This window comes from Vibrio sp. McD22-P3 (assembly GCF_021568915.1).
GTDB lineage: Bacteria > Pseudomonadota > Gammaproteobacteria > Enterobacterales > Vibrionaceae > Vibrio > Vibrio mediterranei.
The window spans coordinates 1-57671 of record NZ_JAKGTN010000014.1 but is presented as its reverse complement, the minus strand read 5'-3'; the positions used below and the strand labels follow the sequence as shown (position 1 = coordinate 57671).

Genomic DNA, 57671 nt, shown 5'->3' with positions numbered 1-57671 from the left:
TTTTAAACACACGTGCGAACTTCTCTGGTGGATGGCCTTGCTCAGAAGAATCCAGCCCCACCCCTACAATCAGATCTTTGTGTGGCAAAGCTTGTTTGAGCGTCTCGATGGCAGAATCTTCAGAAAGATGTCTTAAAAAGCACATAATGATTTGTGAGGTAATGCCCAGTGTCGTTTCACCGTCTTGCAATGCACGGTGAATACCTTTAATCACCGTCTCAAAGGCTATCCCTCTCTCTGTATGTGTTTGAGGATCAAAGAAGATCTCGGTATGAATAACATTATCCGCTTTACAGCGCTCCAAATAGGCCCATGTTAAGTCGTAAAAATCTTGTTCGGTAATAAGAGCATTCGCACCTTGATAATAAATATCGAGAAACGACTGCAAGTCTTCAAAGTCGTAGGCCGTGCGCAGTGCTTCAGGTGAGGCATAAGGAAGTGAGATACCATTTCGTTGTGCTAGTTTAAACAGAAGCTCTGGCTCTAATGAGCCTTCGATATGGAGGTGCAACTCTACTTTGGGAAGATCTTGAATAAATGCGTTCATATTCCACCTATTATGATTGTTGTGGGTGCACTTACTCTAAGTATAGGAATAATTTGAGGTAATTTTCGAACGCCAATACAAAGAGCAAGACACTAATGTGATCTTGGCTCTTCGTAATCAGCACTTTGCGGGAGCTGGTAGAGACCCCCAAACCATATCATTGGGGTTATACGAAGCAAACGATTGGTATCGTACACGACCGTCACTTACGTTCAATAGTCGCGACGGACAAACAAAAACGGTGTCACATTGGACACCGTTTTTCATCAACTTGCTACCAATGAGCTTAGTCTTCAAAGCTGCCCGTTGTTGCCAGTTCTTTGAACCACAAACCGTGTTTTTTCGGAATTCGGTCACCCGTTTCTAAATCCAAACGATAGAAGCCATATCGACGCTTAAACGAGTTTAACCAAGACCAGTTATCGATGAATGTCCACTGATGAACACCAAAACAGTTTGAACCTTCTTGGATTGCTCTGTGCAGCTGAACTAAGTGCTCTTTCATCAACCCTGTGCGGAATGAATCGTCAATCAGTCCATCCTCACCCGGTTCACCTTCTGACTCGACGTCCATAGCAATGCCGATTTCAGCTAAATACCATGGGATATTACCGTAGTTTTCCTGAACATTTTTAGCAATATCATAAACGGCAGTTGGTAAAATCTCGTTATTATCACGATAAGGATTGAATCGGCCTTCTGGATTCACATAGTTCTCAAAATAAACTTCTGGCGTAAAGTAATCCAAGTCATAGCTCGCTTCACGTGCTTTCACGCGACGTGGAACGTAGTAGTTCACACCTAAGAACTCAACTTTTGCTGACGTGATCTGTTCTATCTCTTCCGGCGTCGTTTCCGGTGTGACGCCCTGTTCCGCCAGAACTTCACAAAGCTCTTTCGGAATCTCATTTTTAACCATAGGGTCAAGGAAACTGCGGTTAAACAGTAGGTCGGCATACCATGCCGCTTTCTTGTCTTCTTCGCTGTCATTGCGCGTATAGGACGGCGTCAGGTTAAGCACGATACCAATCTGTGAGTTCTCAAGCTCCAGCGCATTGAAGCGATGAACTGCTTTTGCATGAGCAAGAATGATATTAAACGCGACTTGCACCGCCAACTTGCCATCTTTCTTACATGGATAATGGAAGTCATACAGATAGCCGCCTTCTACCGGAACAATAGGCTCATTAAACGTGATCCAGTACTTCACTTTATGACCGAACAGTTTGAACGCTGTCTCGGCATAATCGGCAAACATATCGACCACTTTTTTCGATTCAAAACCACCGAATTTCTCTTGCAGCTCAGCAGGCATATCGAAGTGATATAGGTTCATCATTGGCTCGATGCCATTAGCGATCATTTCATCTAAGTAGTTGTTATAAAATGCCACTGCGTCCTGACATACTTCGCCCGTTTCATAATCTTTGATCAGTCGAGACCACTGAATAGAAGTACGGAACGAGTTAAAACCAACCTTCTTCATGTTCTGAATATCTTCTTGGTATCTGTGATACGTATCCGTCACCGTCTCTGAGCTAATTCCACGGTAAAAACGCTCAGGGCTCTTTTGATGCCAAAGATCCCAAATAGAGTCGTTTGCTTTATTGGTAGAGCCTTCTGTCTGAATGCCAGACGCAGCTGCGCCCCACATAAAGTTCTGTGGAAAAGTGTACTTAGTCATGTTGCTAACCTTGTGTATTCAAAAAATGTTTCAATGCCCCAATCAAATTGGCATCGTTGCCAAATTGGGTCAGTTTTGGATTTGGACGGACTTTCGCTAAAGGGTGTTGCGCCAATATGGCATCCAGCTTTTGATTAAGCTTGTCGATCAAACCCGAACTACGACTGATAGCACCGCCTAAAAGGATGTATTGCGGATCTACTGCGTATTGGACATTGATAAGTACGGTTGCCAAGTCAAAATACCATTGCTCAACGGCAGCGATAACTGCCTCATCACCTTGTTCGTAAAGCTCAAAAACTTTAAGGCCATCTAACTCTTTTGGTGATATCTCTTTAGCGCGAGCGGTTTGTTCAATGATGCCCCGCGTTGAGGCCAAATCAGAGTATGTTAATGGTTTCCCTTGTTCAAAACGCAAAATGCTATAGCCGAACTCTCCACCATGAAGATGATGCCCTTTTAGGATATGACCTGATTTGACAATGGCGCCGCCGACACCAGAGCCTAGTACCAATAAACAAAAGTCGTTTGACTCACTGGCTGCGCCTAACCAATCTTCTGCTAGTGCAGCGCAACAACCATCATTCTCAAGCTCTGTCGGTAGCCCAAAGCGTTCTTGGTATAGCGACTTAACATCAAAACCATGGATGTAATCGAGTGCACTTGAGCCTTCGATCACACCCGTTTCAACGTTCACAGCGCCACAAGTGCTAACAGCTATACCTGCTATCGCGTAATCGTGTTTCAGCTGTTCCAACTTCGGAGCTAAAGAGTCTAACCAAGCGTTATAAGACGCTACTCGGCTTGGCAAAGAGAAGCGTTCGAAAATCTTTGCTTCCTGATTCATTACCGCACACTTTACCGATGTGCCTCCAAAATCTAAGACGAGATAGTAACGTTCAGTCATCGACGTATTTTTCCTGTCAGACTATGATAAAGAGTGTAAGAACGCAGCGCCGCGTACACCGGAAGAGTCACCATGAACACTCTTCACTACCTTGGTTTTTACCGATTTAGTAAACGTATACTGAGATAGCTTATTTTGGACCAGAGGATAGATTTCATCGACATTAGACATTCCACCGCCTAGTACTATTACCTCGGGATCAACAAAATTCACCACGTTAGCGAGTGTCCTTGCTAACTGGTCACAGTAGAGCTCCAAGTGCGCAATGGCTCTGCGATCACCCGATGCATGTAACGCCATGATTTGCTTCGAATCTGCTGGCGAATGCTTTTCTGAGAAGGTGCGACCAAACCCAGTACCGGAAACAAACGACTCAGCACAGTTCATCGACCCGCAATAACATTTAACCGGTTGACCATCAATTTCTGGACTGTAGTTAGGTAGTGGATTGTGGCCGATTTCGCCACCTAATCGATTTAGCCCAGTGACAATGCCGTTATTGATAATAACGCCTGAACCGCAGCCAGTACCAATGATTACGGCAACACAAGAGTGCTTGGCCTCCTTGGCAGCCCCATCCTTAAACTCCGATAGCGCCAAACAGTCAGCGTCATTAGCAATGGCAACTGGTACATCGATTTGTCTTTGAATGTCACCGATAAAGTCATGGCCGTTTAGCACAGTGACATTCGCGCCTTGCATTAGCCCGTCATTACCGACTGAGCCACAACATCCAATACCAATAGATTCTATTTCACCCTTCTCTGATACTGTGTTAATTACTGACATCACAGACGCGAGAAAGCCTTCATACGAACCAGTCTCTGTCGGTTCGCGATGCTTCACAATGGTTTGATAACTAGCAGAATCGAGTGCAACACCTTCAATTTTAGTGCCGCCAATGTCCAGTCCTACGATCATGATGGATTCTCTCTAAAGTAGATTGCGCCGAATTAAACCCAGCGATTTACTTTACTTAATCAAATTTCATTGCGGATCTAAAGCACGTGTCTGTTAAAACCTCGGCGTCGTCACAAAAACTATATACTTTTCATTATTAAATCTATATAGATATTACCAAGACATACTCATTCGAAGTTATTGAACGACTCTTTCATTTTTTCCCCCTCTAGATTGTTTCATTACCCGCCTATAGTTGATATCAACAAAGGAGGTCAGCGATGACACTGGTTAGAACAATTGAACAAGTCATTCCATCTCATGCCACATCAGATGGTGATGGTGTAAAAATTCGCCGAGTACACGGCTTCGATAATGCGGCATTTTCACCGTTTTTAATGATCGATGAGCTTAAGTCCGATGACAAAAAAGACTATGTGGGCGGCTTTCCTCCGCATCCACATAGAGGTATAGAAACGCTAACCTATATGATGAAAGGTCACTTTCAGCATAAAGATCACATGGGCAACGTAAGCGAATTACGCTCAGGCGGAGCACAATGGATGGCAGCAGGTCGAGGTGTTATCCATAGTGAAATGCCAATCATGGAGGAAGGTGACCTACACGGATTTCAAATTTGGATCAATCAGCCAGCCAAAAATAAAATGACACCGGCGCAATACCATGACTTTCAACCAGAGACCATTACTGAATATGAACAACAAGGGAGTGGCTTAATTCGTCTACTCTCCGGTGAAATCAGGGTAAATGGCACCCTACTCGCTGGGCCACTGACGAAAACTGGAGTCCCTGCAACAGTGGCGGACTGGCGCAGCAATCGAGGAGATTCGGTAAGACTAAACGTCCCTTCAGAACACAATATGATGCTTTACGTTTACAAAGGAGCTGTGAGTGTTGCGGATAAAAGTTTGAAAGAAGGCGAACTTGCACTAGTTTCAAAAGGAGAGGCAATGGAGATGACAGCGAGTTCCGAGTCCGGGGTATTAGTCTTTGTTGGTGAGCCAATAAATGAACCCGTCGTTCACTACGGACCTTTTGTCATGAATAGCATGCAAGAGATTCAACAGGCGATTAATGATTATAACTCAGGCGTATTCGATACTTACTAACCAATCCGAGTTGAAGATTTTAATTTGACACCCCAATCCACTGCCTGTGTGTCACGCATCGACGAGATCGTCGATGCGTTCTTTTTTCTGACGCATTTTAATATCGAGCCAGACGCAGCGATACTGGTGCTTTACATTGTAAATCTCTATAGATATTCACACAGGTATGCAGTCGCTTGTTGCACTTTTAGGTCAAAGCTAGAGTCACCAGCCACATTAAAATGTTCACCCGACGAATACGTCTTCCATTCTTCTTCTCCAGCAAGGCGCACTGTTAACGCTCCTTTCACTACCGTCATTTTTTCAGGGGCAGCCGTCCCAAACGTGTATTCACCTGCAGCCATCACACCAACACTGCTGTCGCCATCTGCTTGAGTAAAACCCAGTGATTTCACAGAGCCTTCGAAATAGGTGTTTTCTTTAATCATCTTTTTTGACTTCCTTGTTAGTTAATCATCGTAAAAGCATGGTTTTACCTCACAAATTGCCGTAAAACAAGAGAATGATCAATTGCTAAGATCAATTGGTATAAACGAGTAACATGATTTAACAAGGTTTTGATATGTCGGACAAAGCAACTCGAGTACCCACTCATCGCATAAGTCGCTTAGGAAAGTTGGCGTCTTTGGCCACACGTGTGACGGGAGCAATGGTGACGGAAGGCGCAAAACAATTAGCTCAAGGCAAGCGCCCTGTCGCAAAGGATTTATTGCTCACCCCTGGCAATATCAAGCGAGTGGCCGACCAACTAGCGCATTTGCGAGGAGCAGCAATGAAAGTAGGACAGCTCATGTCTATGGACGCAGGCGACCTCATTAGTCCTGAGCTTGCAGAAGTTCTTGCTCGCTTACGATCCGACGCTTCCCCGATGCCCGCCAAGCAACTCGCAGCTGTGCTAACTCAAGAGCTAGGGAGCGACTGGAAACATAATTTTGTTGAGTTTAATTTTAAACCTATAGCCAGTGCCTCTATAGGCCAAGTTCATCAGGCTCACTCTGATGATGGCACTAAATTGGCTATCAAGGTTCAATATCCAGGCATCAAAAAAAGCATTGATAGTGATGTCGACAACGTAGGTACTCTGCTCAATGTCGTCGGTTTGATCCCGAAAGGCGTCGATTATCGTGGCTTACTTGAAGAAGCAAAAAAACAGCTTCATGCTGAAGCAGACTATCTTCTTGAAGCTGAGCTTCTAGAGCGCTATCGCGACTATCTAGGTGACGACCCAGATTTTATCTTACCCACAGTGCAAAGAAACCTCACCACTGATAATGTACTGGCTATGACTCATGTATCAGGCATGCCCATCGAGTCTCTTATCAATGCAGACCAAAACACTCGAGACCGAGCAATGCGGCTACTGTTGCAATTGCTTTTCAAAGAGATATTTGAATTTAAATTGGTCCAAACTGACCCAAACTTTGCCAACTTTCTGTTTAATTCGGAGCAACAAAAAATCGTATTACTCGATTTTGGAGCTACTCGAAGCTACAGCGACAATATCAGCAACGGATATCGGCATGCGTTCAGTGCGATTTTAGATACCGATACAAAACGACTGGACGCTGCGTTGCAGCAGATTGGTTTTTTCAATCAAGACATTCTTCCAGAGCAGAAAAGTGCAATCTTTGACCTCGTCACCTTAGCTTGTGAACCGTTAATGACATCTGGCCTCTATGATTTTGGTTCTAGTAATTTAGCGCAGCGCTTGAGTCAAGCTGGTACAGTGCTTAGCATGGAAAAAGACTACTGGCACACACCGCCTGCTGATGCTCTATTTTTGCACCGTAAAATTGGTGGACTCTATCTGTTAGCGGCCAGATTAAAAGCAAAGGTAGACGTGCAAGACTTGTTTACGCCTTACATTCTCACCCAGCCTTAAAGTGCCAACTCACAAACAACAATGTGTTACAAACAATCGATACATTTATAAAACGGCACGTTTTATTCTTAAGTAATCGTCACAATTGCCGATACCATTTGAAAGCCCACAAGGAAGTGCTTGAATGACAAAACTAGGCAGAACATCCAGCAACAATGACTCGTTAGTATTAATTGTCATTTTGGTGATTTCGATTATGCTGGCATCTGCTTTGGGGTATGCTTTCTACACTAGCCATCAAAATCATATCTCGCCTAGCCGCGTGTATGGTAACTGGATAGAAATCGGAGCTCCCAAACAAAGCACCGAAATCTTGACCTTTACGGATTATGGAGCTTTGCGTAACCACAGATTGATAGCAACTTCTTTCGAATTTGATGGTCGAGTCGTCAAGTTGAAAACAGGCAGTGGTTTATGGGTTTATGAACGAGTGGGCACTCCTAGGTCACCGCAGTTACGCAGAATCTCCCCTGCTCTACCCCCACAACGATTCATTTTTGAAGGCTATGAACACACAGTACCGATGGATGGCTATAACCCAGGGCAAAATCGACGTTCAGCGCTTAGGGAACATTTCTCCACTAAATAGCCCTTTGGCAGCAGGTTCGGTAAACCTTTTTCTCCTAAACTACCTAAGCCTGTGAAAAACAATGTCTTTGCATTACATTATGACAGAACCCTGAATTACAACGCTTGATAGTTTACTATGATAGCGCCATTTACAATTGACCCAGCCTATAATATGAAGTTCACATCCATAAAAGAATCTAAGATTGCAGGTATGCTCTGTCTTGCAGCATTTGCTTCCCTAACATTCATCATTTCGCTGGTGTTTTTTCCTAGTCATCTAACATCCGTTGTTACAGAGGCAATTGGAGCGCTGATGCAAAACCTTACCTATTCTGCCGGGCATCAAGGTTTTCTGATTTCATTAGCTATCCTCATGGGGCTTATTGCGTGGCATCGTCGTCAAGCGACTAACAATCTACACCTATTGATTCAGTTGGGATTACTGCTTGTTCTGAGTTTCGGAGCAAAAACCTTCCTTAAAGAATTTACTCAAAGCCCGCGACCTTACACGGAAACACTCGCTGAGCTTAATGTCATCGACTCACCACAGAGCTTCTACAATCTCACCGTTGATGAAAAAGATGACAGGATTCATCAAGTGGAAGAACAGGTTAGTGAATGGCGTACTAAGCACTGGATTGGAGAGACTGACTATTCGTTTCCATCAGGTCATACTATTTTCGTTTCTGTATGTGTGCTGTTTTTTGGGGGGCTTTTCGCAAGCCAAGGCCGTTATGTACTCGCTTCATTGGTCATAGTATGGGGCGTAGGCGTGGCAGCAAGCCGTTTGTGGTTAGGCATGCATAGACCTGTCGACCTTTTTGCTTCGATGTTCTTTGGGCTTATCCTCTATATCATCATACCTTCTCACTACCCCATACTCGACAAGGTGCTGTTCAAGATCAAAAATCGCTAGAGACTGCAATAAATTTCCATTATTATCGAAATACTGATTTTGGAGAGTGTTGTATGCAAATAGAAGTCGCTGCGAAAGCCCTAAAAGAACTTGGCCATGTTACTCGCTTGGCGATATACAGACAGGTTGTGAGAGCTGGACACAAAGGGACGCCTGTCGGTGAAATTCAAGATCGATTGAATATCCCAGGGTCTACGTTGTCACACCATATCTCAAGCCTAGCATCGGCAAACCTTATTCAACAGCGCCGAGAAGGAAGAACGTTATATTGCGTTGCCAACTATGAACACTTAGAAGGTGTGATTAGCTTCTTACAAGATGAATGTTGTATCGACGAATCTTGCTAAACCCTAACTCAAGGCCTTACGTTTACGTAAGGCCTTTCTTCTTATAATTAAGACTTCGCATCATTAGTCCTGACTTTACTTAGCGGTAATCCCCTTAGGTTCGTACAGTTTTACTACTACCACAGGGAGATGTGTCCATGCGAGCCTCAAAAGTGGCCGATTATTCCGGTCGAACACTTCTTATTCTGTTTATGGTGATAACGTTCAGTATCACTGCGATTGCTGTGTTATTTGTGGTCGATCATGAAGCAGAGAAAACCATTGCTAAACTTCAGTCCAATAGTGCAAAGACTGAAATCCAAGCGGCTAAGAACTTTATGGATCAGTTTTTTATCGCGACCGATATGCATATATCTCACCTAGTTGAAGAACCTGCCATTATCGCTGCAGTTAGCGGTGACGAATATCTAGGTGACCACCAGCATCACTCTCATAATGACCATTCTCATGGCACTAACACGACTCCGACTGGACCAGATGTATTCAAGCACCTCCATCAATTTCATCTCTCCAATGTTGAAGTGAAATTCTGTTTGTTTAACTCATCAGGAAGTGTTGTTTTTAACACACTTCCTCAAGAAGGACCGATTGAACAGCGACTAAAACTGCTAGAGGTTATCAAGTCTAATGCAACTAGAGAAACGGTTTACCTGCTGAAAGAACACAACAATCAGAAAATCATTAAGTTCTATAAGCCTATTTACGTTGACACCCAACTTCGAGGCGTTGTAGTAGGGGCGTTTCCGTACTTCAACGAGAGCTTTTTCAGTAAGCTAAGTAGTAATAACTCCCGTTGGTTTTCTTTGACACAACCCGGTTCTAATTGGCTAGAGACACCACCAGAGGGGAATTGGAAAACGGAGAGTATTCGGTTAGCGAAGTCCAATATCTCGTTAGTCTTTGGGATTAATAATGCAGCATCAGATTTACAGCGAGACGAACTACTTAGTAGCCTTGCTATTGCATTAGTCATAGCCCTTTTTACCAGTTCAATTATTGTCTACATGTTCGGACGTAGGATGATAATTAATCCGTTCCAAAAGCTTGAGCAATCTCGAGCGAAGTTAACACAGCAGACTGAATTACTAGCAATAAAAGAACGCGAGGCAAGACGTTTAGCCAACGTTGTTAAACACACACGTGACGCGGTGTTGATTACCGATAAGCAAGGTCGTATCGAATGGGTTAACCAAGCTTTTGAAACCATGACGGGATTCATAAAGGAAGAAATTATAGGCATAAAACCCGGCACTCTTTTACAAGGTGAAGGTTCAAATACAGAAGCCATCGAGCAATTAAGAAAAGCGGTGCAAACTCACCAACCGACTAGAGTGGAGATCCTTAATTTCTCAAGAACAAAGCAACCTTACTGGGTCGATATAGAGCTTTCGCCAGTATTTGACTCTCAAGGAGAGCTAGATAAGTTTATTGCGGTCGAACGCGACATCACCGCCACCAAACAGCTGCAAGAAAAGCTCGAAAATGCCGTCGTGGCCGCTGACTCGGCAAATATCGCCAAAACGCAGTTTCTCGCCACAATGAGTCATGAAATTCGTACGCCAATGAATGGAGTACTAGGCATGGTGCAAGTTATGCTGTCAGAGACAAATGATCAGCAACAAAAGGAAAATTTGTCACTTATTCTGGAGTCCGGCAATCACTTAATATCCATACTTAACGATATTCTAGATCTCACCAAAGTGGAACAAAACAAAATCGAGCTAGAAAACCGTCCTTTCACTATCGAACAAATAATTGCCCCATTACGTTCTACTTATCAAGCCGTATGCCAGGAGAAAGGAATTGACCTCAATATTGATTGCCATGTTGACTCTAAGATAACGTATCTTGGAGACCGTAGTCGCGTAAGACAAGTTTTATACAATTTACTTAACAATGCCATCAAATTTACCGAGCAAGGAGGAATAACTGTCAAAGTCACTCACAATGTTTCCCACCCTTCACTATTACACTTTTCCGTGCAAGATAGCGGCATCGGAATTGAGCCAAATGCGCTAGAGAGAATTTTCGAACCCTTTGTCCAAGCTGATGCTTCCACGACTCGACGATATGGTGGTACAGGACTCGGCCTAGCGATTGTTAAACAACTTATAGAAAAGATGGGCGGCACGATCCATGCGACCAGCAAAGTTGGTCAAGGAACGCGGTTTGACTTCCAGTTTGAACTTCCAATAACGTATGGTGAGCGCATTACATTAGTAGGCCACAAGGCACACCAAAGCCCCCCTCTCACAACGCAAAATATTCTCATTGTTGAAGACAATCATGTTAATGCTCTTGTCGCCCGTAAGTTGTTAGAGTCAGAAGGACATACAACCAGCACCGTCACCAATGGTGCGATGGCATTGGAGGCGCTAAGTGAAAACAAATATGACCTTGTATTGATGGACAACCATATGCCAGTTATGGACGGTGTAGAAGCCTGTTCACGTATTCGAAGACAATTTGGAACTGATTTACTAATCTTTGGATGGACTGCTGATGTTTTCGCTGATTCAAAACAGGCGTTTATCGACGCTGGTGCTAATTGTGTTCTGCACAAACCACTTAAGAAAGACGAACTGTTTGATGCCATTATGCAATTTTCTGATACTCAAGAGCATAATCGCTATAAAGAATAACCGCGACAGATTGTAAATTGGACGAGTCTGAATGTTATGTAACGCCAGATATTCATCGATATAGGCTAATAGCAAAGGACTCATTCTATCAATAATCCACATATAGCATGACATTCTGTCCTATTTATTACCTTTCAATATAAAAACAATATTATCAACAGGTGCATTTACCTCTCAAATCATGTGGTTATATTCACCTGTAGAAAATTTAATTTGCATCACAAATATAACTCACCATTGACTAAAAATAACGCAACTAGAACGTAAGGCATTATATTTAATGAGAAATATATCTATTAGTTCGTTAAGATGCATCTAAATAATATTAATAACCTGCTTTCATTCGTCAGCCAAATGGAATTTGGTCTAATTATAAGTTGGAGAGGAAACCTTCAGTGAAACTGAACAATCTGTCTATTCGTACTAAGCTGCAAGCTATTGTCATCTTCGCAGTTTTAATTCTATTTTCTCTTGGTACATTTAATCTATTAATACAAAAAGATGCGAGCTACGAGCAAAGAAAAGAGCAAGTCCGTTCAAATGTGCAGATCACCTACGAGATTGCGAAACATTATCAAAAACTCGAATCTACGCTTGGCAAACAAGCTGCACAACAAGCTGCGATAGATGCAATTAGCCAAATTAGATACGACGGCAGTAACTATTTCTGGATAGCGAGTGCTTCTAATACAATTGTAATGCACCCTACTCAGCCACAGCTTAACGGCACTAGTACAAACACCTTGACAGATTCCAGAGGAAATCATTTTTGGCAAGAAATGTCATCCATTGCTAAAACCACAGGCAGTGGTTTTCTTACCTACTACTGGCTAGGTCCGGATGGTGAGGAGTCCGAGAAGATTTCATTCGTAAACTATATCCCGGAATGGGACTGGATTATTGGTTCAGGCGTCCAAACCTCTGATATTGATAAAGCGTTTCAGAGCCAACTTATAAAAGAGCTTATCGTAGACTCCGTTGCAGCACTTGTACTTATCGTCATTTGTTTGGTTGTTGCACGCAATATCATCAAACCCATTGAATCACTTGTAACACAGGTTCATAAAGTCGCAGATGGCGACCTCACTGTCGATATGCAAACAGAGCGTCGTGACGAAATAGGTTATTTGAGTAACGAACTGAGTCGAATGATGGATAAGCTCAAAGAAACCATTAGCGCAGCCAAACGTTCAGCGGACTACTCTGGTCAATTATCCAGTAGCATTGCGGCTGCAAGTGAAGAAACCTCAACGAGCATAGATTCACAAAGCCAACAACTTGAGCAACTCGCTACCGCGATGAATGAAATGTCATCAACTATTCAAGATATCGCGGGTAACTCTGAAAGAACATCAGCAACCACAGAGGAAAGCAAAGACTTTGCTGCTCAAGGTAGCCGAAGCATGGGATATACACTTAACAACATAGCTGGGATCTCCGATGACATCTCCAGTACCTACCAGTTAATGGAAGCGTTGAAACAAGGCGTCAATGATATTAGCAATGTCGTCAATGTTATTCATGAGGTCTCGGAGCAAACCAACTTACTCGCGCTTAACGCAGCGATTGAAGCAGCACGAGCTGGTGAACAAGGGCGCGGCTTTGCTGTGGTAGCAGACGAAGTCAGAAACTTGGCAAGCAGAACCCAAGAGTCAACAGCTCAAGTACAAACTACCATCGACAAACTCAATGAACGTACCGAAAGCGTGCTGTCTGTTATGGCTTCAAACCAAACTAAAGTGACAGAGAGCGTGGATCTTGCTTCGCAAACTCAAGACAAACTTGATACTGCTGTCGCTAAGCTCAACGATACTTATGACATGGTGGCACAAATTGCGGCAGCAGCAGAACAGCAAGGAACGGTTGCAAATGAAGTGAATGAAAATGTCAGCATCGTGCATATGTCGATTAGCGAAATACGTCAGGCGAGTCAGAGCCTTGCGGAGCAATCTCAATCTATGGCAGCAGCATCTGACGAGCTGAATCACAAACTCTCTTACTTCCGGGTCTAAAACCCAAAAAACGCTCCATCTAAGATGGAGCGTTTTTCATTATCAATTGTTAAGCTCAGTTATTTTTGGTTATACACCATGATAAAAGTGATGGGCACTGACGTGGCTATTGACGGCAATCCTGCCACCTCACGTAACTTTTCAATGCCAGCTTCTAGTCCAAAATCTGATGCTTGCACAATCACAGGATCCGTCGAGACAATGGCGATCTTGTTTTCAGTCAATCGCATCACCGTTAGTTTGGCTGCGTAAGTTTTCTGCACGCCATGTAGATCCAAAGTAAGATCATTAACAACTGAGTACACTCCACCAATTTGGCTATTGTCCAGTTGACTCATATCGACCACAGTGGTGATCGTCGCTTTGGCAAACTCTGCGACATTAAACAACATCGTTTGCATGCGTTCGTTACGAATAGGAATATTGGTCTCAACACTGGATAGGTCAATGACTACCGTAGCTTTACCATCATCGCTGATTGTCCCGGTCATTGAGGAAAAGTGATGCACTTCACTTACACTGTTTTTCTTAGTCGACACAAATTTTAATGACGAGTTATTACCATCCAACATCCATTCTGCCTGAGCGGGAAGCACGACTATGAAGGCCAACAATATGGTTACCATTCTGACTATCATTTTTTTCTCCTAACTGATCACTGACCTAGTTAGGTTTAGTCTAACCTACCGAGAAACGCCATTTTGCTTACCGCGAACCTGCATAATCGCCACAATCTCTCATTGTCCCATCGTTCTCACTATTCCCACGATGGTTCTCACATTGCGAATTTCGTAAGAATCAATTCTATTGCATTGAAATATATAGGATTATTACTAGGCATCGAATTTGCTTACCTCTGAATAACTCGCCTTTAAACATAAAAATAGAGGAATAAGCGATGAGAACAAGGAACGTCATTACACTAGCCAGTTTACTCCTACCATGGCAAGTTTATGCGCTTTCTGTAGCAGATTTAACCTTCGAGTCTGGCGCGGAGGCATCAAATTATTCAGCTAAGGGAAAGCCGAGTAATTTATATTCTGTTGCAGACACGTTACCTCAAGACGTATTGACCAATGTCTACTCCATGCTTCCAGAGGGTAGTGTCGTCAACAGTGCTTTCATTGCACCAGATAAATACTCAAGCATCGATATTGACGATGAACTAAACGGGGCAGAATATGCAACCGCCCGTATTACCTTCCTTAACGAAGGTGCTGGATATCGAAACAGCCTTGGCTATTTTGTTTTCGACACTGACAACCCTCCTACAGATAAAGATGATATTGATGCCCACATTATTGTCTTTCCCAATGCCTCAAAACCTGGAGAAGGAGAAATGCAAGAAGGGGATACGATTGACCTCGGCGTACAACTGACTGCCAATCAAACACTCGCCTTCTTCTTGATTCCGAACGGCTGGGGCTGGGAGGGGAGCTACAACAATATTGCTAACTTTGGGAATTGGGGAACACCTTTTTATAGTTACCCAGCTTTGAATCCAGAAACTACCATGGAACACAGAAGGCATAACGTTGCTTTCCTTGATGTTCAAAATGAGTTTTTGGTATTGAGTTTTGAAGATATAAAACGTCCATCTGGCGATAACGACTTCAACGATCTCATCTTTACCGTTGAAGTCACTCCTTTTGAAGCCATTGATGGCGTAAACAGTGATGGTACAACCGACTCCAAATATGAAACTCTTGTTCAAGAAAACGATCCTGACATCTCTGTCACTTCTGTCTACCCTAGCTCAGACTCTATGGCCACTATCGCTTTTGAAGATCGCTGGCCATTAATGGGGGATTACGATTTCAATGACGTAGTATGGAGTTATAAGATTACCGAGCAAATCAATGGACAGCGCGAGCTGACCAACATCACCATCGACTACACACTGCAAGCTATGGGTGCCGGGTACTCTAATGGGTTTGCGCTCCAATTACCTAACGTCGATCCAAATAACCTTGCTTCGGTTGCCTTGACAAAAAATGGACAAAGCGTCACCCATACTGTTCAACAAGCGTCCAACGACGAAACTATCTTCATCATAGCCGAAGACTTGCGAGCAGAGTTATCCGCGTTAGGGGGATTGCCTCTCGGTTGTCATTTCTACAAAACGGATGACACGTGCCTGGCGATGCAACAGGGCATCAGTTTGTCTTATCAACTTACTGTTGAATTAACCAATCCTGTATCGCGCGACCTAATTGGTTACCCGCCCTATGATCCTTTCATATTTGCCTCTGAAGGAGAATATCATGGTGATTTTGTTCAGACACCACCAGGTATGTCTTGGCAAACACACATGAAGGCATTCGGTGGTACAAGTTTTATGGATAATGCATTATTCGGACTTCATGATGACCGATCTGGCGGAGCACAATCGTTTCTATCAGAAAACAATATGCCTTGGGTGATTAATATTCGTGACCAATGGGAACACCCAAAAGAGCTGGTTGATATTACCGTCGCCTACCCTAACTTTCCTAACTGGGTCACGAGTGCTGGAGAACAAGATAGCGATTGGTACAACTACGCTAGCGCAAACCAAGTAATCTCAAGTTCGGAACAGTAAGGAGTACCCCATGATAAACCCAATAAAACCTCTCACTCTTTTTGCTGCCCTAGCCTCAGTTGTTGCTTGTGGAGGCGGTGGCGGTGGCGGTGGCGGTGGCGGTCAAGATACTGCGAACACAACTCCAGCAAAACCCGTTGAAGCCCCAACTGAAACACCAATTGAACGAACTGCAGATCTTGTTGCAGATAGAACATTTTCATTCGATGTTGGTCAGCTAATCACACTGTCAATTGATAAAGGTAATGCAGGAAAAGGCGCGTTGCATGTCTATAGTCAAGCCGCACACACTTTTGAAAATGGAGATATCGCTGCGGATCCAACTTCACGAGTAACGACCATCTATCCAGCAGAAACCGATGAAGTCACACTGCAAGTTAACAACAACTGGACCAAGATTTACGCTCAATGGGTGCCAATGACAAGTAATGAACAAGAGCAAACCTGGACTATTGACTTGAACCAAACCCAGAACGCTTACCATCTCGCTTTTTGACTAGGCTTGTATTGGGCTCAGCTAAATTTCTGAGCCCATATATCGTTTGGTTTGGTTTGACACTTCATTCATCAACATAGGCTATCGATAATAGCATTGATAACCATTATTGTTTGAGATACGATTGCGCTCTTTTGTTTCTCCCTTTCAGAATGAGCCAATCAATGAAATCACTATTCGCTAAAGGATTAAGCACGGTTTTTCTACTTTCGTTCGCTCTTATGGGTGCATCTGCACATGCACAGAGCCAACGCGTCATAACCGACCAACAAGGCAGTATCACCATCAAAGGAACACCAACTCGAGTCATCGCACTTGAATACTCGTTTGTGGACGCGTTAGCTGCTGTTGGTGTTTCACCGGTGGGCGTAGCTGATGACAAGAACATTGAGCGAATTCTTCCGGAGATACGCGAACTGATTAAACCTTGGCAATCAGTGGGCGTAAGACCTCAACCAAGCCTAGAAGCTATCTCACAATTAAAGCCAGATCTCATCATTGCTGATGCTGAGCGTCATAGCACGATTTACAACGATCTTATGGCCATCGCACCGACGATCTTGTTGAAAAGTCGCGGCGAAACTTACGAAGAGAACTTACAGTCTGCAATGAAAATTGGTGTTGCGGTCAATAAAGCCGATGAAATGGCAGCACGTATCGAAAAACACCATAAAATCATGGATCAATACAAAGCCAAGCTTTCTTCGAATGAGTCGTTTCAGTTTGCTGTGGTAACCGATAAAGGCATGTGGCTTCATGGTCCAAACTCATATGCTGGGGGTGTGATTACTGCGCTTGGATTACATGGTCCAGCGGTGCCAAAAACCGACAAAGCCTACATTGAAGTCAGCTTTGAGCAACTACTCAAGATTAACCCTGATTGGTTATTGCTTGGTCCCTATAAGCCCCACACTGTTTATGATGACTGGCAATCAAATCCATTAAGCAAAATGCTGAAGGTAGAGAAAACAGAGCACGCCGTTAAGGTTTCTCCACAGCTCTGGTCATTAAACCGAGGTATTTTGGCAGCTGAAGGCATCGCCAAAAACCTCTCTGATATTATTAATCAACAGCACTAATTCAATATGCTTCAATCAACACAGTGCAAGCTCTGGTTTGCACTTATTGCTGGTACGTTGCTGAGCCTAAATCTCTCTTTAGTGGCATGGTCTAGCTTTGACCTATCTTTTCAATCATTGCAGGGCTTCTGGCTGCACTTTGACTCAGCTAGCATGGAGCATCAAATCATCGCAACGCTAAGAATGCCTCGTGTACTCAGCGGTGCATTAATTGGAGCTAACCTCGCTGTTGCAGGCGCTCTCATGCAAGGATTGACTCGTAACCCCCTCGCTTCACCATCCGTGCTTGCTATCAATTCTGGAGCAGCACTATTTATCGTGTTGAGTAACTTTGGCTTCCTATCTTTATCCTTGTCAACCGCGGTAATGGGGGCGGTAGGCAGCGCGTTAAGTGGTCTGTTGGTTATGTTTCTTGGTGGTGCTTTTGATGATCGTCCACACCCTGTGAAACTGGTACTAGCGGGCATCGCTATCAACGCTTTGTTGCTAGGACTCACACGCGCAACGATTATTCTTGCTGACGATCAAGCCTATAGCGTGCAATCTTGGCTCATTGGCTCAATTAGTAACTTAGATTGGTCTGCCCTGCACCAGTTATTGCCAATTAGTGTTGTGGGGTTAGTGTTGGCGTGGGCGCTTGCTCATCCTCTCAACCTGCTAGTTCTTGGTAACGATGTCGCTACAGGCTTAGGCGTAAATACCAGCTTGATTCGATTACTAGCTTTCGTGGCTATTATTTTACTAACCAGTATCAGTGTTTCCATTGCAGGCCCTATTGGCTTTGTCGGTCTGTTAATTCCTCATATTGCACGCAAACTTGTCGGACACAGTTTCTTCGCTCTCATTCCAGCTAGCGCATTATTGGGGGCAATCTTAGTCATGTGTTCAGACGTACTTGCCAGGGGTATAGCCTTTCCCACAGAAACGCCGGTTGGTATCGTTACTGCGCTGATAGGTACGCCCTTTTTCATTTTTCTTTCTATAAAAAGTCGGTTGAGCTCATGAGTAGAACTTGGCTAGTCCTTATCTCGACTACCCTCGCCCTGTCTGTTTTCAGTTTGTTAGTAGGAGTCGCTGACTTATCGTTGTCGCAAATAACCATGACGGCCTTCAAAGGTGGCGAGTACGATTTCGTTGTCAATCACTATCGACTTCCACGCCTCTTCCTCGCCATTGGTGTTGGCGCTGGATTAGGAATATCTGGGGCGTTAGTCCAAGGTGTGATCCGCAACCCTCTCGCCTCACCAGATTTAATCGGCGTAAGTGCTGGTGCTGGGTTTGTTGCCACACTTTTGTTGACAGTATTCCCCAATGCACCAGTTTGGATGCTGCCAGTTGCCGCTATGATTGGTGGAGTATCTGTAGGGTTATTGCTGATCATCATCGCACGCTCAGTTCAACTACCCCCAGCCAGAATGGCACTTACGGGGATTGCTATTAGCGCCTTTCTTGCTAGCGGCATTGATTATTTATTAGTGGTACACCCCATCGAGATTAATACTGCAATGATTTGGCTCACCGGCAGTCTATGGGGACGAGGCTGGGAGCAGATGCCTTATATCTGGATGGGGCTTGCGATCTTACTGCCTCTTTCATTGTGGCTCGCACGGCGACTAGACATTATTGGTCTTGGCGATGAATCTGCCATCTCCCTTGGTGTCGAACTTGACAAAGTACAAGCCATGGCGCTGATTTGCGCCGTCATGCTTGCCAGTTTGAGTGTGTCTATCGCCGGAACGATAAGCTTTGTTGGTCTTCTCGCTCCGCATCTCGCTAGGCTACTGTTCGGACATAATCATAAAACTTTGCTGATGGGCTCCGCTGTGATTGGTGCACTTCTTGTCCTTACTGCCGATACCATCGCTCGAGGGATCTCGCCGCCGATCGAACTTCCTGCGGGCGTTCTAACCTCTGTCATTGGCGCACCCTATTTCATCTTCCTACTCAAACGTTACAAGGGCTGGTAATGCTGTCTGTCGAGAAATTGAACGTTGCCTATGGCAACAACACTATTATTGAAAATCTGAATTTGACGATTCCGAAAGGCAAAATTACTGCGCTTATTGGTCCTAATGGATGTGGAAAGTCCACTTTATTGAAAACGTTAGCTCGGATAAACAAGCCTAAATCTGGAAGAGTCCTACTTGATTCTACGCCCTTAGATGAGTACGGCTCCAAGTCATTGGCCAGACGTCTTTCTATGCTCCCACAAACCCATACCAGCCCGGAAGGCATCACGATTCAAAAACTGGTGGAGTATGGTCGCGCGCCTTATACCTCTCACTGGGGCAAATTGTCCCCTGAAGATAAAGCGATTGTAGCGAATGCAATGCAAGCAACTGGTGTAGATACACTTGCACAAAGCCCAATTGATGCGCTCTCTGGAGGTCAAAGACAACGTGCTTGGATCGCTATGATCGTCGCTCAGGATACTGAAATTGTGATGCTTGATGAGCCAACGACTTATTTGGATCTATCTCATCAAATTGAGCTCATGCGGATGATGCAAGATATGCATGCACAAGGAAAAACGGTGATTGTGGTACTGCACGATTTAAACCAAGCCTGTCGTTACTGCGACCATTTGGTGGTGCTAAAGCAAGGGCAACTCGTAACCCATGGCACTCCAAAAGACGTGTTTACCCAATCGTTATTAAAAGAAGTCTTTGACCTTGATGCGTTGGTGATTGAAGACCCTATTTCTGGTTCACCTATGTGTGTAGCACGATAATTATATCAATAGGTTATAGATCGCCTTTCGCTAATAATAATAACGTTATTGATAACTATTATCAAAAGCATTAATATCGCCACCCTCGTGAGAAACACAGTGGTAATCAGGACACATGGCAAATCAAACTGGGAAGAAAGTCGTCTCCCTTTCGCTTCTCGCTCTGTCAATCGGACAAGCATTTGCGACAGAAGAAGTAAACGAATCACAGCCAACAAACAAACAAAAAACTGACGAAAATATGGTCGTTACTGCGACCCGCTACAGTCAAGATACAGATAAAATCCCGGGCTCAGTTCATGTCATTTCAGAAAAAGAACTGGAACAACAAACTGCGGTATCCGATGACCTAACCAGTGTTATCGCTAACCTAGTTCCGGGCATGACGCCAAGTCGACAAAAGCTCTCTACCCAAGGTGAAAACCTTCGTGGACGTACCGCACTTATTATGGTTGACGGTGTTCCGCAAAATAACCCACTTCGCAATGGTAACCGTAACGGTTACACCGTAGATTCTTCAATGCTTGAGCGTGTGGAAGTGGTTCAAGGGGCAAGTGCCGTACAAGGTAACGGCGCCACTGGCGGTATCATTAACTACGTGACAAAAAGTGCGAAACCAGGCGACCATTGGAAGCAGACCGTTGGAACACGTGTAACCTCAAACCTAAAGGAAGATGGTACAGGTGGTAAAGTCTATTACAATCTAAGTCAGTATGACGAAGATTACGATCTCTTTATTGGCGGTGCGTGGGAGCAACAAGGGTTGTATTACGATGGTAATGGCAACCCAATCGGCATGAACTCTATCCAAGGTGAAACGCAAGATTCCAATGCCACAAACTTTCTCGCTAAAGGCGGCTATAACTTTGATGGCGGCAATCAACGCGTCAGCTTCAGTGCTAGTCGTTACCAACTAAAAGGCAACCAGAACTACATTAGTGTTCCTGGCGACTGGCAAAATGGCATTCCGGGAACCGTGGTTCCGGGTACGCCTTCTGGCGATCCTACGTCAAACTATGCGGAACTGTATAACTTTGGTTATGACCACTATGACTTCTTTGGTGGCGAGCTGAAATTCCAAGCCTTTTACCAAGACTTTGAAGCGGTATTTGGTGAAGCATCATGGTGGCCCACCGCAAGCAAACAATACGATCAAGGCGCTATCGTATCGACCAAAAAAGGCTTTAAGCTAAGTTATGTCAAAACCGATCTTCTGGGTTGGGATGACAGCTGGGTCGTTGGTCTAGACGGTCTGGAAGACACCACAAAGCAAACACTCACTCAATCTGGTAAAGATGTAACACCAGATATGATGTACCAGAGCTTAGCTCCCTTTATCCAGGGCGATATGCTAGTCACCGATTCTCTACGCCTTTCAGGTGGTGTTCGCTTTGAGAATACCAAAGTAACGGTTGCAGATGGTCAAACCTTGTGGGGCTATGGTAACGCAGGGCATCGTCAGGTTGATATTATTGGCGGCGAACAAAACTTTTCTCAGGCCGTCTTTAATGCTGGAGCTGTTTATGACTTTACCCCACGTATCAGTTCATTCGTTGGCTTTAGCCAAGGCTTCGGTTTGCCAGATATTGGACGCGTACTGCGTGGTAACTGGATCGGAGGCCCAACCGTCGTTGCTCCTGTAGGCGGTGCACCTATCGACTTCAACACTATGCCGGCGGTGAAACCTGTTGTAACGGATAACTACGAAGTGGGGCTAAGCTACAGCGATGACAAATGGTTTGTTAGTGGTAGTACTTATATGTCTATCGCTAAAGATGGTGCGAACCTAAGCCTTAACAGCGGCGGTACTTATGATGTTGTGCGCCAACGCACCGATATTAAAGGTTACGAGTTCACCGCGACCTACAATATTTTGCCTACGACGCAGATTCAGGCACTGTATGCTCACGTAGAAGGTCAAGTAGATACCAATCAAGATGGCTCGGTGGATAGCGACATGGATCTTAAGAACCTGTCTCCTGATCGCCTATTGATGGCGGTCAACCACAGCTTCTCTGACCGTTGGAATGGTCGCCTACAATACAACCATATGTTCTCTCGAAGTAAAGAGCAAAACGATGCCGGTAGTGCACAGCAGTTTGACGGCTATGGCTTGATGGATGTGTCTATGTTCTACGATCTGCAGCGTTACGGTCGTATCAGTGTCGGTATTGAAAACCTATTGAACGAGCAGTACATTAACTACTTTAGCCAGATACGCCACCACAATGCGTATTACTTCTCTGGCCGTGGTCGAACATTCAGTCTAGGTTACGAAATCGATTTTTAATCACTGGCAACACAGAGCAATAAAAAAGCCCGCTTCAATGAAGCGGGCTTTTTACATTCGAACCGGCAACTATATAGCTAATAGCTGTTGCTTAATCGCATCGTCAGTAAAAGCAGCATTAACGCTATTGCGATAGATATGCATATAGTCTTCTTCGGACAATCCAAACTGCTCAATTACCAACTGAACTTCTTTCGTCATTGTCGTATTCGATACGGTGCGATTATCAGTATTGATGGTGACTGGAATACCACGCTGACGGAAATCCTCAATCGGGTGTACCGTCATGCTTTCCACCGCTTTTGTTTGTACATTACTGCTCGGACACGTTTCTAACGCCACTTGTTTTTCATGCACTAAGTCAAACGCTTGTTGATGAGTGGCGATATGAATGCCATGTCCCACACGCTCTGCACCTAACATGGTAATGGCATCGTAAACGTTCTGCCCTTCGCCTTGTTCACCAGCGTGAATCGTGACGTTCAAACCCTGCTCTTTTGCGTATCTCGCAAAAGGAACAAATTTCTCACAGAATCCAAGCTCTTCTCCGCCCGCAAGGTCAAATGCTGCTACACCTTTACCTAGGTACGCAGCACCAACATCAATGACATCATTAATCTCATCGGTTGGCATATGACGTAGCAAAGACAGAATAATGTTGCCTTTAATGCCGTGTACTTCTTCTGCTCGTTTCATGCCAGCCACTACTGAACTGATGATTTCTTCAATATTCAGACCTTGCTCTCTGTGTAAGAGAGGGCCAAAACGAACTTCCATATACTTAACATTTTCAAGTGCCGCATCTTCATAGACTTCAAAGGCGATACGTTCCAAGGCTTCTTTGGTCTGCATCACAGATAAAGGTAGATCAAAACGCTTTAAATACTCGAGTAAGTTTGGGCACGTCTCAGGGGCAATCATCAAGTCACGAACAACTTCAATATCCTGAGAGGGAATATCAACACCTTGGATAGAGGCAAGTTCGATGATGGTTTCAGGTCGCACGCTGCCATCTAAGTGACAGTGAAGGTCGATTTTGGGTAGTTGTTTATAGTTCATCGTTACCTCTCTTGGAATCATTGATAAGCCTCATTCTTCCATTTACTCACTCCGGCTCCATGCAGAAAGGCGACAAGTGTATGCACTTGTTACATAAACATACATGAGCCACGTCGAAGAGCTCAAGGAAATGGAGAGCATTTATACTGATTAATCTAATACAAAGCCACCTCAACTGCCTATTTTTTAGTGAGATAGTTCACTTTTTTGCGGTTAAACGTTTGCTTTTGAAAAGTGGAGTTCACAGATATTCATGCTACACACAACCAGACAGTTCCCACACAATTCACGACATTTCCTACACAGACGTCAGATTCGAAACTCTTTAGAGTACGGCTCGAAACAAGTTACAAGACTATTTAAGGTATCAGAATGAAAAAGGCAGTGGCACTCGCTTTAACAGCTCTATTCGCAACTAGCGCATTTGCAGGCGCAGCAGATCCAGGTTTTTACGTGGGTGGTGGTTATGGCCTAGTTAAAAGTAAGCTTAAAAACCTCGACAATGATAGCAGTGAATCTTTAGACGCAGGTCATTCACTAAGAGTTTACGGCGGCTACGCATTCAACCGTATCGTTTCTCTAGAAGGTTCATACACTAAATACGGAAAAGCAGATTTAAGCCAACAATATTCTTGGGATCCTAGTGCACTTGCGCTTACAGCTAACCTGGGTTACACATTTGATAGCGGGTTCCGCCCATTTGCTACTGTTGGTCTATCTTACCTAGATCTAAACGAATCAGGCGCTAAAGTTTTTAGTAGCGATTCGGGTACAGCATTCCGTTACGGTATTGGTGTAGAATACATGCCAGCACAAGTTGAAGGCTTAGGTATTCGCTTAGCATATGAAGCCGACGCATTCCGAATTGAAAGTGCTCGTGGTAACGACAGTGATACGATTAACGCAGGTTCTCTTTACCTAGGCGCATCATACAAATTCTAAGCGATCCAAAACACGTCAGTTAGCTTAACAACGATCAAAGCCACTTCCCTCGAAGTGGCTTTTTATTTATATCGACCTAAAAAGACCAACCCGCTTTGAAGATAGATACAGCCCCACTTCAATCAAGCTGAGGAATCTGACTAACGCCTACACTTCCGGCCCAGCCTTCATTTTCGACAATAAAATCCACGCTGGAGTAACACCCAGATAGCGAAACCGAGTATTGGGGAAGAAGAAACGGTCATAGTCATCTACTGAAAAATATATAGGTGACGAATGTGGTGTGCCTATATTGGGCTCATCTGGACCTTTCTTTGCCCGTACTTGACCTAACTTAACGTGAGGCAAGCTTCCATTCTTTGCCAGACCCTGCATTTATCAACTAATGAGAATGAGCCGCAAGATTTTTGTTTCCTTTCTTATTCAGTAGGAATATAAATTGCGTAATTGGTTTTGATAATAGATAACACAGATATGGGAAATACACAGCAACCCACTACTCAGGTTAATGAAAAGCCACTGCAACTTTTAATGCAAGTTGCCGTGTCTGATATGCCTGTTTCAGCAAAAGATTTAAGCATTCAACTCGGCGTTCCTCTCAGCAGTCTTTACCGTCATATAAAGCTGCTTAAAGAGTGGAATCTTATTGAAGAGAGTCCACACGACAAAACACTGATTGTTGGTCCAGCTGCTCTGATGTTGATGCACAGCTATCAGTCGAGTACACACAACCTAGAAGCAATAGAGAGCATATTGTTCCGATTACAAAAGCAGACTGGTGAGATGTCAGCTTACATGGTACCAGTTGGCTATCGTGCTCTATGTGTTAGCTTGCAAGAGAGTGCGCAAGCACTTCGCTGCAGCTATGTAAGAGGACAGAGCCAACCTTTGCTTCGCGGGGCTTCATCTAAAGTGATGCTGGCTTATTTACCAGAATCTCGTTGCGAAAAAATACTGCGTCATTTTGGTGAGCACGAAAACGTCACTGATTGGAATAAGGATCTGGAGCAGATTCGCCGTCAGGGATTTGCCATCAGTACGTCTGAGTTCGATCCCGGGGTAACGGGCATCAGTGCGCCAGTAATGAAAGGCTCGAAATTAATTGGTGCTGTTTCCATTATGGCTCCTGCCTATCGTGTAGAAGCCAACAAGGACAGATTCATTCTACATGTATTGCAAGCAGCAAGGGCGCTGCCACCAGAAAGGTAATTCATCATGCTCAACGTCTTCAAACAAATCTGGAAACGTCGTTATCATCCTGCTTTAGAGAGCCAACTTTCCGTATTCACGGTATCGGAAGCTATCAAGCCTATGAATAATGCCCAGTTTGAAGACGCTGACTCCCTCCTAGAAACCGCCTACGACTGGCTAAGCTCACAACAAAATTCTCATTCAATGAGAAAAATTGGTCATTATCCAATTCTGGGTAGTTACTGCTCCGAAAGACCTTACTTCGAAAGCCCGGTTGCAAAACGCGACTTCACCGGTCAGCTCAACCAACAACTTGCGGTTGGTGCAATGCCGCTCGTCATTACCAATTGCCACGAAACCTTGCTCGACATTATTCCCAATCTACTGATCGACAAAGATGAAATTGGTATTGTAAACATCAACGCAGAATTGCTACTCGATCAATGTCTTGATGTCACCGTCGGTTCAATGCTGCATTTCGCACTTAACAGATATAATGAGTGCCGCGCCTTTCATATCGGCATCGACAATAATCGCTGCAACAAAAAACAGTTAGAGTACGCGGAAGATATGGGATGTGATTGGCTTCTTTCAAATGAGGTGGTGTACAGAAATCGAGCAATGATCAAAGAGCAGCTTGCGCGATTTATCAGTCACTGCGACAGACTGGTTGTAACCATCGATCTACCTTCTATTTCGAGACACAACTCAAACCTAGAGAAGCACAAACTCGATGTGGCTATGGTATTACGAGTGCTACGTCAGTGTTTAGCTTCAGATAAGGTGCTATTAGTTCAGCTTGTGGGTGCTAAGGAACAACACATTTACTCTAAACCAACCCAGCTTCTTGTCCAAGAAACAGGGCTGTTCTTTTCCTAGATAAATCAATCGTTACATCTGATAGCGAGCCAAGAAGAGCTCGGCAGTAGACAGCGCAAGTTGCTGAGCAACTTCGTCGGGCAATGTATCCGTCATTCCCATCAATTGTGGCCAAAAGCAACTACCTTTAATTAGGCTGTGCAACTGAACGCTTGCCACACTAATATCTGGAATAGTCAGTTGTTGTTGATCATTCTTGTGCTCTAACCATTTGTATAAGGCAGTTTCTTGCTTCGACATTTTATCCGCTTGGGCTTTCAGTTCCTCTGGTCGATAAAAGTAATGTCCAAACGCAACCTTCGACAAATCAATATAAGCAGGATTGTTCAAGATACCTATCTCATGCGACAGTAAATAGACTAGTTGTTGTTTGAGATCCATCGACGCCAAAGGTTGCAAGTCAACATCCATCATAGATTGTCGCCACAAATCCGATAGCAAACTCATAACTAATACTTCTTTTGACTCGAAGTGATTATATACCGTTCGTTTCGATACACCGGCCATCGCCGCGAGTTTATCCATACTAGTATTATGTACGCCAAACTCGTGAAACGCGTGTTTAGCCGCCTCAACAATTGCCTCGCGCTTCATCTCGCTTCGCGTTTTTTTCTTTTCTGTCATTGGGTTACTCGACAACTCAAATTTTTCTTCCCGTATTTTACACTAATCAGTTTACTTTTCACATTTTAAAAGTAAACTACACTGGTTAGTTTACAAAAGACTTCAGCTATCGATCTCATTACAGCCAGTCTTTTAATCGCGATAGGAAACATCATGAGAAAGTCACTAATCGCCTCAATAGGAGTTCTAGCAATGAGTACCACTGCCTTAACCGCTTGCAGCAACACAGAGAAAGACCCCGAGCGTTATCCAGATAAATACGTCAATACTGAGTTGGAATACCAATCGAGCTTTAGCGACATCGTTAAGATCATGAAGTCTTATTTCACCACTGAGCGCGATACCCCAACTCCGACCTTCGACTTACCTGTACATGTGATGACATCAGAACAATTGTTGAGTGAGCAACAAGATGTGGTTTATCGGCTAGGACATTCTAGCGTTATTATGAAGCTAGATGGCCAGTTGGTCATGGCAGATCCAGTTTTCAGCGATAGAGCATCTCCGGTGCAATGGGCTGGGCCTAAACGCTTTCATAAGACGCCAATATCCCTAGAAGATTTACCGCAGATAGATGTGGTTATCATCAGTCACGACCATTACGACCACTTAGACAAAGCCTCAGTCAAAGCACTGGTAGATAAAGTTAATCACTTTGTTGTGCCACTAAAAGTAGGTGATTATCTTGTCAAATGGGGAGTACCTAAAAACAAGATTACCGAACTTGCATGGTGGGAATCGCATGAGGTCAACGGTATCACATATACCCTGACACCGACTCAGCATTTCTCTGGTCGTGGCTTAACGGACCGTGATTCTACCCTTTGGGGTAGCTGGGTCATTAACAGTCAACAAGCCAACGTGTTCTTTTCTGGAGACTCTGGTTACTTTGGAGGATTTGCTGAAATTGGCGAGAAATATGGGCCTTTTGATTTTACTATGATTGAAACTGGCGCCTACAACAAGTTGTGGTCACAAATCCACATGTTCCCTGAAGAAAGCGTGCAAGCCCATATCGACGTCAAAGGTAAGGTCATGATGCCTATTCACAACAGCACTTTTGATTTGTCCATGCACGATTGGCATGAACCGATGAACAGAGCTCTAGAGATAAGTCAGGAACGTGGTGTAACTATGGTCTCGCCAGAGATTGGACAGCGTTTGGAAATTCACAACCCAACGCCAGTTAAGCAATGGTGGAATCAATGAAGCTAATTCATTCACTTCTGATAGGTGGACTACTGATAGGCTCCAACGCCTTCGCCAATACTGAGGAAGATGTACGATATCTGATTAATCAAATGCGACAATCTGATTGCGACTTCATACGTAACGGTGATAGCCATAATGGTAAAGAAGCAGCAGAACACTTAACCCGAAAATGGAACTACGCTAAGGATGATGTAGCCTCCATTCAGGTGTTTGTTGAAGAAGTAGCGTCGAAAAGTTGGTTCACCGGAACACCCTACTACGTTATCTGCCAAGGTAAACAAACTACAAGTGCTGACTGGTTAACTCAGCAATTGAAACTGAAGTAATATTCTTTTGATTACTAGGCGTTTGGTTGAAAGCCAAGCGCTTTTCTTATACCCACTAGCCCTAAGATCCACCCTGACCCACACAATAGAGATGTCTACTTTTCAACCATAAATCGATACATAATTTTAACAATTAAAATTTTTATACATTTTTATTGCATAAATAACACTTCTGATAGTATAGTTCACACAATGATTTTTAATGCAGTAAATCAGCATGGGTATTCAAGCAAACAACCTCAATAAGTTCTACGGCACGACTCAAGTTTTGCACGATGTCAGCTTTCATTGCGGCAAGGGTGAAACCTTGGTTCTCTTAGGTCCGAGTGGTGCTGGTAAAAGCTCTCTACTTCGCTTGTTAAATTTGCTGGAAATGGCAGATGGCGGGGCGCTCAGTATTGCGAATAATGACTACGACTTCGATCAACAAGTATCTGAAAAACAAGGTTTAGCACTTCGTAAGCAAGTCGGGATGGTTTTCCAACAGTATAACCTTTGGCCTCATATGACGGTAATGGAGAACTTAATTGAAGCGCCCACTAAGGTAGCAGGCGTCTCGAAAGAGCAAGCCACACAAGAAGCCTTAAAAATGCTTTCTACACTTCAACTCGCTGATAAAGCCGATGCGTGGCCACTACAACTATCAGGTGGTCAGCAACAGCGCGTTGCTATTGCAAGAGCATTGATGATGAAACCTGAAGTCTTGCTCTTTGACGAACCAACAGCAGCGCTTGATCCTGAAATCACAACTCAGATCGTCAATATTATCAACGAATTGAGTGAAACGGGCATCACTCAAGTGGTTGTTACACATGAAGTTGATTTTGCGAAGAAAATTGCCAGTCATGTTCTTTATCTCGAAAAAGGCCGAGTCATCGAACATGGCACAAAAGACGCATTTAAAAACCCAACTACTCAAGCTTTTGCTGACTACTTAACACACTAAATAACAATGGAGATTGCCTTCATCGCAATCTGACAAGGAGAATTATTATGAAAAAGATGTTACTTGCTTCACTGATTGGTCTGGCTTCTTACGGCGCAATGGCACAACAAGAAATTAAATTTGCAATGGAAGCGACTTACGCACCATTCGAATATGTCGATGAAAATAACCAGATCCAAGGTTTTGATGTCGACCTTGCTAACGCACTATGTAAACAGATTGAAGCCAAATGTAGCTTCCATAACCAAGCATTTGATAGCTTAATTCCTGCACTTAAGTTCAAACGCTACGACGCAGCGATTTCTGGTATCGATATTACTGAGGCCCGTCAGCAGCAGGTTAGCTTTACCAATGCTTATTACGACAACTCAGCGGCTTTCGTAGCGATGACAGGTAAGGTTGCGTCACAAGCAGCACTAGAAGGTAAGCGTGTAGGTGTTCAAAACGGTTCAACGCACCAAAGCTACCTATTAGAGCAAATGCCAGGCGTAACAGCCGTACCTTATGGCAGTTACCAAGATGCGTTTATCGATATGCAAAATGGTCGTATTGACTCTGTATTCGGTGACACGGCAGTTGTCGCAGAGTGGTTTAAGAAAGACGATAAACTGGCTTACGTTGGTGACCAAATTACTAACCAAAAATACTTTGGTAACGGCTTCGGCATCGCCGTAAACAAAGACAACCAAGTATTGGTTGACCAGCTAAATACAGCACTTAAAACAGTAAAAGAAAACGGCGAATACCAAGCTATTTTCGATAAGTACTTCGGTAATTAATATGGGTTTAACGGGTTACTCGGCGTCACTCGTACAAGCAAGTTGGGTAACCATCCAACTTGCTTTCGTCAGCCTTTTGGTTGGCTTAGTACTGGCGATCATTTTTGCTGGTGGCGAGATGTCTCGCCACAAAATCATCTCTTGGCCAACCACGGCAATCGTCACCATTATTCGTGGCTTGCCAGAACTTCTAGTCGTTCTGTTTATCTTCTTTGGTTCTACACAAGTCTTGTTTCTGATTACGGGAGATTTCATTGAGGTCAGCCCGTTCTTAGCTGGTGTCATCGCACTCTCGTTAATTTTTGCCTCTTATGCAGCACAAACCATTCGTGGAGCACTAAAAGCGGTACCCAGTGGTCAGCGTGAAGCTGGCAGTGCATTAGGCCTAAGTCGTGCACGTGTTTTCTTTAGAATAGTACTGCCACAAGCGGTTAAGCATGCCCTACCCGGACTTACCAACCAATGGCTCGTACTATTAAAAGATACCGCTTTAGTCTCACTAATTGGCGTTACAGACTTAATGAAACAAGCACAATTAACCTCTGCGGCGACACATGAAGCGTTTACTTGGTATGCGACCGCAGCGGCGATTTATCTTGTCATCACATTGATTACTCAAAAAGCAGTAAAAGTACTAGATAAAAAGTTCTCCTCAAAAGAAATGGCCGTCGGTAGCAAAGGAGTCACAGCATGAATCAACAACATGTTTGGCAAATGGTCGATGGCTTGCAAACAAGCCTACAGCTCACTGTAGTAGCACTGATCGTAGGCTGCCTGCTTGCGTTGCTGATGACGCTTAGCTTGATCCTTCGAACACCATTAGTTCACTGGCTAACGCGTGGCATCATCACTCTTTTTACTGGTACACCATTATTGGTTCAGATCTTTCTGGTCTACTACGGGCCGGGGCAGTTTGAAGTCATTAGAGAAAGTTTTTTGTGGACATGGCTAAGCCAACCTTGGTTCTGTGCCATGCTTGCCCTTGCACTTAATACAGCGGCGTATAGTACTCAGCTATTTAAAGGTGCGTTCAATGCTATTCCATCAGGTCAATGGCAGGCATGTCGTGCGCTAGGGATGGATATGAAAGCAACGCTGCGTGTCTTGCTTCCGTTTGCGATTCGCAGAGCGATACCAGCTTACTCTAATGAAGTGATCTTAGTATTTAAAGGCACATCGCTGGCCAGTACCATCACCATTATGGATATTATGGGCTACGCACAGCGTATCAATGCTCAAACTTACGACACACTCGTCGTCTTCAGCGTGGCAGGGCTTTTCTATCTTGGGGTCAATGGCATTCTTACTTTGATATTCAGACAAGTTGAGAAAAAAGCTCTGGCTTTTGAAGCAGCACGCTAAATCCACTGGCGCTGAAAAAGATTAGCAGCTAAAAAAGTGGAGCAAGCGCTCCACTTTAAATCATTACTTTCATTGAGAATACCAACACATCAGTAAACAGGGCTGTCTCAAACCCCAGATGTTTATAATGTAATGTTAGAGTCGGAGCAAACACTGGCGTGATACCACCAAGCTGTACGCTGTTCTGCTCTTTTGTATATCCGGTAATTCCCCCTATTCTTAAGCCAACTTTTGCCCAAGGGGTCCAGTCGAACTGAGGATGGTAAGACAAGATGTACGAACGCGTATCAAAACTGTTTAGTAGCGTAAATGCTTCCCATCTCTTGTAACGAACACCAACGATATAGTTATCCTGGTTTCTGCCCGTTGAGGTTAAGTGCTCAGTCCACCCTGCAAACGTGACGTCAACATTGCCTTTCCATTCATCAACCTGATGATTCTCTTCTTTGACAGAGTCTTCTGTCGCAAACACAGTAGAGCTAGTTGCGATAAGAACAATGAGTAAAGCGATGCGGCTTACCATACCAGTTTTTCCGAATACTATGTGGAGGGGTGCTATGTTACAAAAAGTCTGCTCGATTTATTGTCCGTTATTGTATGTTAATGTCGCCATTCTCAGTACTGACACAGACTATTTACATGTTTTGTTAGGCACCATCTCAATAAAGCATTTTCCTTCGCTGTTAATACATAGGATTTGTGCTTTATCTTGAACCACTTTTACGTCTGTCGGCATTAAGATAGGCTTCTTAAATACAAAGCCCACATGATGAATAGCAGTTGAGTCAGATTCAAATTTCAAAAGTTTTGCCACCATATACATCCCATGAATAATAGGCTTGTTAAATCCAAACAATTTAGCTGACCAACGAGCCAGGTGGATTGGATTATAGTCTCCCGATAATTTTGCGTACTCTCGTGCTTGGCTGACGCTAACAGTAAACGTGGCTAGTTCAGGCAACGAGGTCGACAGCACAGGGTTACTATTCTTGGATCTCACGTTTTTGCGTTTAGTCGGCATCAAATATCCAGATCGATACCTCGCAACCATCTGCCCTGAGCGGTAAAAAGCTCCACGTACTTCAAAACTCAATCCACGGTCAGTTTTTTGCTCTGCCTGTAACTCCAATTGAAACTCGTAACTTTGTTCGCCGTCAAGTTCATCAAACTGCTCAAACTCTATAGAGGTATGAACTAACCCTAGAGGGCGAATAGAGGTATTTGGATGAGTGAACAGTTGCAATTGCTCATTTTGAGTGGCAACAAATAGAAACGGTAATGGTACGGAGCCTTTGCTAAAGCCGAAATAGTCCTTATAACGCTGAAGCTTTTCTGAATCAAAATGGAAATTTGAATTGGTTAGCGATAGCGGCCCAATACAAGTAATAGCATCGACATCAATTCGTTTCAGTAAGGCTTTGAATAGTAGAGTGGAATATCGACTGGAGCGAGAAGCATCAATGTGCATTGAAAGTACCGTAAACGTGGCAGTTACTGATTGAGCCTAGTTTACCTTGTCTTGCTCCAATGCAATAGCGCCTCTAATATGAGAGGCGCTAGATGCCATACCTGATTGTCGAATGATTATTTCGGCTCGTTCATCTTGATAACCAGTTTACCGAAGTTTTTACCTTCCAATAAGCCCATAAAAGCTTCTGGTGTATTTTCAAAACCATCAACTAGGTGTTCTTTATACTTGATTTTACCTTCTGCAAGCCATTGTCCCATCTGAGTTGCAAACTCATCATAACGGTGTGCGTAGTCATCAAAAATGATGAAGCCTTGCATCTTGATCCGCTTAATAAGCAAAGTTGCTACCAACATTGACATACGATCAGGTCCTTCAGGTAGTGACGTTGCATTGTATTGAGAAATCAAACCACATACAGGGATGCGCGCACCCGTATTTAACAATGGCAATACCGCATCGAATACTTTACCACCTACGTTTTCGAAGTAGACATCGATGCCATTACCACAAGCTTCAGCAAGTTGCTGCGCCAGGTCATCTGATTTATGGTCTAAACACTCATCAAAACCTAGTATCTCTTTTGCGTGCTGACACTTCTCGGCACCGCCCGCAATACCGACGACTTTGCAACCTTTAAGTTTCGCGATTTGACCTACCGTTGCACCAACTGGCCCAGTTGCGGCAGCCACAACCACAGTATCACCCGCTTTAGGTTGACCAATATCCAAAAGGCCCATGTAAGCGGTAAAACCAGGCATACCCATTATACCAAGTGCAAATGAAGGATGACTTGGGTTCTTACCCAGTTTCACTAGCCCTTCACCATTAGAGATGGCGTAATCTTGCCATCCTGTATAAGCCAGAACCCAATCGCCTTGATCAAAGTTTTCATTGTTTGATTGCTCAACCTGACAAACCGTTGCGCCGACCATGACCTCATCCAAGGCAACCGGATCCGCATATGACTCTGCAGCACTCATTCGACCTCGCATGTAAGGGTCAAGAGACAGATAAATCGCTCTCAATAGCATTTCCCCATCTTTTGGTTCAGGAATTACCACCGACTCCAAACGGAAGTTCTCATTTACCGGTGCACCCACAGGGCGTGAAGCTAAGACAATTCTTCGGTTATTTTCTTGTGACATCTTGATTCCCTTTTGTTCCTTTGCTCTTAATATTAGACCAGTCGTCTAGTTTTGTTTGATAAAAAAACCTGTTGTATAAACAGGTTATAAATTAATTATTTATGCTTTAACAGGTGCTCGGTCATTGATAGAGCTACCCTTAACTGTGCCGTGTCTTGGCTGAGCTTACTCAGCAGACTTGCACCTAACCATTGTTGGTAGACGGTACTGGCAGTGCTTAAGCTATCTTGAACAGTAATAGAACCATCCTCGATACCTAACTCAATACACTTTGCAATTGCTACAACGATTCGCTCCGCTCCAGTCAGTAGCTCCGAACGCATGGTTTCAGACAAATCAGAGACTTCAGCACCTAACTTAACTACTAAGCATTTATGTGCATTGCAGCGTCCCGATTCAACATCAAGCCAGCGATTGAAATAGCTCATTAAACGTTCATAACCGGTGCCGTTTTCACTACAGAACAGAGCTTCAATACGTTCCATATAGCCTTCAAAATAACAGGCAATCAAAACTTCTCCGAAGTGCTCTTTAGACTTAAAGTAATGATAAAACGACCCTTTCGGTACATCTGCTGCTTTCAATAACTCCGACAAACCCACCGCAGTAAAGCCTTTCGATAGTATTAACTGATACCCCACATCAAGGATATGCTGTCTTGTTTCGTTTGTTTTTGCATTCATGCCGCTACCATACAAACAATTAGACCAGTCGTCTAGTGATTTGTAATATCTTCATGTTCCACAGTTCGGTACGAACGTATTGTTACTGCAACCACAGTGACCCAAGCATGACTTACCTTTGTTTTTTGAGTTACAATCCCTTTCAATCTGACATCTTCAGAAAAACGAGGGAATGATGAAGAAAATTGTATTGATGTTTTTGCTCACTTTACCACTGATGGCTTGTACTGAAGTCGGCAGCGAAGCGTGGTGTAAAGACATGAAAGAGAAACCAAAAGGCGACTGGACAGCGAACGAAGCAAGCGATTACGCTAAACATTGTATCTTTTAGTCAAGCTAACTGAACCAAAGTAGCCTTAGATAGTCCCATTAAAAAAACAATGGGACTTCAAAATGATACGTTCACTTATTGTCACCTTAGCGTGGCTCTCCTTCTCTACTCATGCCGCAGTTAAGTATCAAATAACTACTCACGACGCCGACCCAAAGCAAATCACAATTCAGGCGGATACCTCTGACATTGGAACATTCCAACTTTCCAAGCCACGAACCACCAGCTCGTCAGATCTCTCTGACATCCGTTGCCTCTCCAACAATGAACAAAGTACAACCGTCAGTTTTGACTCTCCTATTTCCTGTCGCCAAATATCCTGGATTGTCAGATTTGAAGCAAAAACATCTGACGAATTCGAACCTGCACAACAAGTTAATACCTATGAGCCAAATGAAGGCTGGCACTTTTTGAGCGAATGGAACTCACTGCCCACCATTCAAGGGCAAGACATTGAAGTTTGCGACCCAAACAACTTCTGCAGCACAATGCCTCACTCAGATCAGCCGCCTCTTTTTGTGGTTTGGGGTATGCCTTATGAGCGTATGAATATCGGTTCTTCTACCGTCGTAGTGAAAAGTAATGCCTTGCCACTACTCAAATCTAACAGTTCATGGTTTCAAAACTTAACGCAACAGTTAGATTATCTAAGCACCGTCTTTAACGACAAACAACCGCATCAGTGGCAGCTCATCTATTTCTCTAAAGACAAAAGCCAACGCAATGTTTCAGGTGCGGCTGGATACAATATCCTCTTAAGCAATGTGCTCACTGACAAGGGAGCTTTTGCCAAGGACAGTATGTTTCACCTTGCAAAAGTGACAGCCCATGAGTCCGTACATTTCATGGGGTCTCGCTCATTACCCGTATGGGCAGAAGAGGGATTAGCTGAATATTACGCTATCAAATCCCTACAATTTACCGACTTGAGCAACAAACCTTCGCCCGTCGAAAATTGGGGAAAGGCATCGAAAGAGTTTCAGCACCTTGGAAATGTAGGATTGATAGAAGCGGGTAAAAAAGTATCCATCGAGAACGACATGCAATATTACCCGTTGTTTTATGTTAAAGGTCCCGCGTTCTGGCAAACGCTCGACGAGCAACTACAAGCGAATCAAAGCTCTCTCGATACACTCGTCCCATTGTTACAAACAGGCAACGACTTCAACCTTCCCGATGCCTTTGTAAACCATGTCATCGGTATTATAGGAAATGATAAGTGGCAGGAAATTAGCTTAGCCTACTTGTAACTTTAAAGTACAATACAACGTCTTTTTGATATGAGAAAAAACCATGACAATCAATAGAATAAACCCAAGTAAACGTTGGTCTGATATCACTGTATTTAATGGAATCGGTCACTTTGTGGAAGTCGCAGAAGCGGACACCTCTGCCGACGTTAAAGGTCAGACACAACAGATTTTCGAACAAGCAGAACAGATGTTGACGCAGATGAACAGCGATAAATCACGCATTCTATCCGCTACCATCTTTCTTACTGACTTTGCCAATTTTGATGCATTTAACGAAGTATGGGATGAATGGTTTGCTGAAGGCACTGCCCCAAGTCGAGCATGTGTGAAAGTTGAGCTCGCAGACCCTAACTTGCTGGTTGAGATTGCGTTTGTTGCAGCTGAGCGTCAGTGATCATCAAATAGGTAAACGATTCAGTTGCCATTTGAAACTAACGCCCACCAACTGAGAGCTAGCATAATAAGGAGAGCTAAGACTCTCCTTATTATCCGCAACTATTTAAAGTAAAACCTCCGCTTTGGCAGCTTCCAAAGAATAAACACTCCCCATAGCGTGAAAAAGGATTCTGCAAGTAGGTACAGCAGCATGGTGTCGTTGGGTTGAAACTCGATTGCAATACCAACCGTGCGAGCTAGTGCCATAAAGCCGGCCAACAGCGTGGAAGCGACCACCGACACTTTCAGTGTTTCGTTTTTTATGACGAGCAGAATGAGAATGATACCGACTGCGACAGACATACCTCCGTATGTTGCGCGAACATCAATGCTGGCAGAATAAGAAAATAGAGCGCTATCGGTGACGCGTTCGAATAGAGTATTGGGAGAGAGTGTAAACAAGACACCGTAACCAAAAAAAATCAGAGCCGTAATCCAGACCATCAATTTTGCTTGTATCATAAAAGTCCCGCTAGAGAAGCTAACTATCAGAAGTGTAAGTCACAACTCTCAATAATGCGGGATTTTCGTTTTGCTCTTGGTTATTAAGAGAGCGGATTCTTAACTATGAAACTCAAGCATACCTTGTGTCAAAATGAAATCGATGATGGTATCTAGCCCCTTGCTCTCTTTAAGGTTAGTGAACACATAAGGCTTCACAGGACGCATTCTTTGCGTGTCTTGTTCCATCACTTCAAGTGAAGCTCCAACATAGGGGGCAAGGTCAATCTTATTGATAACTAATAGATCTGAACGCGTAATACCAGGGCCGCCTTTACGGGGAATTTTTTCTCCCTCCGCTACATCAATAACGTAGATGGTAAGGTCTGCAAGTTCTGGGCTAAAAGTCGCACTCAAATTATCGCCACCACTTTCAACAAAGACCACATCAAGATTTTTGTGGCGCTTTGCCAACTCCTCCACCGCCGCAAGATTCATCGACGCGTCTTCTCGGATTGCTGTGTGGGGGCAACCACCGGTCTCTACACCAATAATCCTATCGGGTTCCAGTGCTTCTGCTCGTGTCAGGATCTTGGCATCTTCTTGGGTATAAATGTCATTGGTTACTACGGCGATATGTAACTTATCGCGAATCGCCTTACAGAGTACTTCTAGTAGTGCTGTTTTGCCCGAGCCAACAGGACCGCCAATGCCAATTCGTAATGGTTGTTTGTAACTTTCCATAGTCTTTCCTATCTCCTCCGCTGTTTCGTCTAAGAACGAAACAGTCTGGTATATTGTGTTTCGTGTAGGCTGCTGGCGATGGATACCGCGGGAGTAAAGCTGCCAATCATCCACTCTTCGGTCGTCTGTGCAATTGCTAATGTTTCAGCAAATTGGTTTGATAAATTGATAAGTGCCAACTGTCCATCGGTCTGACCTAGTGGCACCAGTTTAACGCCAGCCATCACCAAGTTTTCGGCCCAGCTCCATAGGTAGCCTTTCTTCAATTCGGCTAACTCGATATTCCAGTACACTGCAGCGACGCATAGTCCGAGAAGCTGTGTCGCTGGGTAGTCACTGAGTTCAATGTCTGGTAGTTCAACGTCCAGACGCTTGAGTAGCGTATTCAAAGCAAGGCCACGCTGCTTCTCTTCTGCCCGTAACTCTTTGGTTTCTCGACTGCTGTAGATGCGTTCCGTAAGCCGCTGTATTTGTTCGCTATCTTTTGACTCTACCGCCGCATACAAACGTTCAATGATGGGCAGTTCCAACGTCGCAACACTGTTAAACAGCATATTCGCTAACCAGGTTTCCATTGATTCGCGATTTGTTACCCAGCACGCCTCTACCGCCCACTCTAATCCTTGCGAGTATGTAAACCCGCCAATCGGCAGTGATGGGCTTATCAGCTGAAAAAGTCGGTAACTAGCAACATCACCGCTAACAACGGCTGCATTTGATGTGCCTTTGTTTGACAGCATCGCGTCATCTTCTGCTGCGTTTGAGGCCATACATTAAGATGCCATTAAGAATGCAGAACTCAGCGCCACAACACCAACCGCCATCCAACGCGAAGCGACTAAATGGCCAATTTGAATTCCGACAGTCATTAACACCGTTGCACCCATCGCCATTCCCATAGAAAACTGACCAAGTGTACCTTGCGCTTCAACGCCGTGAGCGTAGCCGTGAAAGAACATCATGCCGATACACAAACCAACAGCCAGCTTCACCATTTGCTGCGATGCGCTAAATACTTGCCAGATAGCCGCACTAACGACAAACAGAGAGGCGACAATGGCCATCTCCACACCAGAGACTAGACCAAACCATTTTCCGGCGAGTAAACCAGCCATAAGAGTTATCAGTGCCCCCACAAGTAAGCCTATCTTCTGAGCTTTGCTTATCGTTAAACAACCCACCAACAAACCGAAAGCAACAAGCATAATAAGGTGATCAACACCTGTGATGGGGTGCAGCAAACCGCTGGTGAATGCCATTGAGTCGTGACCTGGATGAGCAAAAGCAAACGCTGGGGTTAAAAATGACAGCGCTGTTGTTGTCTTGAACACTGATTTGGCGAACTTTGATTTCATTGAATATTCCTTTTCTTGTTATTGGGCTTAATAGATATTAATTAGTGATGATGGTGATGACCGCCACTCTTGCCGCCGTATGCCCCACCTTCCGGCTCGAACGGAGCAAGCTCTACTGAAACGGTGGCGCCTAACCCTTCGACCATTTCATCCAGCACATGATCATGTTGGTAACGAACCCAACCAAACTCGACTTGTAGCGGTACATGTCGATTGCCTAGGTGATAAGCAACGCGGGTTAGCAGATGTAGGTCACTACAATAGATGGAAGAGACCTTTTCCGGCGCAGCTTTAACTTCTATGACTAAGCCGCAGCGGCTTTTTAATTGCTCACCACCCCGCAGAATATGACCTCTGGGCAAAAACAATCCTGCATCACGACCGTCATCGAGAATCACTTTCAAACGGCTCTTGATTCGACTGTCAATCGGCAAGCTTAAGAAGGCATGGGGCCGAGTCGTGGGTTTTTGGGTAATTTCTACTAGCTCTATCACTGTGTTGTCCTCAATGCTTAACTATCTGTTTTTATTAAAATAAGAAGTAGCGCTGCGCCATTGGCAGTACATCCGCTGGTTCACAGACCAACAATTCGCCATCCGCTCGGACTTGATAAGTCTGGGAGTCCACTTCAATATTTGGCTGCCAATCATTCAGCTTCATGTCCGCCTTACTGATGGTGCGACACTGTTTAGCTACACCGATGACGCTACCCAATCCGAGTTCCTCAGCTATTCCAGCGTTTTGTGCCGCTTGAGATACAAACAACATCGACGTGTGCTGAGAAGCCTTTCCATAGCTACCAAACATCGAACGATAGTGAACAGGTTGAGGGGTAGGAATCGAGGCGTTAGGGTCTCCCATTGGCGCCATAGCAATCATGCCACCTTTAAGAATGACACTTGGTTTTACGCCAAAGAAAGCCGGTTTCCAAAGTACCAAATCAGCCAACTTCCCTACTTCAATTGAACCAATTTCATGAGCCATACCATGGGTAATAGCAGGGTTAATGGTGTATTTGGCGATATAACGCTTCAGTCGGAAGTTATCGCTATAGCTTGAGTCTTGCGGCAAACTGCCACGTTGTACTTTCATCTTATGCGCGGTCTGCCATGTGCGAGTAATCACCTCGCCAACTCGTCCCATCGCTTGTGAATCTGAGGCGATCATAGAAAACGCCCCAAGATCGTGAAGAATGTCTTCCGCGGCGATCGTTTCGCGGCGGATACGCGACTCAGCAAAAGCAACATCTTCTGCGATCGAAGGGGAAAGGTGATGGCACACCATCAACATGTCCAGATGTTCATCCACCGTATTTACGGTATAAGGTCTGGTTGGATTGGTAGAAGAAGGCAACACGTTAGACTCCCCTGCCGCCTTAATGATATCTGGCGCATGACCACCACCCGCCCCTTCTGTGTGATAGGTATGAATAACTCGGTCACCAATCGCCCCTAACGTCGATTCAACAAAGCCCGATTCATTCAATGTGTCAGTGTGAATCGCCACTTGCACGTCCATCTCATCCGCGACGGTCAAACAAGTATCAATAGAAGCAGGTGTGGTTCCCCAGTCTTCATGCAATTTTAAACCAACCGCACCTGCGGCTACCTGCTCACGTAATGCCTCTGGCTGACTGGCATTGCCTTTCCCTAGCAAACCAAAATTCATTGGGAATTGGTCGAGGGACTCCAACATACGATGCATATTCCAAGGGCCCGGAGTACAAGTTGTCGCGTTAGTACCAGTATTCGGCCCGGTACCACCACCGATCATGGTAGTAACACCAGATGCAAGCGCTTCTTCGATTTGTTGCGGACAGATAAAGTGGATATGTGAATCAATGCCCCCAGCGGTAAGGATTGAGCCTTCTCCTGCCAACACTTCGGTTCCGGGGCCAACAATAATATCGACACCGGGTTGAATATCGGGATTCCCCGCTTTACCAATCGCTGCGATACGGCCGTTTTTCACCGCCACATCGGCTTTAACGATTCCCCAATAGTCGAGGATCAGCGCGTTTGTGATAACGAGATCTGGCGTTTGACTGCTAGGCAATTGACTTTGCCCCATGCCATCACGAATGACTTTGCCACCGCCAAACTTAACTTCATCACCGTATACCGTGAGATCTTTTTCAACTTCTAACCAAAGATCAGTATCCGCTAAACGAACTCGGTCACCCACCGTAGGACCAAACATCTCTGCATAGGCTTGCCTAGAAATACTCGCCATTATTCTTCCTTGTTGTTTTGAGTTAGGCGTCTTATAAACAGCCCATGACCTTACCTTGAAATCCGTAGACTTCGCGTTTACCCGCAAAGGCAACCAGCTCCACTGTACGTGATTGTCCGGGCTCAAAACGCGTTGCTGTACCGGCGGCAATGTTTAAACGAAATCCTCGCGTCACTTCACGATCAAAGCTGAGTGCATTGTTAACTTCGTAGAAATGGTAGTGAGAGCCTATCTGAATCGGACGGTCACCAAGGTTTTCAACGGTCACCGTTACTGTATCTCGCCCCGCATTGAGCTTAATATCGCCTTTTGCGGTTTCAATTTGTCCCGGAACAAAGCCCGAGTACTTTGCTGTCGACGCTGCCATAACTCCCCCGCTAAACAATTGGTTCGTGGACAGTGACGAGCTTGGTCCCATCGGGGAACGTGGCTTCAACTTGCACATCAGGAATCATCGAAGGTACTCCTTCCATAACTTGGTCAGATGTGAGTAAAGTACGTCCGAAGTCCATTAATTCTGAGACAGTTTTTCCTTCACGTGCCCCTTCTAAAATGGCACTTGAAATAAACGCTACCGATTCAGGATAGTTAAGCTTTAGCCCTTTCTCTTTACGCTGTTTTGCCAACATCCCGGCGCAAAAAATCAGCAGTTTGTCCTTCTCTCTTGGGGTTAATTCCATTTAATAACCTTATGTCGTGAATATTGAATTTAGATCAAGTTGCCCAGATTCTTGGAGGCTGAGGACAGTCGCCAGTCCAATGCTCGCGAACCAACTGCCAGATCTTTTGGAAGCACGCCAAGATCACTTCGCTCCAGTTTCCCAATGCACGAATAACCAGTAAATTTTCCAACTGGCTCGCAGCAATCAACACTGCACCTTCGTTGTGTTCTTGTTGCATGTTATTGAGCAAGGTCTGTACCAATTGGTAAAAATCCTCATCATCAATTGAAACGTAAACCGTCCCCATCATTTGATAATTCAATAAGCCTCTACTTTTCAATAATTTATCATTACCACGAACATTCAAACCTTCAGTCAGTAGCAACTGCTTATCAAGATAAACCTCTGTTTTTCCAAGCAAATGACCTGCACTATATCCCTCATTTAGTGCAGGCCGCCCAAAACAGTGCATTTCCCAGCCCAAAAACTGTGCACCACGCTCCAAATGGATTTCGGTATCAAGACGGACGTGTGCATCAGGAAAAAAGATGTTCTCTTGCGGTAGCCACTCCAAGCGAGAGCCGCTAGCAACATGCAATGTCTGCTTTTGCTTGGCGTATTTAGATTCCGAACGATAAAATTTGGTCGCTCCTGGGGTGGTAATAAGTGATTTGGCTCCTTGAATGGCATGCACACTGATCTGTAGAGTGTCTCCACCAACGACTCCTCCGGGAGGATGGAGCAAGTAGGTATGACAAGGGTTGCCCTCTGGATACAGAGGGCGCTGAATGGCGAGTGGACCTTGTTGAGAGCGGTGTTTTAATACCGTTTTATCGCCGCGATCAATAAAGGTTAAGTCGAGACTCGCTTTCCAACCGAACTGAGTGTGAGCATCTATTACTTGTCCAAGCTGACCCTGAACCGCACTACTTGGATTGGCGTCTATCGTTTGTTGATTTGTCGCTGGTGAACTCATACTGTGAGGTACTCCTTAATTAACGCATCGTCTAGGGTCGACATCTCACCCGCCGCAACTTGCCTGCCACGATCCAGAATGCAGAATTGGTCTCCTACTTTTCTGGCAAAAGGCAGTTTTTGCTCCACCAGCAATACTGTTAGGCCAAGCTTTTCATTCAACATTCTAATGATGTCACCAATCTCCTGGACGATATTGGGCTGTATGCCTTCGGTAGGTTCATCGAGAATCAACAGTTTTGGGTTAACGACCAAAGCTCTACCAATAGCTAGCTGTTGCTGCTGACCGCCCGACAAATCGCCACCGCGACGATGTAACATCTCTTTCAAGACTGGGAATAAATCGAAGATAAATTCAGGAATGCGTCTATCGCCTTTGTCACGAATCGGCAGACCAACTTCGAGGTTTTCTTGAACGGTCAACATGGGAAATATCTGTCGACCTTGAGGAACATAACCAATACCCATACGAGGTCGAGATTCTGCGTCATGCTTAAGTAGCGACTCTCCGTTTAATTGAATATCTCCGCTTGAGACTTTCACAAGCCCCATAACACACTGAAGTAGCGTGGTTTTGCCCACGCCATTTCGTCCCATCAGTACGGTGCACTTACCCTTCGGAATCGACATGTCCAAATCCCACAAGGTATGACTTTCACCATAAAACTGGTTCAATGACTGGATCTGCAACATATTATTCCCCTAAATACACTTGTTTTACTTCTGGATGAGATTGCACTTGATCCATGGTTCCTTCAGCCAAGACATGTCCTTGATGGAGCACAGTTACGTGACTGGCAATAGAACGAACAAAATCCATATCATGCTCTACCACGACCACCGAGTGTTTACCCGCCAGCGAGTTCAATAGCTCCGAGGTGCGATCCATTTCTTGATGAGTCATGCCTGCTACAGGCTCATCCACCAGTAACAACTTGGGGTTTTGCATCAGCAACATGCCGATCTCTAACCATTGCTTTTGTCCATGCGATAAGTTGCCAGCCGTTAACGTGGCATGATCTTGCAAATGAATCAGCGTCAAGACTGACTCTAACTTGTCCTTTTGCTCGCCAGACAGTTTGGCAACAAACGTCCCCCAAACCCCGCGAACGCCGGACATAGCCAACTCTAAGTTCTGCCAGACGGTTAGACATTCAATAACGGTCGGTTTTTGGAACTTTCTACCAATGCCTGCATTGGCAATTTCAGACTCGTTCATTTTTAACAAGTTAATATTAGAGCCCAACCAGACTTGCCCTGTGTCTGGCTTCGTTTTGCCCGTGATGATGTCCATCATGGTGGTTTTTCCCGCACCATTGGGACCAATGATGCAACGTAACTCCCCCTCTTTGATATATAGGTTGAGATCGTTGATGGCCTTAAACCCGTCAAAGCTTTTGTTGACCCCTTCCACGTACAGAAGGACGTTATGACGAGTATCAATTAGGGGGTGATGATCCGGTTTTAAAAAAGAGAACACTTCGTCTCGACGAGTCAATTCTTGAACTGAGCTTTTCAGTTGTTGGGCTCGATGCAGCGTCGTCATACTGTGACCTCCTCTGCCTTAGTTTTCGGGTTAGATGCCTTTTTGCGGATTTGTTGAACTTTGTCGGAGAAGAAGCCAATCAAACCTTTAGGGAAATACATCGTTGAGAGGACAAACAACCCACCCAACGCAAACAACCACACTTCTGGAAACTCGACCGTAAACCAACTCTTTGCATAGTTGATCACCAATGCCCCTACAATGGCACCGAACAAGGTAGCGCGACCGCCAAGGGCAACCCAGACAACCACTTCAATGGAGTTGAGAGGTGCAAACTCACCAGGGTTAATGATGCCCACCTGTGGGACATATAAAGCGCCCGCAACACCTGCTATGACTGCCGATAACACAAAGATCCAAAGCTTGATACCATCAACGTCATAGCCCATAAATCGGGTTCGTGACTCAGTATCACGAATCGCCATCGAAACACGCCCTAATCGGCTACTAATGATGGTTCGACAGACCACATAACTCACCACCAAAGCGATGCCAGTAATCATAAATAGCGCAATTTTGGTGGCATCCTGCTGTAAGCTAAAGCCCAAGATGTCTTTAAAGTCAGTGAGACCATTGTTGCCACCAAACCCCATCTCGTTACGGAAAAAAGCCAGCATTAATGCGTAGCTCAAAGCCTGAGTCATTATGGATAAATACACGCCCGACACACGAGAGCGGAAAGCGAGATATCCAAATATATAAGCCAAAGCACCAGGCACCAACACTACCATCAAACAAGCAAACCAGAATTGGTCAAAGCCCTGCCAAAACCAAGGGAGAGCTTGCCAGTCTAGAAACACCATAAAGTCCGGTAAAATAGGATTACCATAGACACCCCGATCACCAATTTGACGCATCAAGTACATGCCCATGGCATAACCACCTAAAGCAAAAAAAGCCCCGTGCCCAAGACTCAAAATCCCTAGATAACCCCAGACTAAATCCACAGCGAGCGCCAACATGGCGTAACTGAGATACTTACCCATAAGTGAAATGGTGAAGGTTTCAACATGAAGTGGGTGACCTACTGGCAACAAGGTGTTCGCCAGTGGCACGACAACAACAGCAACTAAGAGAGCCAGAATGGTAAGCTGACCACCCCTATCTCCCCTTAATGCCGATAGAACAAAAGATTTAGATTGCATAGTGTCAGTTATCCTTAACCTTCAGCCGCTCGCCCGCGCTGTGGAAATAAACCACGTGGACGTTTTTGAATGAACAAAATGATGAATACCAATACCAAGATTTTGGCCAATACCGCCCCAGCCCAAGGTTCAAGGATCTTATTGAATAGGCCAAGGCTTAATCCCGCAACGAGCGTTCCCCACAAGTTACCAACGCCACCGAACACCACCACCATAAACGAGTCTATGATGTAGGCTTGTCCCATATTCGGGCCCACATTGGTGAGCTGGGATAACGCCACTCCTGCCACTCCTGCTACTCCAGACCCTAGCCCGAACGTCAAGGCATCCACTCTCTCGGAGCGAATGCCCATTGCTCTCGCCATAGCTCTATTTTGTGATACGGCCCGAACCTGCAAACCCAGTGGGGTTTTCTTAAGCACCATCACCAAGCCGATAAACACCATGATGCAGAACAAAATGATGTAAAGACGGTTATAGGTAAGTGACAACATTGGGTTGACTTGCAGCGCACCTGACATCCAATCAGGTGTGCTCACTGAGCGATTAAGTGGAGAGAAAATGGAGCGCACAGCTTGCTGCAGGATCAAACTGATCCCGAAAGTCGCTAGCAAGGTTTCTAGTGGTCGACCGTAAAGATGACGAATGACGCTTCGCTCAATGGCAATACCTACTAGTCCAGAGACAATAAACGCCATAGGGATAGAAAGAATCAGCGCTAGACCAATTTGGTTTGGCATTAACTGCTGCATGACATAGGTGGTGTAAGCACCGATCATAATCAGCTCACCATGGGCCATATTAATCACACCCATCACACCAAAGGTGATAGCTAACCCGATCCCTGCGAGTACCAAAACCGAGCCTAAGCTGAGCCCGAAAAATACCGTCTCAACCCCTGAGTAGAATTTTTGACTCTGTTGATAGCGGTCTAATGCGCGCTCTGCTGCACTGCGCACGAGTTCGTCACTCTCCGTTTTCAGCACTTGATTAAGCGTTGATAACACTACCGATTGTTTGTAGTCAGATAGAACATCAATGGCGGCAATCCGTTGCTCAGTGGTGTTGCCTGTTAGAGCTTCATCAATGGACAGTGCGAGACGCAACAGGCTTGCAATCTCTTGTTCCGTTTCAATACTGGCTCTTTGTTTAAGACGGGAGATAACTGCATCGTCGGTTTGCCCCACTAATGCCGTTACTGCATTTAAACGAATCGTCGCATCGGCATGATCCAACCCGAGCGAGGCAATTTCTAAACGAATTAAGCTCCGTAGCTTGTTGTTCACCCGAACTTTTTTGAACTGGCGAGAAGACTCGACAGCGAGAGTAGTATCGCTCCATGCACTGACGACTTGAGCCGCATTGCGGATATCGCTTGATAGAAATAATTGTTGGTATTGGTCACTCGATTTGTCATTGAAATAATACAGATTGCCATGTAGCCAAGCGGTTAACACAGATTTAGCGACGTCGCTGGGTTCGTGGTCCACGAGCCAAGACATCGCCGCTTGTTTTTGAGGGGTGCTTTTTCCTATGAGCACTTTTGAGAAAGACTCTCGGTCACTTACGTTTGCCAACGCGACATTCGTACTCAAAATTAAGAACACGACCACTTTCAATAATTGAGTTATGTTTTTCATGAAATGCGTCCTTTGCGTTGCCCTCTCTTGAAATACATTGAGGACAAGATCTAAAAGGTGCTTTCACGAGAAACCGTGAAAGCACCATACCGTCTAGCAACTAGTTTGCGCTTCCTGAGCACTTACCAGTTTCGACGTTGAACGCACCACAAGAAAATGGTTTAGACCAACTAGAATAGAGCTTTGCAGATTCTGGCAAGAAGTTTGACCATGCATCACCAGCCACTAAGCCCGTAGTTTCCCAAACGATATCAAACTGCCCGTCGTCTTGAATCTCACCGATCAAAACAGGTTTGGTAATGTGGTGATTAGGTAGCATAGTCGAGTAGCCCCCAGACAGATTCGGCACCGAAACACCAATTAGCGCATCTTGAACTTGTTCTGCATCCGTCGTACCCGCATTGGTTACCGCTTGAGTCCACATATTGAAACCAATGTAGTGTGCTTCCATTGGGTCATTCGTCACTCGTTTGTCACTCGCGATAAACTTCTGCCAAGTTTCTACAAATTCTTCATTTGCCTGCGTGTCGACACTCATAAAGTAGTTCCAGGCTGCCAGATGCCCGACTAACGCCGACGTATCCATCCCAGATAGCTCTTCTTCACCCACTGAGAATGCGACTACGGGAATATCCTCCGAAGATAATGTAAATGTATTGATAATTCAAATAATGTTGACAAGAACTTAGCACCACCTACAGTGTCAACATGGACGAGCTTACATAAGGTATAGTAATGATTATAAATGTATCGAAAGTAAAGTATGCGGGTATTCATAAAAAGTCGTCATTGATTTTTAGTAAGGATGGTGACCTTCGTGCTGTTCCCACTATGTATTTACTAGATCTATCAATATTCGGCAGTTCTATAGAAACGGTAAAGAATTACGCTTATCGTTTAAACGCATTTTTTGAAGTGTTAGATAACTCATCTATTCATTGGAAAGAAGTTCGGCAAGAACATATTGACGTTTATGTTAATCATTATTTAAAGCAAACCCTATCGCTCAAAGAGCAGAGTATAAATGGACACTTTGCAGCGATATCTGGATTCTATAAGTATGCGTGGGAGCAAGGTTTTGTGTCCGCACCAAGAGTTTATCGTTGTGAAGTGCTTGATGATGACACGGGTAGAAAAATGAAATCCATTAATGATGACCCTTGTGATTTAATCAAAAAATACATTCCCAGGGACAAAATTTCTTTACTGTTAGAGCATGTAGATTATAAATCAGATTATATACAGGAGCGAAATGAGTTGATCCTAGGGATTGGATATCATATGGGTCTGCGTGCTGAAGAGGTTATAGACCGAAGAAACTTAAAACTATCTAAGTTACTTAATCTAGATACGGGTGAAATCAATAAAAAGATAAGCATTATTGGGAAAGGTGCAAAACCTCGAAAGGTCAACATTCCTTTTGCCTTGCAAGAAAAAATAAGTACATTCATTCATGGCAGAAGATCGAAAATTGAAGGCGATCTACTGATTTGTGGCCGTGAGGGTAAAAGTTTAACGAGAGGAACAGCCTGCTATGTCTTCCAACGAGCCAAGTTACACAGTCAAGATATATTTTTCAATAATCGTACGTTTCACTGTTTACGTCATTCATTTGCTACAAACTTGGTTATTGATTGTTATAGCAAAGGCTATGACCCTTGGGTCGTGGTTCCAGAACAGATGGGGCATTCGGATTATACAACGACATTTAATTATGTCTTTTTTGAGGCAGTTTTAAATAGTCGACACTCAATTCTACAGAAACTATCCGTCAAAAAAAGAAGTTTTGAGCAACTGAACAAAGTCAGAAATGGTAAATGAAATGAATAGTTTTAATATTAACGAACATAAAATCGCAAACGTTCATTACATCGACGCGAACCCATATCGCTTCACTTATGTTCGAGACTCAGATGTTAATGATGACACTACCATTGCACACCTTGATATACCAATAGAACTGAGAGATGCTGGTTTGTTTGAAGCAATTGCTGCTTTCTCAAAAACTCGAAAATTTACTGCTTTTGCTTCAGGACATCAACAGGCATATAAATCTCTACTTTGTTTACTAATTGATTGCTTTAGTGGCAATCCCAGCTTGATACAATCTTTTGATGATAGAGCTATTTCAGTCCATTTCATGAAGTATCTCAAAAGTTCAAACAAATCTTCAAACCGAATTAAATCTGTAATTTCTCTTGTTCGTGTGGTACTTGAGTATGCCAATGATGAGCTGGGTTCATTTAAGAAAAGTCGTCATTACAATCCGTATTTGGCTCAGCTTTTGGCTAACTTACCTAACGTCAAGGTGACGGAAAAAATACCCAAAAAAACGTTATCAGATGTCTTTGACACAGACTATACAGACGAAGAAATTCTTATCTCTTTGCGCAATGTACTCACTTGGTTTTTAACAAGCATGAGCGATATTAGAAAACGTTACCTCGCAGTTAATCACGATATGGCAGTTGATATATTTCACACATTAGACAATGGTAAATTAGCGCACTCCAATTCTGTTATGAAGATGGATGCTAATTCTGGACGCCACTCGTGCTTTACATTAAATCAAACCAACGGGTATCACCTTAGAGCTTTGCTTGACTTAAAATGCTCTATGGTTAATGAAATCGTCTTTTATTCATCTCGTTCATTTCGCAAGAAACTGATAAACAGCGAACTATACAACGTCTGGCAGATTCGTAGGGAACTAGAGGCAAATTTTTTCAAACCAATACACAAGCGCTTTGTAAAGGGTGATGTTGATCGTACTAATTTTTTACGTAATAGACATAAATCTAAGCTGATGGGTAATAAAGTGATAGCCAGTGTCAGAAACCATACATTGCCGATCGGATTTATGTTTACATCATCATTAGCAGAACGAAAAGCTCTCGCCTGGCTGCTGGCCTCAGACCGGGTTCAACCATCAGGGTTTGACTATATCCAATTTAGTGACGTGATGCTCGATGGATTTAATCAGAAAAATGAACCTAATAAAATTCAATACAAATACGGTAAGGGTCGAGCAGGTCGTCCCTTTGTTACGCCTATTTATAATAAACACGAAGATGAGATATTTGATGTTTACTATGACTTTTACCAATTGAGAATGCGCGAGGATCAGTATTTGTCCGCTGTAGAACGTATGGATTATTTGATGCCAAATCGTTATGGAAAGTTGCATCAAGCACCGAATGCCATCTGTCAAACGACCCACCTCCCCTTAATTTTGCTTGGCGTCAAGGGGACGGAAATGCAAAAGCGATGCCTGAAGGAGGTAAGTAATGCTCAGCCATTTTTGGATATTCTAGAACAATCGGTCACCCAATCGACTCAATGGCGAGATCAGCGGTCAATATATAAAACACATGGCACGCCACCTGTTACTGGAAGAAACTTGCCTATATCGATGGACGTTATTGCTCAAACTCGTGCTGTTATGGAGGAGGACGAGTTTGATGACGCAGCTGTATCGGCAGAGTTATGCGCTCATTCTGAAGAAACTCATCAAGCTGTTTATGTAGACCGTTCAGATATATCTAAAAAGCCTGAAGCTGAAATCTATTCATTTGGGGCTAATGTTGGTAGTAAAATGTATGATTTGGCCAAGAAAATGGGAGACTTAGTCGATCGTCAACCTACCGCAAGCAAAACGTTGATACTTAGTGAACTAGGGCTTGAGCATGGTGTTAGTAAAACATTAGAGGGCTCTAGCGAGTTCAATGATTTGCTTTTCAAGGCTCAGCAAACAGGATTGGGAACAGGTTTGGTTGGAAGTATGAATACCTCATCCGAAACTCTGATTGTTCAAGACCCGACTATAGCAGCCATTATCATTTCATTTGGTGATCACCTAGACCGAGTTAAATCGAAACTGGATGCAAGCTCAGTTGAATTTAAGTTGTTGGTATCTCATCAATTGTATCTAGAGAGCCTGTTAGAGCGATTTCATCGTAAAAATATACAGTTAGCAAGAGAAATTGCTCAAGATTTAAAGTTGCCATATCGGAGTAGAATTTAATGAACAATGATAGTGTGGGGCTTAAAGTCGCTAAAATCGCTAGTTTGGATCTCATTTCAGCGCACACCGCTCAACCCATAAATTCAATGGAAGACTCTGAATGGTTCATTATTGACGAAGTAGACTTAGAGGAGCTAAAGATAAACTGGTCTACATTAGGTATTAGCGAAGAGCGAGAACATTTTGCAAAAGAATACATACGCGCATATTTTGGCAAAGGAAACGTTAGTTCTGGCTTACTCTATGGGAGGCGTAAAACCGTTAAAAACACTGTTTCTAAAGTGAAGTTGATTTTAAATGCGATAGACAAACTTTATGGCACTCATTTAAGCGTAAGTAAGCTAAGCCTGGATGATGTTAATGCTATTCTCATTGAGCTAATAGAAAAAAGTAATGGTGAGCTTTGGTCATCAGGTTTGGCTAAGCAATATTTGTTAGATATTAATCATATGAGTACCTTTTATAATCAAGGACTGATGATTGATGGAATTGCCTTCTCAATGCCACGCAACCAAGTTGTTTTAGCGATGATGAAAGATTTCGTTGAATCAAAGAACATTGATTTTATCGAATGGACGGCAGGTGGTACATGGAATACGTTGACTGTTGATGTTGCGTTGTTAGTTTTGGATTATCACATTAAAGTGATTGAAAGTCCTATAGTTAAGTTCTTGATAGAGTATTTCGATTTTCAACGTTCTACTGACAAAATTTCTCCCGAACTTTTTGCTCGCTCTTCCAGCAATATCATAAAAACCACCTTTTCAACGGACTTCAGGGTCGCGTGCAAAGACGTTAAAACCAAAGACAAGTCGCAATGCACATCCAAGTTACATCAGATAGCTCGAATATTTTCAAAGCTTGGCTATCTTTCTGACATTGGAACTATAAGAAAAGGAGTGACGCTCGGATATGTTCATAAAGAAGCGAAAAAAGTAAAACGCTCCGCGCTTTTTGTTTTCAAGGCGTTAACTGGTATTCGTCGGTCAGAAGTTGCAAGCGTAACAAGCGCAAAAATTACGTCAAAAGGCGAACAATACTTTTTTGAATCCTCTTTATTTAAAACTAATCATGGCATTAAAATTGTTCGCTCTATATCAAGACAAGCCGTTGTTGCAATTGAAATTGCAAGCAAGCTAAGTTACTTAAAGCTAGGTAGTAACGAGTCCCCTTTCACTGCAAAATCGCTTCTCCCTTCAAGTTTTGACCAGGACGGTAAAGAATGGAGCCCCATGAAGCGAGAGGATATATCAATCAAAATATCTAAGGCTTATGATGATTGTATTCGCAGTGACCCAGAGCGCTTTAGTAGTGCTCCTCCGAGAATATCTGCACATGCATTGAGACATGTTTTTGCAGCAATCGCATTACGTTGTTTTAAGGGGAACGTCCGAGATAGCATAAGAAGGCACTTTGGTCATTCTGATCGTGATAGATTCACCCAATCATACGTTTACGATAAACTCACGGATGACATTGTAAACGGCACAGAAAGTCAGTTTTTAAAAGATTTTGTCAACTCCGTTGGTAGTGATGATGAGTTTTACATGCTTGTTGCGAAGCGTATCCGGGAAAAAGTTAATGAAGATCATACTTTCAAAAGCATAGGTGAGGTTTCGGAATATTTCTCAAATCAGGTTCTTGAGGCGATTGAATTTGGAGCACATGAATTCGGTTATTACATACCTTGGGATAGTAAAGATAAAAACGAAGTATTCTTTGATCAACACCATTTAACACCTCAATCTTCTGCCGAAGATCTTACTCGAATTGGTATTTCACACCAACATCTGATGGAGCACTGTAAGAGCGAAAAAGTAAAAGAAGCGTCACTAAAAGTCGTGAGGACGTGTGAAGCCATGCTTGATGAGTTAAACGTAGATTTGGATGACTTGCTTTATGAGTAAATTTGATATTGGTAATTTTCGCACAATTTCAAAGGCTGAGGTAGAAGCGACACCTCAGTGGGTAATAGAGTCTTCACAAACTGTTCAGGATGCATACGCTCATGTTGGGAAGATGTATAGTAGAATCAAACATCGTATTCAAAATGAGGTTGGCGATATTGCAATAAATGATAGAAAAATAGTTTTGTCACGAGTCGCTCATGCTGCAGGAGTTGATCGCAGCTATATTACAAAACGTCGAACACCTCTACTTTGTAGACATATCGATGAGTTGAATGTTCAATTGGAGCTGTATTTCAATAAGTATGCCAAGAAGAAGCCAAAAGATAGTAAATCAAAAAGAGCTTTGGCGGCAGAGTTAGCTAGGTATAAGAAACTATATAAAGATGAAGTCGATAAAAACTACAGTCAGGCTTTAACAGATGCTTTGAATTCAGAGCTATCTGAATCGAGCCGTCGATTGGTTGCTAAAAACCAGGAATTAATAAGAGATAACCAGGAACTGCAAGATAAGGTATCAAACCTTACTAACAAGTTGAGAACACTTTCCATTAAAAGGATTGACTAATATGGTAAATGGTTAGGCCAGAGCGAAAGAAAGCCTTAATGCGTATCTGGCCTAGGAAAAGACACAGGCCAATAATGATTTTGAGCTAATCCTCTTTAGAAGACAAACGTCGCGATGAAAGGATCCTTCCATCTCTGACCGACGACGCTAAATCGAATAGGGATTACTCTAAAGCCTACGGCAACACCGCAAATCGCCAATGTTTCGACTTAAAACGTTTGTCAACATTAGATGCTCAGAATATAGAGTAAAAAGATAAAGTTGAAGGGATGGAAACGCATGGCGAACTGTGTGAAGTTTTGTTTGAAATGGGTGTAATATCACGATGCATATACCAATATATTTAAACGAATGGGAGTGGTGAGTATTACGTCACCATCAAGGTTCATCCCAAACTTATTCCTGTCCAACCTGAACCGGGACAATATTATGCAGTGCATGGTGTACGGGAAGTCAAAGACGTCTAAATAGGCGATTATATTATGCAGTAACACACCTATTAGTCACCCAAGCACATCGAATACACATTTCCATCGACAGATAAGTAGTTAATTCGCTTTATTGTCAATAAAATAGGTTTCTAAGGTAGAAATGAAACCAAGGCGAGACCCTTCGGCTACTCTTAGGTAAGGACTTTGACGCTGCGTTGAGTCAGATACCCTTGAATCCAGAGAACGTCTTGAATTGGTTCTGAGCGACGATTCGCTTGATGCCTTGTTTAAAGGGTATGCAACATACAAAAAACTGCGGCAATGTAACTAGATAAGCGAGCACAACATCACTGCAAGCTTGCAGCAACGGCTACACAAGGCAAATAACTGATGTCCCACTTCCAAAGCTGAATTGGTTTACAGGCTTTTTGTACTTTTGGTCGAGAAAAGTTTATAGCAGTTTTGATATGATTTCGCTGACCTAGCTGGTTGTTTGCTTTAGGCACCCTTAAAAATGTAGATTCGGAAGCAATGTAACTTCCTTCATCTACCAACATTGGAACAATAATAGTAGGAGGCTCGTGCTTCCGAGAAGGTTGACACATATCACCAGTAACTTCACCAGAGTTCCGTGTCCAACACCGAACCATTCGTATAGATAGCCCTGCGATGGTACACTTTTTTTGCCAGTATGCGTACAGCTTCATCAACAATTGTGACAATTATAAGCCGCTCTATAATAGGAATTTATCTTCCTCGCTATTTTTCCAGAGAGCATGGAACTTTTCCCGCCAAACCAATAACGCAGCCGTTTTAGCAATTCTTCTGTGAGACATATTTAAATTTGGCGTATCGTGGTGCGAATTGGTAACCAAATAAGTCAAGGATCACAAAGTTGATGTTGTTGACCCTATGAGTATCGGTTGCTAACGCTTTAGGCTGAATATCGCTGCTATTGTTATAGAACAAATCAAAAGCATGATGTCTTTCATATTAATTAGCTGAAATGATCTTGGTGTTGATAGGCACATGGTTTGACACCAACGTAAGGGCGGATACCCCTTTACCCTTACGGAAGTATTTTGCTGAAAATCGAGCTTTGAATGTATTGATACGGCAGGCATGCTTTTGACCATCAAGATTACCAAAGGGGGACTCATTGATTGTGTAAGTTTAAAGATAGGAAGTTTTGCCAGCGAATCTGAAATCACATCATTGGCATCGCTTGTCGTCTCCGGCCGAATGTGCCTGTCATTTACGGCTCTCAGAACACCAATGGCTCGATCAGATATCGATGACATATGATGCAATCCATAATTTGAGGCATTGCCAAAGATACAAGCAAGTAAGTCTTCTTCTCTCGCCTTACTCCCTAGCTTCTTAGTTCCGATACTTTATGTTGGCCTGAGACGCAGAATGCGTAGTTCGTGTTGCTCGGATTGTTGCTGTTGGCGTTGCCATTGTTGAGGTTCACGTTGTAATAGTTAGAACCAGCGCGACATTGTCGCTATGTAACTTGTTGATTTTCCGAGAACCATCTTATTAAAACGTTATATCGTTTGCTTGACAGAAATCAACAACCATTCTGATGAAGAGCTTGAAGCTTTCGTCATCGTCACTTTAGTGACGATTCCTTCGGGTAAAAACAATCGAACATATCGTCGATTTAACAGATGAGCACACTGCTCTTGCCTCCACGACTCCCATTCCAAAATATCGATGATTATTTCTAACTCAATATCAGCCTCTGCCCCAATGCCAATTCCAGCTTGCTTTAATGATTCTATAGGAAGCCCACCATACAACACCTCTCTTCCATTCAATTTCTTAACCTTTTTCCTTAACACCTTCAATGTCGGTAATTGGTCCTGTTTAGATACCCACTGATGCCAACCAAAGAGTGATTGCTCATAGAAACGTACAAACATCCCCTCTTTTATGCCAACAATACGTTGACTGTTTTCAACCAATGCTAATTTAGTTTCAATATTCACTTATCTTCTCCCCTAAAAAGTGCCAGATGCAACTCTGACACTTCAAAAACTAAAATTAAAACCTTAAACTCTAAACACTAAACTTTAAGGATTTGAGACGCAGGATGCGTAGTCCGTGCTGCTCGGATGGCCGCTGTTGACGTCGCCATCGTAGAGGTACACGTAGTAATAGCTAGAACCATCAGGAGTCGCCGACCAATAGCGGCTGGACGGCCAACCGCGCGCGACAAACATATCACCATATGCGTTGTATAGCTCCACTTTTAACTCGTCTCTTGTCGCTAAACGCCAATTCGTCCGTCCGCCGAGACTCTGGTTGTTGTAGATATCGCACAGTGCATTTGAATTATCCCAGTTGAATTTGTAAAAATTACCAGCTGGGCCTTGACTTCCGCCCTCAGTTGCAACACCGTTTGTATCACCACCGCCAATGCTGTCTAGATAGGCCACCGAGGGTGAATTGGTAAACAACTTACCGCTACCTGTATCGAGGAGATCAATACATGAGCCCGCTAAGCTACTACACACAGTCACGTCCACCTGGTAACTGGTCACGCCATCCTTTGAGGCCGTGAGCGTCGTGTTACCCACCTCAACCGCAGTCAATACACCAGTTGGTGACACGGTAGCCGTAGCCATATCGGCAGGTGTCCAC

58 protein-coding genes, 2 pseudogenes and 1 riboswitch (1 of these 61 running past the window's edge) are annotated in these 57671 nt (G+C 43.9%); of the genes and pseudogenes, 30 read left to right on the top strand and 30 right to left on the bottom strand.

Annotated elements, in window-relative coordinates:
- From L2W36_RS16980 to L2W36_RS16965, 4 genes are all read right to left on the bottom strand, one after another.
- A protein-coding gene (locus L2W36_RS16980; protein WP_236110737.1) for an adenosine deaminase crosses the window boundary here: on the bottom strand, window positions 1–547 show its 5' portion. 461 nt of this gene lie to the left of the window's left edge; the window shows 547 of its 1008 coding nt (coding positions 1–547); its start codon is at window positions 545–547; its stop codon lies beyond the left edge, outside the window.
- A 94-nt stretch (window positions 548–641) separates the two neighbouring features.
- Window positions 642–741: riboswitch (purine riboswitch) on the bottom strand.
- Between the two features lie 92 nt (window positions 742–833).
- Window positions 834–2231, bottom strand: a complete 1398-nt coding sequence (locus L2W36_RS16975) for a glycoside hydrolase family 1 protein (RefSeq protein ID WP_236110735.1) — start codon at window positions 2229–2231, stop codon at window positions 834–836.
- 4 nt (window positions 2232–2235) lie between these two features.
- On the bottom strand, window positions 2236–3138 hold the full coding sequence (locus tag L2W36_RS16970; RefSeq protein WP_236110734.1) for an ROK family protein: 903 nt from the start codon (window positions 3136–3138) through the stop codon (window positions 2236–2238).
- Between the two features lie 21 nt (window positions 3139–3159).
- Window positions 3160–4059, bottom strand: a complete 900-nt coding sequence (locus tag L2W36_RS16965; protein WP_236110732.1) for an ROK family protein — start codon at window positions 4057–4059, stop codon at window positions 3160–3162.
- 260 nt (window positions 4060–4319) lie between these two features.
- Here L2W36_RS16965 and L2W36_RS16960 point away from each other — a divergent pair, with 260 nt between their 5' ends.
- Complete coding sequence (locus L2W36_RS16960; protein WP_236110730.1) at window positions 4320–5168, top strand: pirin family protein; 849 nt, start codon at window positions 4320–4322, stop codon at window positions 5166–5168.
- Window positions 5169–5314: 146 nt separating this feature from the next.
- On the opposite strand, the gene ppnP is transcribed toward L2W36_RS16960, so the two are convergent.
- Complete coding sequence (gene ppnP / locus L2W36_RS16955; RefSeq protein ID WP_031493856.1) at window positions 5315–5596, bottom strand: pyrimidine/purine nucleoside phosphorylase; 282 nt, start codon at window positions 5594–5596, stop codon at window positions 5315–5317.
- Window positions 5597–5730: 134 nt separating this feature from the next.
- Here ppnP and L2W36_RS16950 point away from each other — a divergent pair, with 134 nt between their 5' ends.
- From L2W36_RS16950 to L2W36_RS16925, 6 genes are all read left to right on the top strand, one after another.
- Complete coding sequence (locus L2W36_RS16950; protein ID WP_236110729.1) at window positions 5731–7050, top strand: ABC1 kinase family protein; 1320 nt, start codon at window positions 5731–5733, stop codon at window positions 7048–7050.
- Between the two features lie 196 nt (window positions 7051–7246).
- Window positions 7247–7639, top strand: a complete 393-nt coding sequence (locus L2W36_RS16945) for a DUF2850 domain-containing protein (protein WP_050798655.1) — start codon at window positions 7247–7249, stop codon at window positions 7637–7639.
- A gap of 117 nt (window positions 7640–7756) precedes the next feature.
- Window positions 7757–8536 carry a phosphatase PAP2 family protein gene (locus tag L2W36_RS16940; protein ID WP_236110727.1) on the top strand — a complete coding sequence of 260 codons (780 nt, stop codon included), beginning with the start codon at window positions 7757–7759 and terminating at the stop codon, window positions 8534–8536.
- Between the two features lie 53 nt (window positions 8537–8589).
- Window positions 8590–8883 carry an ArsR/SmtB family transcription factor gene (locus L2W36_RS16935; protein ID WP_006074618.1) on the top strand — a complete coding sequence of 98 codons (294 nt, stop codon included), beginning with the start codon at window positions 8590–8592 and terminating at the stop codon, window positions 8881–8883.
- Window positions 8884–9020: 137 nt separating this feature from the next.
- Window positions 9021–11525: a PAS domain-containing hybrid sensor histidine kinase/response regulator gene (locus tag L2W36_RS16930; RefSeq protein WP_236110718.1), complete on the top strand. Its 2505-nt coding sequence runs from the start codon at window positions 9021–9023 to the stop codon at window positions 11523–11525.
- A gap of 395 nt (window positions 11526–11920) precedes the next feature.
- Entirely contained in the window at window positions 11921–13537 is a 1617-nt protein-coding gene (locus L2W36_RS16925; RefSeq protein ID WP_236110716.1) for a methyl-accepting chemotaxis protein, read from the top strand.
- Window positions 13538–13596: 59 nt separating this feature from the next.
- Here L2W36_RS16925 and L2W36_RS16920 read toward each other — a convergent pair whose 3' ends face one another.
- Entirely contained in the window at window positions 13597–14175 is a 579-nt protein-coding gene (locus tag L2W36_RS16920; RefSeq protein ID WP_124941349.1) for a YceI family protein, read from the bottom strand.
- 260 nt (window positions 14176–14435) lie between these two features.
- Here L2W36_RS16920 and L2W36_RS16915 point away from each other — a divergent pair, with 260 nt between their 5' ends.
- The 7 genes from L2W36_RS16915 to L2W36_RS16885 all read left to right on the top strand — a co-directional run bounded on the left by L2W36_RS16915 (window position 14436) and on the right by L2W36_RS16885 (window position 22714).
- A complete protein-coding gene (locus L2W36_RS16915; RefSeq protein ID WP_236110714.1) occupies window positions 14436–16118 on the top strand; it encodes an LruC domain-containing protein in 1683 nt (560 codons plus the stop codon).
- A gap of 10 nt (window positions 16119–16128) precedes the next feature.
- Window positions 16129–16614 carry a hypothetical protein gene (locus tag L2W36_RS16910; RefSeq protein ID WP_236110712.1) on the top strand — a complete coding sequence of 162 codons (486 nt, stop codon included), beginning with the start codon at window positions 16129–16131 and terminating at the stop codon, window positions 16612–16614.
- Window positions 16615–16709: 95 nt separating this feature from the next.
- Entirely contained in the window at window positions 16710–17693 is a 984-nt protein-coding gene (locus L2W36_RS16905; protein ID WP_443088400.1) for a Fe(3+) dicitrate ABC transporter substrate-binding protein, read from the top strand.
- Window positions 17694–17699: 6 nt separating this feature from the next.
- Window positions 17700–18698, top strand: coding sequence for a FecCD family ABC transporter permease (locus L2W36_RS16900; protein WP_236110709.1), 999 nt, complete (start codon window positions 17700–17702; stop codon window positions 18696–18698).
- The gene (locus L2W36_RS16895) at window positions 18695–19660 is read left to right on the top strand and encodes an iron chelate uptake ABC transporter family permease subunit (protein WP_236110708.1); all 966 of its coding nucleotides are present in this window, start codon (window positions 18695–18697) and stop codon (window positions 19658–19660) included. Before L2W36_RS16900 ends, L2W36_RS16895 begins: the two co-directional genes overlap by 4 nt.
- Complete coding sequence (gene fecE / locus L2W36_RS16890; protein ID WP_062458361.1) at window positions 19660–20424, top strand: Fe(3+) dicitrate ABC transporter ATP-binding protein FecE; 765 nt, start codon at window positions 19660–19662, stop codon at window positions 20422–20424. Before L2W36_RS16895 ends, fecE begins: the two co-directional genes overlap by 1 nt.
- 115 nt (window positions 20425–20539) lie before the next feature.
- Entirely contained in the window at window positions 20540–22714 is a 2175-nt protein-coding gene (locus L2W36_RS16885) for a TonB-dependent receptor (protein WP_236110706.1), read from the top strand.
- A gap of 69 nt (window positions 22715–22783) precedes the next feature.
- Here L2W36_RS16885 and add read toward each other — a convergent pair whose 3' ends face one another.
- Window positions 22784–23773 (bottom strand): adenosine deaminase, encoded by a 990-nt coding sequence (gene add / locus L2W36_RS16880; protein ID WP_236110704.1) that lies wholly within the window; start codon window positions 23771–23773, stop codon window positions 22784–22786.
- Between the two features lie 372 nt (window positions 23774–24145).
- Here add and L2W36_RS16875 point away from each other — a divergent pair, with 372 nt between their 5' ends.
- Window positions 24146–24715 carry a porin family protein gene (locus L2W36_RS16875; RefSeq protein ID WP_088878815.1) on the top strand — a complete coding sequence of 190 codons (570 nt, stop codon included), beginning with the start codon at window positions 24146–24148 and terminating at the stop codon, window positions 24713–24715.
- A 147-nt stretch (window positions 24716–24862) separates the two neighbouring features.
- Here the strand turns inward: L2W36_RS16875 and L2W36_RS16870 are convergent, their stop codons facing one another.
- Window positions 24863–25090, bottom strand: a complete 228-nt coding sequence (locus L2W36_RS16870; protein WP_146159005.1) for a hypothetical protein — start codon at window positions 25088–25090, stop codon at window positions 24863–24865.
- Between the two features lie 99 nt (window positions 25091–25189).
- On the opposite strand from L2W36_RS16870, the gene L2W36_RS16865 reads away from it, so the two are divergent.
- Window positions 25190–25924, top strand: a complete 735-nt coding sequence (locus tag L2W36_RS16865; protein ID WP_062458371.1) for an IclR family transcriptional regulator — start codon at window positions 25190–25192, stop codon at window positions 25922–25924.
- Between the two features lie 6 nt (window positions 25925–25930).
- Complete coding sequence (locus L2W36_RS16860; protein WP_088878816.1) at window positions 25931–26785, top strand: arginase; 855 nt, start codon at window positions 25931–25933, stop codon at window positions 26783–26785.
- Between the two features lie 12 nt (window positions 26786–26797).
- Here L2W36_RS16860 and L2W36_RS16855 read toward each other — a convergent pair whose 3' ends face one another.
- Complete coding sequence (locus tag L2W36_RS16855; RefSeq protein WP_236110700.1) at window positions 26798–27409, bottom strand: TetR/AcrR family transcriptional regulator; 612 nt, start codon at window positions 27407–27409, stop codon at window positions 26798–26800.
- Window positions 27410–27562: 153 nt separating this feature from the next.
- Here L2W36_RS16855 and L2W36_RS16850 point away from each other — a divergent pair, with 153 nt between their 5' ends.
- The 6 genes from L2W36_RS16850 (at window position 27563) to artM (ending at window position 32034) form a co-directional block, all read left to right on the top strand.
- Window positions 27563–28618 carry an MBL fold metallo-hydrolase gene (locus L2W36_RS16850; RefSeq protein WP_198559127.1) on the top strand — a complete coding sequence of 352 codons (1056 nt, stop codon included), beginning with the start codon at window positions 27563–27565 and terminating at the stop codon, window positions 28616–28618.
- A complete protein-coding gene (locus tag L2W36_RS16845; protein WP_124941360.1) occupies window positions 28615–28947 on the top strand; it encodes a DUF5329 family protein in 333 nt (110 codons plus the stop codon). Before L2W36_RS16850 ends, L2W36_RS16845 begins: the two co-directional genes overlap by 4 nt.
- A 217-nt stretch (window positions 28948–29164) precedes the next feature.
- The gene (gene artP / locus L2W36_RS16840) at window positions 29165–29893 is read left to right on the top strand and encodes an arginine ABC transporter ATP-binding protein ArtP (RefSeq protein WP_006074677.1); all 729 of its coding nucleotides are present in this window, start codon (window positions 29165–29167) and stop codon (window positions 29891–29893) included.
- Window positions 29894–29940: 47 nt separating this feature from the next.
- Entirely contained in the window at window positions 29941–30672 is a 732-nt protein-coding gene (locus L2W36_RS16835; RefSeq protein ID WP_236110699.1) for an arginine ABC transporter substrate-binding protein, read from the top strand.
- Window position 30673: 1 nt separating this feature from the next.
- Entirely contained in the window at window positions 30674–31366 is a 693-nt protein-coding gene (gene artQ, locus L2W36_RS16830; protein WP_038227185.1) for an arginine ABC transporter permease ArtQ, read from the top strand.
- A complete protein-coding gene (gene artM, locus L2W36_RS16825) occupies window positions 31363–32034 on the top strand; it encodes an arginine ABC transporter permease ArtM (protein WP_236110694.1) in 672 nt (223 codons plus the stop codon). The genes artQ and artM overlap by 4 nt, the downstream gene beginning before the upstream one ends.
- Before the next feature lie 55 nt (window positions 32035–32089).
- On the opposite strand, the gene L2W36_RS16820 is transcribed toward artM, so the two are convergent.
- The 4 genes from L2W36_RS16820 to L2W36_RS16805 form a co-directional block, all read right to left on the bottom strand.
- Complete coding sequence (locus L2W36_RS16820) at window positions 32090–32557, bottom strand: hypothetical protein (protein ID WP_006074673.1); 468 nt, start codon at window positions 32555–32557, stop codon at window positions 32090–32092.
- A gap of 108 nt (window positions 32558–32665) precedes the next feature.
- Entirely contained in the window at window positions 32666–33502 is an 837-nt protein-coding gene (locus L2W36_RS16815; protein WP_236110692.1) for a MaoC/PaaZ C-terminal domain-containing protein, read from the bottom strand.
- Between the two features lie 116 nt (window positions 33503–33618).
- Window positions 33619–34650 carry an NADP-dependent oxidoreductase gene (locus L2W36_RS16810; RefSeq protein ID WP_236110691.1) on the bottom strand — a complete coding sequence of 344 codons (1032 nt, stop codon included), beginning with the start codon at window positions 34648–34650 and terminating at the stop codon, window positions 33619–33621.
- A 95-nt stretch (window positions 34651–34745) separates the two neighbouring features.
- A complete protein-coding gene (locus L2W36_RS16805; protein WP_236110690.1) occupies window positions 34746–35333 on the bottom strand; it encodes a TetR/AcrR family transcriptional regulator in 588 nt (195 codons plus the stop codon).
- A 175-nt stretch (window positions 35334–35508) separates the two neighbouring features.
- Between L2W36_RS16805 and L2W36_RS16800 the strand changes: the two genes are divergently transcribed.
- The 3 genes from L2W36_RS16800 (at window position 35509) to L2W36_RS16790 (ending at window position 37311) form a co-directional block, all read left to right on the top strand.
- A complete protein-coding gene (locus L2W36_RS16800; protein ID WP_006074668.1) occupies window positions 35509–35664 on the top strand; it encodes a DUF3012 domain-containing protein in 156 nt (51 codons plus the stop codon).
- Window positions 35665–35726: 62 nt separating this feature from the next.
- Window positions 35727–36914 (top strand): hypothetical protein, encoded by a 1188-nt coding sequence (locus L2W36_RS16795; RefSeq protein ID WP_236110687.1) that lies wholly within the window; start codon window positions 35727–35729, stop codon window positions 36912–36914.
- A 43-nt stretch (window positions 36915–36957) separates the two neighbouring features.
- Window positions 36958–37311 (top strand): RidA family protein, encoded by a 354-nt coding sequence (locus tag L2W36_RS16790; RefSeq protein ID WP_006074666.1) that lies wholly within the window; start codon window positions 36958–36960, stop codon window positions 37309–37311.
- A gap of 101 nt (window positions 37312–37412) precedes the next feature.
- On the opposite strand, the gene L2W36_RS16785 is transcribed toward L2W36_RS16790, so the two are convergent.
- The 14 genes and pseudogenes from L2W36_RS16785 to L2W36_RS16720 form a co-directional block, all read right to left on the bottom strand.
- Window positions 37413–37814, bottom strand: coding sequence for a DUF4345 domain-containing protein (locus tag L2W36_RS16785; protein WP_236110686.1), 402 nt, complete (start codon window positions 37812–37814; stop codon window positions 37413–37415).
- Between the two features lie 99 nt (window positions 37815–37913).
- Complete coding sequence (ureG, locus tag L2W36_RS16780; protein ID WP_063604960.1) at window positions 37914–38537, bottom strand: urease accessory protein UreG; 624 nt, start codon at window positions 38535–38537, stop codon at window positions 37914–37916.
- A 29-nt stretch (window positions 38538–38566) separates the two neighbouring features.
- On the bottom strand, window positions 38567–39277 hold the full coding sequence (locus L2W36_RS16775) for an urease accessory protein UreF (RefSeq protein WP_236110811.1): 711 nt from the start codon (window positions 39275–39277) through the stop codon (window positions 38567–38569).
- Window positions 39278–39310: 33 nt separating this feature from the next.
- Entirely contained in the window at window positions 39311–39892 is a 582-nt protein-coding gene (locus tag L2W36_RS16770; protein WP_236110685.1) for a HupE/UreJ family protein, read from the bottom strand.
- A gap of 41 nt (window positions 39893–39933) precedes the next feature.
- Window positions 39934–40386, bottom strand: coding sequence for an urease accessory protein UreE (ureE, locus tag L2W36_RS16765; RefSeq protein ID WP_236110684.1), 453 nt, complete (start codon window positions 40384–40386; stop codon window positions 39934–39936).
- Between the two features lie 34 nt (window positions 40387–40420).
- Window positions 40421–42124, bottom strand: a complete 1704-nt coding sequence (gene ureC, locus L2W36_RS16760) for an urease subunit alpha (RefSeq protein ID WP_236110683.1) — start codon at window positions 42122–42124, stop codon at window positions 40421–40423.
- A 31-nt stretch (window positions 42125–42155) separates the two neighbouring features.
- Entirely contained in the window at window positions 42156–42491 is a 336-nt protein-coding gene (locus L2W36_RS16755) for an urease subunit beta (RefSeq protein WP_236110681.1), read from the bottom strand.
- A gap of 10 nt (window positions 42492–42501) precedes the next feature.
- Complete coding sequence (ureA, locus tag L2W36_RS16750; protein ID WP_006074658.1) at window positions 42502–42804, bottom strand: urease subunit gamma; 303 nt, start codon at window positions 42802–42804, stop codon at window positions 42502–42504.
- 34 nt (window positions 42805–42838) lie between these two features.
- Window positions 42839–43762: an urease accessory protein UreD gene (locus L2W36_RS16745; RefSeq protein WP_236110679.1), complete on the bottom strand. Its 924-nt coding sequence runs from the start codon at window positions 43760–43762 to the stop codon at window positions 42839–42841.
- Entirely contained in the window at window positions 43759–44454 is a 696-nt protein-coding gene (gene urtE, locus L2W36_RS16740; protein ID WP_006074656.1) for an urea ABC transporter ATP-binding subunit UrtE, read from the bottom strand. The genes L2W36_RS16745 and urtE overlap by 4 nt, the downstream gene beginning before the upstream one ends.
- 1 nt (window position 44455) lies before the next feature.
- Window positions 44456–45307: an urea ABC transporter ATP-binding protein UrtD gene (gene urtD / locus L2W36_RS16735; RefSeq protein WP_236110678.1), complete on the bottom strand. Its 852-nt coding sequence runs from the start codon at window positions 45305–45307 to the stop codon at window positions 44456–44458.
- On the bottom strand, window positions 45304–46452 hold the full coding sequence (gene urtC, locus L2W36_RS16730) for an urea ABC transporter permease subunit UrtC (RefSeq protein ID WP_236110674.1): 1149 nt from the start codon (window positions 46450–46452) through the stop codon (window positions 45304–45306). Before urtC ends, urtD begins: the two co-directional genes overlap by 4 nt.
- A gap of 14 nt (window positions 46453–46466) precedes the next feature.
- Window positions 46467–48092 (bottom strand): urea ABC transporter permease subunit UrtB, encoded by a 1626-nt coding sequence (urtB, locus tag L2W36_RS16725; RefSeq protein ID WP_006074653.1) that lies wholly within the window; start codon window positions 48090–48092, stop codon window positions 46467–46469.
- A 100-nt stretch (window positions 48093–48192) separates the two neighbouring features.
- Window positions 48193–48738: pseudogene (locus L2W36_RS16720) on the bottom strand (transporter substrate-binding protein); the annotation flags it as partial.
- Between the two features lie 89 nt (window positions 48739–48827).
- Between L2W36_RS16720 and L2W36_RS16715 the strand changes: the two are divergent.
- From L2W36_RS16715 to L2W36_RS16700, 4 genes are read left to right on the top strand one after another with little or no spacing between them, the layout of a single operon-like run.
- Window positions 48828–49913: a tyrosine-type recombinase/integrase gene (locus L2W36_RS16715; protein WP_236110672.1), complete on the top strand. Its 1086-nt coding sequence runs from the start codon at window positions 48828–48830 to the stop codon at window positions 49911–49913.
- Between the two features lies 1 nt (window position 49914).
- A complete protein-coding gene (locus L2W36_RS16710) occupies window positions 49915–52116 on the top strand; it encodes a hypothetical protein (protein WP_236110671.1) in 2202 nt (733 codons plus the stop codon).
- Entirely contained in the window at window positions 52116–54023 is a 1908-nt protein-coding gene (locus L2W36_RS16705; protein WP_236110670.1) for a hypothetical protein, read from the top strand. Before L2W36_RS16710 ends, L2W36_RS16705 begins: the two co-directional genes overlap by 1 nt.
- Window positions 54016–54591, top strand: coding sequence for a hypothetical protein (locus tag L2W36_RS16700; protein ID WP_236110669.1), 576 nt, complete (start codon window positions 54016–54018; stop codon window positions 54589–54591). Before L2W36_RS16705 ends, L2W36_RS16700 begins: the two co-directional genes overlap by 8 nt.
- A gap of 1262 nt (window positions 54592–55853) precedes the next feature.
- On the opposite strand, the pseudogene L2W36_RS27530 reads toward L2W36_RS16700, so the two are convergent.
- From L2W36_RS27530 to L2W36_RS16690, 3 genes and pseudogenes are all read right to left on the bottom strand, one after another.
- Window positions 55854–56416 (bottom strand): annotated as a pseudogene (locus L2W36_RS27530) (Tn3 family transposase); the annotation flags it as partial.
- A gap of 156 nt (window positions 56417–56572) precedes the next feature.
- Window positions 56573–57016 carry a hypothetical protein gene (locus L2W36_RS16695; protein WP_236110668.1) on the bottom strand — a complete coding sequence of 148 codons (444 nt, stop codon included), beginning with the start codon at window positions 57014–57016 and terminating at the stop codon, window positions 56573–56575.
- 84 nt (window positions 57017–57100) lie between these two features.
- Complete coding sequence (locus L2W36_RS16690) at window positions 57101–57544, bottom strand: Lcl C-terminal domain-containing protein (protein WP_236110666.1); 444 nt, start codon at window positions 57542–57544, stop codon at window positions 57101–57103.
- Between the last annotated feature and the right edge of the window lie 127 nt (window positions 57545–57671).

Excerpts from the sequence above, each read along its gene's own strand:
- L2W36_RS16975 (WP_236110735.1), bottom strand. The coding sequence starts at position 2,231 with ATGACTAAGTACACTTTTCCACAGAACTTTATGTGGGGCGCAGCTGCG.
- L2W36_RS16970 (WP_236110734.1), bottom strand. The coding sequence starts at position 3,138 with ATGACTGAACGTTACTATCTCGTCTTAGATTTTGGAGGCACATCGGTA.
- L2W36_RS16965 (WP_236110732.1), bottom strand. The coding sequence starts at position 4,059 with ATGATCGTAGGACTGGACATTGGCGGCACTAAAATTGAAGGTGTTGCA.
- L2W36_RS16960 (WP_236110730.1), top strand. The coding sequence starts at position 4,320 with ATGACACTGGTTAGAACAATTGAACAAGTCATTCCATCTCATGCCACA.
- ppnP (WP_031493856.1), bottom strand. The coding sequence starts at position 5,596 with ATGATTAAAGAAAACACCTATTTCGAAGGCTCTGTGAAATCACTGGGT.
- L2W36_RS16950 (WP_236110729.1), top strand. The coding sequence starts at position 5,731 with ATGTCGGACAAAGCAACTCGAGTACCCACTCATCGCATAAGTCGCTTA.
- L2W36_RS16945 (WP_050798655.1), top strand. The coding sequence starts at position 7,247 with ATGCTGGCATCTGCTTTGGGGTATGCTTTCTACACTAGCCATCAAAAT.
- L2W36_RS16940 (WP_236110727.1), top strand. The coding sequence starts at position 7,757 with ATGATAGCGCCATTTACAATTGACCCAGCCTATAATATGAAGTTCACA.
- L2W36_RS16935 (WP_006074618.1), top strand. The coding sequence starts at position 8,590 with ATGCAAATAGAAGTCGCTGCGAAAGCCCTAAAAGAACTTGGCCATGTT.
- L2W36_RS16930 (WP_236110718.1), top strand. The coding sequence starts at position 9,021 with ATGCGAGCCTCAAAAGTGGCCGATTATTCCGGTCGAACACTTCTTATT.
- L2W36_RS16920 (WP_124941349.1), bottom strand. The coding sequence starts at position 14,175 with ATGATAGTCAGAATGGTAACCATATTGTTGGCCTTCATAGTCGTGCTT.
- L2W36_RS16915 (WP_236110714.1), top strand. The coding sequence starts at position 14,436 with ATGAGAACAAGGAACGTCATTACACTAGCCAGTTTACTCCTACCATGG.
- L2W36_RS16910 (WP_236110712.1), top strand. The coding sequence starts at position 16,129 with ATGATAAACCCAATAAAACCTCTCACTCTTTTTGCTGCCCTAGCCTCA.
- L2W36_RS16900 (WP_236110709.1), top strand. The coding sequence starts at position 17,700 with ATGCTTCAATCAACACAGTGCAAGCTCTGGTTTGCACTTATTGCTGGT.
- L2W36_RS16895 (WP_236110708.1), top strand. The coding sequence starts at position 18,695 with ATGAGTAGAACTTGGCTAGTCCTTATCTCGACTACCCTCGCCCTGTCT.
- fecE (WP_062458361.1), top strand. The coding sequence starts at position 19,660 with ATGCTGTCTGTCGAGAAATTGAACGTTGCCTATGGCAACAACACTATT.
- L2W36_RS16885 (WP_236110706.1), top strand. The coding sequence starts at position 20,540 with ATGGCAAATCAAACTGGGAAGAAAGTCGTCTCCCTTTCGCTTCTCGCT.
- add (WP_236110704.1), bottom strand. The coding sequence starts at position 23,773 with ATGAACTATAAACAACTACCCAAAATCGACCTTCACTGTCACTTAGAT.
- L2W36_RS16875 (WP_088878815.1), top strand. The coding sequence starts at position 24,146 with ATGAAAAAGGCAGTGGCACTCGCTTTAACAGCTCTATTCGCAACTAGC.
- L2W36_RS16870 (WP_146159005.1), bottom strand. The coding sequence starts at position 25,090 with ATGCAGGGTCTGGCAAAGAATGGAAGCTTGCCTCACGTTAAGTTAGGT.
- L2W36_RS16865 (WP_062458371.1), top strand. The coding sequence starts at position 25,190 with ATGGGAAATACACAGCAACCCACTACTCAGGTTAATGAAAAGCCACTG.
- L2W36_RS16860 (WP_088878816.1), top strand. The coding sequence starts at position 25,931 with ATGCTCAACGTCTTCAAACAAATCTGGAAACGTCGTTATCATCCTGCT.
- L2W36_RS16855 (WP_236110700.1), bottom strand. The coding sequence starts at position 27,409 with ATGACAGAAAAGAAAAAAACGCGAAGCGAGATGAAGCGCGAGGCAATT.
- L2W36_RS16850 (WP_198559127.1), top strand. The coding sequence starts at position 27,563 with ATGAGAAAGTCACTAATCGCCTCAATAGGAGTTCTAGCAATGAGTACC.
- L2W36_RS16845 (WP_124941360.1), top strand. The coding sequence starts at position 28,615 with ATGAAGCTAATTCATTCACTTCTGATAGGTGGACTACTGATAGGCTCC.
- artP (WP_006074677.1), top strand. The coding sequence starts at position 29,165 with ATGGGTATTCAAGCAAACAACCTCAATAAGTTCTACGGCACGACTCAA.
- L2W36_RS16835 (WP_236110699.1), top strand. The coding sequence starts at position 29,941 with ATGAAAAAGATGTTACTTGCTTCACTGATTGGTCTGGCTTCTTACGGC.
- artQ (WP_038227185.1), top strand. The coding sequence starts at position 30,674 with ATGGGTTTAACGGGTTACTCGGCGTCACTCGTACAAGCAAGTTGGGTA.
- artM (WP_236110694.1), top strand. The coding sequence starts at position 31,363 with ATGAATCAACAACATGTTTGGCAAATGGTCGATGGCTTGCAAACAAGC.
- L2W36_RS16820 (WP_006074673.1), bottom strand. The coding sequence starts at position 32,557 with ATGGTAAGCCGCATCGCTTTACTCATTGTTCTTATCGCAACTAGCTCT.
- L2W36_RS16815 (WP_236110692.1), bottom strand. The coding sequence starts at position 33,502 with ATGCACATTGATGCTTCTCGCTCCAGTCGATATTCCACTCTACTATTC.
- L2W36_RS16810 (WP_236110691.1), bottom strand. The coding sequence starts at position 34,650 with ATGTCACAAGAAAATAACCGAAGAATTGTCTTAGCTTCACGCCCTGTG.
- L2W36_RS16805 (WP_236110690.1), bottom strand. The coding sequence starts at position 35,333 with ATGAATGCAAAAACAAACGAAACAAGACAGCATATCCTTGATGTGGGG.
- L2W36_RS16800 (WP_006074668.1), top strand. The coding sequence starts at position 35,509 with ATGAAGAAAATTGTATTGATGTTTTTGCTCACTTTACCACTGATGGCT.
- L2W36_RS16795 (WP_236110687.1), top strand. The coding sequence starts at position 35,727 with ATGATACGTTCACTTATTGTCACCTTAGCGTGGCTCTCCTTCTCTACT.
- L2W36_RS16790 (WP_006074666.1), top strand. The coding sequence starts at position 36,958 with ATGACAATCAATAGAATAAACCCAAGTAAACGTTGGTCTGATATCACT.
- L2W36_RS16785 (WP_236110686.1), bottom strand. The coding sequence starts at position 37,814 with ATGATACAAGCAAAATTGATGGTCTGGATTACGGCTCTGATTTTTTTT.
- ureG (WP_063604960.1), bottom strand. The coding sequence starts at position 38,537 with ATGGAAAGTTACAAACAACCATTACGAATTGGCATTGGCGGTCCTGTT.
- L2W36_RS16775 (WP_236110811.1), bottom strand. The coding sequence starts at position 39,277 with ATGCTGTCAAACAAAGGCACATCAAATGCAGCCGTTGTTAGCGGTGAT.
- L2W36_RS16770 (WP_236110685.1), bottom strand. The coding sequence starts at position 39,892 with ATGAAATCAAAGTTCGCCAAATCAGTGTTCAAGACAACAACAGCGCTG.
- ureC (WP_236110683.1), bottom strand. The coding sequence starts at position 42,124 with ATGGCGAGTATTTCTAGGCAAGCCTATGCAGAGATGTTTGGTCCTACG.
- L2W36_RS16755 (WP_236110681.1), bottom strand. The coding sequence starts at position 42,491 with ATGGCAGCGTCGACAGCAAAGTACTCGGGCTTTGTTCCGGGACAAATT.
- ureA (WP_006074658.1), bottom strand. The coding sequence starts at position 42,804 with ATGGAATTAACCCCAAGAGAGAAGGACAAACTGCTGATTTTTTGCGCC.
- L2W36_RS16745 (WP_236110679.1), bottom strand. The coding sequence starts at position 43,762 with ATGAGTTCACCAGCGACAAATCAACAAACGATAGACGCCAATCCAAGT.
- urtE (WP_006074656.1), bottom strand. The coding sequence starts at position 44,454 with ATGTTGCAGATCCAGTCATTGAACCAGTTTTATGGTGAAAGTCATACC.
- urtD (WP_236110678.1), bottom strand. The coding sequence starts at position 45,307 with ATGACGACGCTGCATCGAGCCCAACAACTGAAAAGCTCAGTTCAAGAA.
- urtC (WP_236110674.1), bottom strand. The coding sequence starts at position 46,452 with ATGCAATCTAAATCTTTTGTTCTATCGGCATTAAGGGGAGATAGGGGT.
- urtB (WP_006074653.1), bottom strand. The coding sequence starts at position 48,092 with ATGAAAAACATAACTCAATTATTGAAAGTGGTCGTGTTCTTAATTTTG.
- L2W36_RS16715 (WP_236110672.1), top strand. The coding sequence starts at position 48,828 with ATGATTATAAATGTATCGAAAGTAAAGTATGCGGGTATTCATAAAAAG.
- L2W36_RS16710 (WP_236110671.1), top strand. The coding sequence starts at position 49,915 with ATGAATAGTTTTAATATTAACGAACATAAAATCGCAAACGTTCATTAC.
- L2W36_RS16705 (WP_236110670.1), top strand. The coding sequence starts at position 52,116 with ATGAACAATGATAGTGTGGGGCTTAAAGTCGCTAAAATCGCTAGTTTG.
- L2W36_RS16700 (WP_236110669.1), top strand. The coding sequence starts at position 54,016 with ATGAGTAAATTTGATATTGGTAATTTTCGCACAATTTCAAAGGCTGAG.